52 protein-coding genes, 1 tRNA gene and 2 pseudogenes (1 of these 55 cut by a window edge) are annotated in these 56,512 nt (G+C 68.4%); 34 read left to right on the top strand and 21 right to left on the bottom strand.

Annotated elements, in window-relative coordinates; genetic code table 11:
• On the bottom strand, positions 1-865 hold the 5' portion of the coding sequence (locus ACI3KX_RS13175) for a hypothetical protein (protein WP_404910010.1). 194 nt of this gene lie to the left of the window's left edge; 865 of the gene's 1,059 nt are visible here — the first part of the coding sequence; its start codon is at positions 863-865; its stop codon lies off the left edge, out of view.
• 198 nt (positions 866-1,063) lie between these two features.
• Positions 1,064-1,897 (bottom strand): NAD(P)/FAD-dependent oxidoreductase, encoded by an 834-nt coding sequence (locus tag ACI3KX_RS13170; protein WP_349425635.1) that lies wholly within the window; start codon positions 1,895-1,897, stop codon positions 1,064-1,066.
• 54 nt (positions 1,898-1,951) lie between these two features.
• On the opposite strand from ACI3KX_RS13170, the gene ACI3KX_RS13165 reads away from it, so the two are divergent.
• Together ACI3KX_RS13165 and ACI3KX_RS13160 are read left to right on the top strand one after the other, a co-directional pair.
• Positions 1,952-2,434, top strand: a complete 483-nt coding sequence (locus tag ACI3KX_RS13165) for a MerR family transcriptional regulator (RefSeq protein WP_363355878.1) — start codon at positions 1,952-1,954, stop codon at positions 2,432-2,434.
• Positions 2,435-2,443: 9 nt separating this feature from the next.
• Positions 2,444-3,808: an ATP-dependent RecD-like DNA helicase gene (locus ACI3KX_RS13160; protein ID WP_404910005.1), complete on the top strand. Its 1,365-nt coding sequence runs from the start codon at positions 2,444-2,446 to the stop codon at positions 3,806-3,808.
• Between the two features lie 15 nt (positions 3,809-3,823).
• Here ACI3KX_RS13160 and ACI3KX_RS13155 read toward each other — a convergent pair whose 3' ends face one another.
• Positions 3,824-4,477, bottom strand: a complete 654-nt coding sequence (locus tag ACI3KX_RS13155) for a biliverdin-producing heme oxygenase (RefSeq protein ID WP_363355874.1) — start codon at positions 4,475-4,477, stop codon at positions 3,824-3,826.
• 44 nt (positions 4,478-4,521) lie between these two features.
• The gene (locus ACI3KX_RS13150; protein WP_363355872.1) at positions 4,522-4,848 is read right to left on the bottom strand and encodes a DUF2470 domain-containing protein; all 327 of its coding nucleotides are present in this window, start codon (positions 4,846-4,848) and stop codon (positions 4,522-4,524) included.
• An 80-nt stretch (positions 4,849-4,928) separates the two neighbouring features.
• Between ACI3KX_RS13150 and ACI3KX_RS13145 the strand changes: the two genes are divergently transcribed.
• The 3 genes from ACI3KX_RS13145 to ACI3KX_RS13135 all read left to right on the top strand — a co-directional run bounded on the left by ACI3KX_RS13145 (position 4,929) and on the right by ACI3KX_RS13135 (position 8,254).
• The gene (locus tag ACI3KX_RS13145; protein ID WP_363355870.1) at positions 4,929-6,194 is read left to right on the top strand and encodes a serine hydrolase domain-containing protein; all 1,266 of its coding nucleotides are present in this window, start codon (positions 4,929-4,931) and stop codon (positions 6,192-6,194) included.
• A gap of 62 nt (positions 6,195-6,256) precedes the next feature.
• A complete protein-coding gene (locus ACI3KX_RS13140) occupies positions 6,257-7,117 on the top strand; it encodes an EamA family transporter (RefSeq protein WP_404910004.1) in 861 nt (286 codons plus the stop codon).
• Positions 7,118-7,252: 135 nt separating this feature from the next.
• Positions 7,253-8,254 (top strand): Gfo/Idh/MocA family protein, encoded by a 1,002-nt coding sequence (locus ACI3KX_RS13135; RefSeq protein ID WP_404910003.1) that lies wholly within the window; start codon positions 7,253-7,255, stop codon positions 8,252-8,254.
• 3 nt (positions 8,255-8,257) lie between these two features.
• Here ACI3KX_RS13135 and ACI3KX_RS13130 read toward each other — a convergent pair whose 3' ends face one another.
• Both ACI3KX_RS13130 and ACI3KX_RS13125 read right to left on the bottom strand, forming a co-directional pair.
• Positions 8,258-9,364: a substrate-binding domain-containing protein gene (locus ACI3KX_RS13130; protein WP_404910002.1), complete on the bottom strand. Its 1,107-nt coding sequence runs from the start codon at positions 9,362-9,364 to the stop codon at positions 8,258-8,260.
• Positions 9,361-11,343, bottom strand: a complete 1,983-nt coding sequence (locus tag ACI3KX_RS13125) for a heparinase II/III family protein (RefSeq protein WP_404910001.1) — start codon at positions 11,341-11,343, stop codon at positions 9,361-9,363. Before ACI3KX_RS13125 ends, ACI3KX_RS13130 begins: the two co-directional genes overlap by 4 nt.
• A gap of 198 nt (positions 11,344-11,541) precedes the next feature.
• On the opposite strand from ACI3KX_RS13125, the gene ACI3KX_RS13120 reads away from it, so the two are divergent.
• The 13 genes from ACI3KX_RS13120 to ACI3KX_RS13060 all read left to right on the top strand — a co-directional run bounded on the left by ACI3KX_RS13120 (position 11,542) and on the right by ACI3KX_RS13060 (position 26,355).
• Positions 11,542-13,659, top strand: a complete 2,118-nt coding sequence (locus tag ACI3KX_RS13120; protein ID WP_404910000.1) for a DUF2264 domain-containing protein — start codon at positions 11,542-11,544, stop codon at positions 13,657-13,659.
• Between the two features lie 49 nt (positions 13,660-13,708).
• Positions 13,709-15,010, top strand: a complete 1,302-nt coding sequence (locus ACI3KX_RS13115; protein WP_363355858.1) for an extracellular solute-binding protein — start codon at positions 13,709-13,711, stop codon at positions 15,008-15,010.
• A gap of 187 nt (positions 15,011-15,197) precedes the next feature.
• On the top strand, positions 15,198-16,130 hold the full coding sequence (locus tag ACI3KX_RS13110) for a carbohydrate ABC transporter permease (RefSeq protein WP_404909999.1): 933 nt from the start codon (positions 15,198-15,200) through the stop codon (positions 16,128-16,130).
• Positions 16,130-17,083, top strand: a complete 954-nt coding sequence (locus tag ACI3KX_RS13105; protein WP_404909998.1) for a carbohydrate ABC transporter permease — start codon at positions 16,130-16,132, stop codon at positions 17,081-17,083. The genes ACI3KX_RS13110 and ACI3KX_RS13105 overlap by 1 nt, the downstream gene beginning before the upstream one ends.
• A gap of 4 nt (positions 17,084-17,087) precedes the next feature.
• Positions 17,088-17,807 (top strand): ferredoxin-NADPH reductase, encoded by a 720-nt coding sequence (locus tag ACI3KX_RS13100; protein ID WP_404909997.1) that lies wholly within the window; start codon positions 17,088-17,090, stop codon positions 17,805-17,807.
• Positions 17,808-17,856: 49 nt separating this feature from the next.
• On the top strand, positions 17,857-19,059 hold the full coding sequence (locus ACI3KX_RS13095) for a glycoside hydrolase family 88 protein (protein ID WP_404909996.1): 1,203 nt from the start codon (positions 17,857-17,859) through the stop codon (positions 19,057-19,059).
• On the top strand, positions 19,056-20,048 hold the full coding sequence (locus ACI3KX_RS13090) for a fumarylacetoacetate hydrolase family protein (protein ID WP_404909995.1): 993 nt from the start codon (positions 19,056-19,058) through the stop codon (positions 20,046-20,048). Before ACI3KX_RS13095 ends, ACI3KX_RS13090 begins: the two co-directional genes overlap by 4 nt.
• Complete coding sequence (kduD, locus tag ACI3KX_RS13085) at positions 20,045-20,809, top strand: 2-dehydro-3-deoxy-D-gluconate 5-dehydrogenase KduD (RefSeq protein ID WP_363355845.1); 765 nt, start codon at positions 20,045-20,047, stop codon at positions 20,807-20,809. The genes ACI3KX_RS13090 and kduD overlap by 4 nt, the downstream gene beginning before the upstream one ends.
• 43 nt (positions 20,810-20,852) lie before the next feature.
• A complete protein-coding gene (kduI, locus tag ACI3KX_RS13080; RefSeq protein ID WP_404909994.1) occupies positions 20,853-21,698 on the top strand; it encodes a 5-dehydro-4-deoxy-D-glucuronate isomerase in 846 nt (281 codons plus the stop codon).
• A 36-nt stretch (positions 21,699-21,734) separates the two neighbouring features.
• On the top strand, positions 21,735-22,700 hold the full coding sequence (locus ACI3KX_RS13075; protein ID WP_404910009.1) for a sugar kinase: 966 nt from the start codon (positions 21,735-21,737) through the stop codon (positions 22,698-22,700).
• 112 nt (positions 22,701-22,812) lie between these two features.
• On the top strand, positions 22,813-23,475 hold the full coding sequence (locus ACI3KX_RS13070; protein WP_363355840.1) for a bifunctional 4-hydroxy-2-oxoglutarate aldolase/2-dehydro-3-deoxy-phosphogluconate aldolase: 663 nt from the start codon (positions 22,813-22,815) through the stop codon (positions 23,473-23,475).
• Positions 23,472-25,313 (top strand): beta-galactosidase, encoded by a 1,842-nt coding sequence (locus ACI3KX_RS13065; RefSeq protein ID WP_363355838.1) that lies wholly within the window; start codon positions 23,472-23,474, stop codon positions 25,311-25,313. The genes ACI3KX_RS13070 and ACI3KX_RS13065 overlap by 4 nt, the downstream gene beginning before the upstream one ends.
• A 142-nt stretch (positions 25,314-25,455) precedes the next feature.
• Positions 25,456-26,355 carry a PfkB family carbohydrate kinase gene (locus ACI3KX_RS13060; RefSeq protein WP_363355836.1) on the top strand — a complete coding sequence of 300 codons (900 nt, stop codon included), beginning with the start codon at positions 25,456-25,458 and terminating at the stop codon, positions 26,353-26,355.
• Here the strand turns inward: ACI3KX_RS13060 and ACI3KX_RS13055 are convergent.
• From ACI3KX_RS13055 to ACI3KX_RS13045, 3 genes are all read right to left on the bottom strand, one after another.
• Positions 26,336-26,761, bottom strand: coding sequence for a pyridoxamine 5'-phosphate oxidase family protein (locus ACI3KX_RS13055; RefSeq protein ID WP_363355834.1), 426 nt, complete (start codon positions 26,759-26,761; stop codon positions 26,336-26,338). The two genes, ACI3KX_RS13060 and ACI3KX_RS13055, sit on opposite strands and share 20 nt — an antisense overlap.
• Before the next feature lie 78 nt (positions 26,762-26,839).
• Positions 26,840-27,382, bottom strand: coding sequence for a GrpB family protein (locus tag ACI3KX_RS13050; protein ID WP_404909993.1), 543 nt, complete (start codon positions 27,380-27,382; stop codon positions 26,840-26,842).
• Positions 27,383-27,638: 256 nt separating this feature from the next.
• Complete coding sequence (locus ACI3KX_RS13045; protein ID WP_404909992.1) at positions 27,639-29,153, bottom strand: DUF222 domain-containing protein; 1,515 nt, start codon at positions 29,151-29,153, stop codon at positions 27,639-27,641.
• A 333-nt stretch (positions 29,154-29,486) separates the two neighbouring features.
• Between ACI3KX_RS13045 and ACI3KX_RS13040 the strand changes: the two are divergent.
• Positions 29,487-29,570, top strand: a pseudogene (locus tag ACI3KX_RS13040) (hypothetical protein); the annotation flags it as partial.
• 229 nt (positions 29,571-29,799) lie between these two features.
• Positions 29,800-29,997: a hypothetical protein gene (locus ACI3KX_RS13035; protein ID WP_404910011.1), complete on the top strand. Its 198-nt coding sequence runs from the start codon at positions 29,800-29,802 to the stop codon at positions 29,995-29,997.
• Between the two features lie 152 nt (positions 29,998-30,149).
• Here the strand turns inward: ACI3KX_RS13035 and ACI3KX_RS13030 are convergent, their stop codons facing one another.
• Together ACI3KX_RS13030 and ACI3KX_RS13025 are read right to left on the bottom strand one after the other, a co-directional pair.
• A complete protein-coding gene (locus ACI3KX_RS13030; RefSeq protein WP_404909991.1) occupies positions 30,150-32,168 on the bottom strand; it encodes a DapH/DapD/GlmU-related protein in 2,019 nt (672 codons plus the stop codon).
• A 4-nt stretch (positions 32,169-32,172) separates the two neighbouring features.
• Positions 32,173-32,243 (bottom strand) — tRNA-Gly (locus ACI3KX_RS13025).
• 409 nt (positions 32,244-32,652) lie between these two features.
• On the opposite strand from ACI3KX_RS13025, the gene ACI3KX_RS13020 reads away from it, so the two are divergent.
• Both ACI3KX_RS13020 and ACI3KX_RS13015 read left to right on the top strand, forming a co-directional pair.
• Positions 32,653-33,348, top strand: coding sequence for a hypothetical protein (locus ACI3KX_RS13020; protein WP_404909990.1), 696 nt, complete (start codon positions 32,653-32,655; stop codon positions 33,346-33,348).
• 340 nt (positions 33,349-33,688) lie between these two features.
• Positions 33,689-34,285 (top strand): hypothetical protein, encoded by a 597-nt coding sequence (locus ACI3KX_RS13015; protein ID WP_404909989.1) that lies wholly within the window; start codon positions 33,689-33,691, stop codon positions 34,283-34,285.
• A gap of 57 nt (positions 34,286-34,342) precedes the next feature.
• Here ACI3KX_RS13015 and ACI3KX_RS13010 read toward each other — a convergent pair whose 3' ends face one another.
• Positions 34,343-34,960, bottom strand: coding sequence for a hypothetical protein (locus ACI3KX_RS13010; RefSeq protein ID WP_404909988.1), 618 nt, complete (start codon positions 34,958-34,960; stop codon positions 34,343-34,345).
• 729 nt (positions 34,961-35,689) lie between these two features.
• On the opposite strand from ACI3KX_RS13010, the gene ACI3KX_RS13005 reads away from it, so the two are divergent.
• Positions 35,690-36,199 (top strand): hypothetical protein, encoded by a 510-nt coding sequence (locus tag ACI3KX_RS13005; RefSeq protein ID WP_404909987.1) that lies wholly within the window; start codon positions 35,690-35,692, stop codon positions 36,197-36,199.
• A gap of 18 nt (positions 36,200-36,217) precedes the next feature.
• Positions 36,218-36,826, top strand: a complete 609-nt coding sequence (locus ACI3KX_RS13000; RefSeq protein ID WP_404909986.1) for a recombinase family protein — start codon at positions 36,218-36,220, stop codon at positions 36,824-36,826.
• Between the two features lie 732 nt (positions 36,827-37,558).
• Here the strand turns inward: ACI3KX_RS13000 and ACI3KX_RS12995 are convergent.
• Positions 37,559-38,002 carry a hypothetical protein gene (locus tag ACI3KX_RS12995; protein ID WP_404909985.1) on the bottom strand — a complete coding sequence of 148 codons (444 nt, stop codon included), beginning with the start codon at positions 38,000-38,002 and terminating at the stop codon, positions 37,559-37,561.
• A complete protein-coding gene (locus tag ACI3KX_RS12990) occupies positions 38,002-38,280 on the bottom strand; it encodes a hypothetical protein (RefSeq protein ID WP_404909984.1) in 279 nt (92 codons plus the stop codon). Before ACI3KX_RS12990 ends, ACI3KX_RS12995 begins: the two co-directional genes overlap by 1 nt.
• A 120-nt stretch (positions 38,281-38,400) precedes the next feature.
• Between ACI3KX_RS12990 and ACI3KX_RS12985 the strand changes: the two genes are divergently transcribed.
• The gene (locus ACI3KX_RS12985; RefSeq protein ID WP_404910008.1) at positions 38,401-39,360 is read left to right on the top strand and encodes a DUF418 domain-containing protein; all 960 of its coding nucleotides are present in this window, start codon (positions 38,401-38,403) and stop codon (positions 39,358-39,360) included.
• Complete coding sequence (locus tag ACI3KX_RS12980; RefSeq protein ID WP_404909983.1) at positions 39,357-39,632, top strand: hypothetical protein; 276 nt, start codon at positions 39,357-39,359, stop codon at positions 39,630-39,632. The genes ACI3KX_RS12985 and ACI3KX_RS12980 overlap by 4 nt, the downstream gene beginning before the upstream one ends.
• A gap of 186 nt (positions 39,633-39,818) precedes the next feature.
• Here ACI3KX_RS12980 and ACI3KX_RS12975 read toward each other — a convergent pair whose 3' ends face one another.
• Positions 39,819-40,055, bottom strand: a complete 237-nt coding sequence (locus tag ACI3KX_RS12975) for a hypothetical protein (protein ID WP_404909982.1) — start codon at positions 40,053-40,055, stop codon at positions 39,819-39,821.
• 535 nt (positions 40,056-40,590) lie between these two features.
• Here ACI3KX_RS12975 and ACI3KX_RS12970 point away from each other — a divergent pair.
• From ACI3KX_RS12970 to ACI3KX_RS12960, 3 genes are all read left to right on the top strand, one after another.
• A complete protein-coding gene (locus tag ACI3KX_RS12970) occupies positions 40,591-40,872 on the top strand; it encodes a hypothetical protein (protein ID WP_404909981.1) in 282 nt (93 codons plus the stop codon).
• Positions 40,873-40,887: 15 nt separating this feature from the next.
• Positions 40,888-41,469 (top strand): RNA polymerase sigma factor, encoded by a 582-nt coding sequence (locus tag ACI3KX_RS12965; protein ID WP_404909980.1) that lies wholly within the window; start codon positions 40,888-40,890, stop codon positions 41,467-41,469.
• Positions 41,470-41,562: 93 nt separating this feature from the next.
• Complete coding sequence (locus ACI3KX_RS12960) at positions 41,563-41,934, top strand: hypothetical protein (RefSeq protein WP_404909979.1); 372 nt, start codon at positions 41,563-41,565, stop codon at positions 41,932-41,934.
• A 111-nt stretch (positions 41,935-42,045) separates the two neighbouring features.
• Here ACI3KX_RS12960 and ACI3KX_RS12955 read toward each other — a convergent pair whose 3' ends face one another.
• Positions 42,046-42,564 (bottom strand): hypothetical protein, encoded by a 519-nt coding sequence (locus ACI3KX_RS12955; protein ID WP_404909978.1) that lies wholly within the window; start codon positions 42,562-42,564, stop codon positions 42,046-42,048.
• Between the two features lie 220 nt (positions 42,565-42,784).
• Between ACI3KX_RS12955 and ACI3KX_RS12950 the strand changes: the two genes are divergently transcribed.
• Entirely contained in the window at positions 42,785-43,438 is a 654-nt protein-coding gene (locus ACI3KX_RS12950) for a hypothetical protein (protein WP_404909977.1), read from the top strand.
• Positions 43,439-43,540: 102 nt separating this feature from the next.
• On the opposite strand, the gene ACI3KX_RS12945 is transcribed toward ACI3KX_RS12950, so the two are convergent.
• Positions 43,541-44,254, bottom strand: a complete 714-nt coding sequence (locus ACI3KX_RS12945; protein ID WP_404909976.1) for a hypothetical protein — start codon at positions 44,252-44,254, stop codon at positions 43,541-43,543.
• Positions 44,251-51,033: a PA14 domain-containing protein gene (locus ACI3KX_RS12940; RefSeq protein WP_404909975.1), complete on the bottom strand. Its 6,783-nt coding sequence runs from the start codon at positions 51,031-51,033 to the stop codon at positions 44,251-44,253. The genes ACI3KX_RS12945 and ACI3KX_RS12940 overlap by 4 nt, the downstream gene beginning before the upstream one ends.
• 392 nt (positions 51,034-51,425) lie before the next feature.
• On the opposite strand from ACI3KX_RS12940, the gene ACI3KX_RS12935 reads away from it, so the two are divergent.
• On the top strand, positions 51,426-51,737 hold the full coding sequence (locus tag ACI3KX_RS12935; RefSeq protein WP_404909974.1) for a hypothetical protein: 312 nt from the start codon (positions 51,426-51,428) through the stop codon (positions 51,735-51,737).
• 6 nt (positions 51,738-51,743) lie between these two features.
• Here the strand turns inward: ACI3KX_RS12935 and ACI3KX_RS12930 are convergent, their stop codons facing one another.
• The 3 genes and pseudogenes from ACI3KX_RS12930 to ACI3KX_RS12920 form a co-directional block, all read right to left on the bottom strand.
• On the bottom strand, positions 51,744-52,424 hold the full coding sequence (locus ACI3KX_RS12930) for a DUF4913 domain-containing protein (protein ID WP_404909973.1): 681 nt from the start codon (positions 52,422-52,424) through the stop codon (positions 51,744-51,746).
• Positions 52,421-53,303, bottom strand: a pseudogene (locus tag ACI3KX_RS12925) (type IV secretory system conjugative DNA transfer family protein); the annotation flags it as partial. The gene ACI3KX_RS12930 and the pseudogene ACI3KX_RS12925, both read right to left, overlap by 4 nt.
• Before the next feature lie 218 nt (positions 53,304-53,521).
• The gene (locus ACI3KX_RS12920; RefSeq protein WP_363355820.1) at positions 53,522-54,112 is read right to left on the bottom strand and encodes a hypothetical protein; all 591 of its coding nucleotides are present in this window, start codon (positions 54,110-54,112) and stop codon (positions 53,522-53,524) included.
• Positions 54,113-54,248: 136 nt separating this feature from the next.
• Here ACI3KX_RS12920 and ACI3KX_RS12915 point away from each other — a divergent pair, with 136 nt between their 5' ends.
• From ACI3KX_RS12915 to ACI3KX_RS12905, 3 genes are all read left to right on the top strand, one after another.
• Entirely contained in the window at positions 54,249-54,896 is a 648-nt protein-coding gene (locus ACI3KX_RS12915) for an AAA family ATPase (RefSeq protein WP_404909972.1), read from the top strand.
• Positions 54,897-54,898: 2 nt separating this feature from the next.
• Entirely contained in the window at positions 54,899-55,435 is a 537-nt protein-coding gene (locus ACI3KX_RS12910; RefSeq protein ID WP_404909971.1) for a hypothetical protein, read from the top strand.
• On the top strand, positions 55,432-56,512 hold a 1,081-nt coding region (locus ACI3KX_RS12905), incomplete at its 3' end, for a hypothetical protein (RefSeq protein WP_404909970.1). The genes ACI3KX_RS12910 and ACI3KX_RS12905, both read left to right, overlap by 4 nt.

Below are 56,512 nucleotides of genomic sequence, written 5' to 3'. Positions count from 1 at the left end.
CCGCGACGGTCGGCTGCTGCACGATCGACCACTTCGGCAGCGACACGATCCGGTCCTGTACGAAGAAGCCGAACGGGCAGGCGGTCGGCTGCAGCACCTCCTGGGTCGCGCAGGCGGTCAGGAACTCCTCGACCTTCTGCTGCACGACGCTCATGAACTTCTCGGTCGGCTGCGACTGCACGTTCACGGGGATCGCATGGAACGGACTGTCGGACAGCACGGCCACACCCGGGGTGCTGGAGATCGCCGTGTCGACCGACACCGAGTACAGGCCCGGAGAGAACACCAGGAGCGAGACCGGCGCGGCGGGATCGGCATCCGCCCCATCGGGTGAGACCTGACGCTTGTCGATCTCGAAGCCGTTGACGTCGAACACCATCGAGCCGCTGACGCCGAGGTTCATGACCGCGAGCGGGCTCTCGGCGAACCGCCAGGTCGGGGCGAGGCCGATCGTGCCGTCGCGTTCGACGGAGAACGTCGTGCGCCCGTCGTAGCCGCGGGCCCGGTACTCGATCGTCACCTGCGTGACGTCGCCGTCCTGCTCGGCGGACACGACCTCCACGTCGCTGATCGGGGCGAGGGCGGCACTGCGCAGCAGCGCCTCGGACGCCGTCGAAGGGAGCCCGGCGGCCTCGAGCTCCGCCGAGGTCACGGCCACGCCGGCCACGGCGAGCGCATCGGCCGCGCGGCCCTCGGCCAGGAGGTCGACGTAGCGTTCGACGAACGCCTTCGGACTGTAGAACTGGCGCTCGATCACGCCCCACGCGGCGAAGACGGCCCCGGCCAGCAGCACGCCGACGAGGCCGAGGAGCACGAGGTCGACGATGAGACGACGGCGTTCGCGGACCTTGCGCGGCGGCTGGATGAGCGGTTGCTCGGCGGTTCCGGCCGCGGGCGCGGGGGTCGCCTCGACGGCCGGCGGCGCGCTCGCGCGACCGGATGCCGTGTCCAACGCCCCCTGGTCCACCCGGCCAGTCTAGGAAAGACTCGCCGGGAGGCCGCTGTGGACGGAAACATTGTGGACTCCCCGTCTCTTCGGGGCGGCGGCGATCGTTCGCCCAGGTCAGGCCATGATCGCGTCGCGCACCGCGCTCGCGCCCGCGAGCTGGCCCGAGGCGATCGCCGCCGCCAGCGACACCATCGGTCCCGGCACGGCGGCGAGGTGGGCCATGTCGCCGCCGGCGTAGACGCCGGGCACGGTCGTGCGGCCCAGCGGGTCGATCTCCACACCCCCGCTCGGCAGGATGCCGCAGCCCAGCTGCTCCGCGAACGGTGCGCGCTGCGCCGACGTCGCAGCCGTGAAGACGCCCGCGACGCGTTCGGCTCCGCCCCCGACCAGCGCGAGCTCGAGACCGCCGTCCACCTCGGTCACCGCTCTGACGTCGGCAGGACGGGCGATGAACGCGGACGCGACGACGGGACGCAGCATCCGGTCGATCATGGCGCCGTGCTCGCCCTCGATGAGGATGCCGATGCGCTGCCCGGCGAACTCGTGGCCGTGACAGAACGGGCATTGCGCGACACGGCGGCCCCACTGCTCGGCGAGCCCGGGGACGGCGGGCAGCTCGTCGCGCATGCCCGTCGCGAGCACCAGGCGGTGGGCGCGCTCCAGCCCCTGCGTCGTGGTGACCTCGAAGCCGCCGATCGCGCCGGCCACCGCCGTGACCTCGACCGCCCGCACCTCGACGGTGTCGTAGGCGGCGAGCTCGGTGCGGGCGATGCGGCGCAGCTCCTCGGGGCTGCGGCCGTCGTTGGTGAGCAGATTGTGCGCGTGCTCGACCGTGGCGTTGCGGTACTCCCCGGAATCCAGCAGCAGCACGCTCCGGTGCATGCGGCCGATGGTGAGGGCGGCCTGGAGGCCTGCGGGGCCGCCGCCGATGACGATGACGTCGTACATGGGTGTTCCTCTCGTCGGGTTGCGTCGAGGTCGATCCTGTGACTTCATGTCGACATGAAGTCAAGTCTGTCGATCGGGGATACCGCGGCCCGGTTCTCGCTGCCCACGCACGTGCTGCGCCACTGGGAGGACGTGGGCCTGCTGCATCCGCAGCGCGACAGCGGCGACCGGCGGCGCTACGGCGACGACGACCTGGTGCGGATCGGCGTGATCGTGCGCAGCAAGAGCGCGGGCATGAGCCTGGAGCAGATCGGCGTGCTGCTCGACGAGCAGGCGCCCGAGCGCCATCGGGTGCTCGAGGAGCACCTCGCCGACCTCGCGCGGCGGATGGCCGACATGGAGCGATCGCGCCTGATGACCGAGCACGCCCTGAACTGCCGCTCGCACGACATCACCACGTGCCCGCGGTTCCGGGCGATCATGGACGAGGTCGTGGCGGGCACGGGCACCTGGCGCGAGGCCGAGACGCCTGTGGACAACGACGCGCACTCCACCGATCACGGCGCGCACGGCCGCGATGCGGCGGCGGCTCGTTAGCATGAATCGGTGAACACCCCGCCGCTGTCCCCCGAGCAGGAGGCGCTGTTCCGGCTCATCGAAGACACCCGCGAGCACGTGTTCGTCACGGGCCGGGCCGGCACCGGCAAGTCGACGCTGCTGCAGCACCTGGCGTGGAACACGAGCAAGCAGATCGCGGTGTGTGCGCCGACGGGCGTCGCGGCGCTGAACGTCGAGGGGCAGACGATCCACTCGCTGTTCAAGCTGCCCCTCGGGATCATCGGCGCGCACGACGAGGACCAGTCCGACGCGACGCGCAAGCTGCTCAACGCCATCGACACGCTCGTCATCGACGAGATCTCGATGGTGAACGCCGACCTCATGGACGCTATCGACCGCTCGCTGCGCAAGGCGCGGGGGCGCCGCGGCGAGCCCTTCGGCGGCGCGCAGATCGTGATGTTCGGCGACCCGTACCAGCTGGCCCCCGTGCCGCCCCGGGGCGACGAGCTGCGGTACGTGCGCGACCACTACCGCTCGTTCTGGTTCTTCGACGCCAAGGTGTGGGTGGGCGAGTCGGCGAGCGACGGCATCCTCGACGTCGGCTCGTACGGCGCCGACCTGAACATCCGCGAGCTGGTCGACATCCACCGGCAATCCGACCCGGCGTTCAAGGCGATGCTCAATGCGGTGCGGTACGGCCGGGTGACGGCCGACATCGCCGAGGTCCTCAACGACACGGGCGCGCGCACTCCTCCCGGCCCGGTCGACGGCGAGCACCCGATCATCACGCTCGCCACCCGCAACGACATCGTCAACAACATCAACCGCCGGCACCTGAGCGAGCTCGTCGGGCGGGAGCAGACGGCGATGGCCGAGGTCAGCGGCGACTTCGGACGCGGCGATGCCGCCTACCCCGCCGACGTCGAGCTCAAGCTGAAGGTCGGCGCCCAGGTGATGTTCCTCCGCAACGACACAGGGTCGTTCGGCGAGCCGCCGCGCTGGGTCAACGGCACGATCGGCACGGTCACCCGGATCGCCGGCGAGACGGTGCGCGTCGACGTCGAGGGCGAGGAGTTCGACGTCGAGCCCTCGGTCTGGGAGAAGTACCGCTACTCGTACGACCCCGGCTCCAAGAAGCTGACCCGCGACATCGTCGCCGAGTTCACCCAGTTCCCGCTGCGGCTCGCCTGGGCGGTCACGATTCACAAGTCGCAGGGCAAGACCTACGACCGCGCGATCATCGACCTCGGCTCCGGAGCCTTCGCGCCCGGCCAGACCTACGTCGCACTGTCGCGGCTGACCTCGCTCGACGGGCTCTACCTCTCGCGACCGCTGCGGCCGCGGGACATCCAGGTCGACCCCGACGTGCGCCGCTTCATGGCGTCCGCCGTGCGCGGCGCGGCGGTGTCGTAGGCCGATCCGGCCGGGTCAGGCGACCTGCGCGGCCTTCGCGTGGGCGAGGTCCTCGAAGAGCTCGGTGTTGAAGCGGTAGGCGAGCAGGACCTCGTCGATCACGCGCTCCTGCTCGGCGGCATCCCACGGGGCGGCGTCGAGCTGCTCGCGATAGACGTCCTTGAACGCCTTCGGATCTGCGATGTCCTGGAACAGGTAGAAGCCGATGCCGTTCGTGTCGAACCCGAACCGGCGGGCCATCAGCCGGCCGATGAACTGACCGCCCGACAGGTCGCCGAGGTAGCGCGTGTAGTGGTGGGCGACGAAGCCGCCGGCCCAGGTCGCGCCGACCTCGTTGATGCGATCGACGTAGCGCTGAGTGGTGGGCAGCGCCTGGATCCGCTCGCGCCAGTCGGGGCCGACGAGGAACTCGAGGTCGGCCTCGAGCGCGGGAAGGCGCGTGAGCTTGTCGGAGATGAAGACGGCGGCGACGGGGTCGTTGCGCATCTGGCCCGCCGTGCGCTCGAGCGCCTCGTAGATGAACCAGTGCTGTGCCACGAGCGCGACGTAGTCGTCACGCGTGCCCTCCCCCTTCATGAGGTCGGCCATGAAGCCGGAGTGCTCGCTCGACGAGTGCGAGCTGCTCGAGCGCTCGCGCAGCGCGGTGGAGAACGGGATCGGGTCGCTCATACCTTCATGCTAACTGAAGATAAGGCGAACCTAACCAAAAATTTCTAGGCGTGCGGTCTCGGCTCGACATCGAGCCGCCGGCACGCCTCGTCGTACAGCGCGACGATCTCGCGGCGCACCTCACGGCGCTCCGAGATCGGACCCGACGGCCACGGCACCGCGACCTCGGCCGTCGAGCCGTCCGCGAGCGTCGCCTGCCACACCCCGCGATCGCCGTCGAACCCGGTCATGACGGAAGACGTGATCTCGGCCGTCATGATCCCCGCGTCCGCGGCGAACGCCCGCGTGATCAGAAGGTTGTCATCGCCGTGGTCGCCGTTCATGTGGCCGAGCACGCCCGTGAGGGCATCGTCGTCGAAGAGGTGGGTCATGCTCACACCCTACGGATCGCCGTGCAACGCAAGCCACCGGTGTGTGTTTGAATTCAATGCACGATCGTCGGGGGGTGAGAATGCGGACCCGGTCTACACGTCGCCGCGCCATCGCGGTCATCGCCGGCGCCATAGCGTCGGCACTGCTCCTGGCGGGCTGCTCCTTCGGCGGCGAGGTCGAGCCCGACCTGCCTCCGCAGGCGGCGGCCTCCCTGCCCGATGAGACGGTGCAGCGATTGACGGATGCCGTCACCCACGCGATGGGCACCACCGGGTCGTCGGGCGCCATCGTCGGCGTCTGGGCGCCCTGGAGCGGCACCTGGGTGGCGGGCCTCGGCACGCAGCGCCCCGACGGCGGCGGCGATGTGACCGCCGACCTGGTCTTCCGCGCCGGCAAGGTGACACGGGCCATGACCTGCGACGTGCTCTTCCAGGTCGCCGCCGACGGCAAGGTGAAGCTGAACGACAGCGTCACCCAGTACGTGTCGGGCGTCCCCGACCTCGCCGACATCACCCTGCTCGAGCTCTGCGACGGCACGTCGGGCATCGGCTCGTACGCGGGCCAGCTGTACTCGTCGTGGATCGCGAACCCTGCACGCGAGTGGGATCCGCGCTACCTCGCGAGCTTCGGTCTCGGACAGCCGCGCTCGGGCGAACCGGGTACGGCATACCGCGACTCCGATGCCGGCTACCTGCTGCTGGGCCTCGCGCTCGAGCGGGCGACCGACATGACGGCGGCGCAGCTCATCCAGACCTACGTCGCCGATCCGCTCGGCCTCGACGCGACGGCCCTCGGCGACCTCCCCGCGGAGGGGGTGCTGAAGGGCGGGCAGTCCGTCAACACCCCCGAGGGTGCGCTCGACTGCGCGGCCCCGATCGACCTCACGGCCGCGTCCTCGAGCACCGGGTTCACCGATGCCGGCGCCGTCTCCGACATCGAGGATCTCGGCCGCTACGTGCAGGCGCTCGCCTCGGGCGCACTCGTGGCGGACGACGATCGTTTCGGCACTCCGGTGGCCGTCGCCGCTGACGGGCCGTCGTGGTACACCGCCGACGGCGGTGCGGTGATCGCCGGATCCCTCATCGGGCAGTACGGCAAGGTGCCCGGCTACATCACCGCCGCCTTCGCCGACGCGACGACAGGGCTGACGGTCGCCGTCGTGCTCAACAACTCCGCCGCCGACGCCGCGGTGGGCGAGTACCTCGCGTGGGAGCTCGCGGCGATCGCGTCGAAGGCGCCCGCGGCGGCCGGCGAGACGGTGCCCGAGGCAGGGCTGCCCTGGACGCCCGAGCAGTACCACGACGCCATCGCCGCCGCGGCGGTGTGCACGCCGCCGGCGGCGTAGTGGGGGCCCGAGCGAGCTCGGGAGGTGCGGGCGCCACCGGCGCGAGCGGGCCGGGCCGATCCGTGACGACGCCGGCCATCGTGCTGGTGGTCGCGGGCCTGGCGTGTCAGGAGGTCGGCGCGTCGATCGCGGTGCTGCTGTTCCCGCAGGTGGGGCCTCTCGGCATGGTGATGCTGCGGCTCGTCTTCTCGGCGATCGTGCTGCTGCTCATCGCGCGTCCCCGGGTGCGCGGACACTCCCGCGCCGACTGGACCGGGGTCGTCCTCTTCGGGCTCGTGCTCGCCCTGATGAACGGCCTGTTCTACCTGGCCCTCGAGCGTCTGCCCCTCGGCGTCACCGTGACCATCGAGGTGCTCGGTCCGCTCGTGCTGTCGATCGTGGCTGCGCGCCGGGCATCGGCGTGGCTGTGGGCGGTGCTCGCCCTCGTCGGCGTCGTGGCGCTGGGGGGAGGCGGCTGGGACCGCCTCGACCCGCTGGGCGTGGTGTTCGCGCTCGGCGCCGCGGGCAGCTGGGCGTTCTACATCCTGGCGTCGGCGCGCGTGGGCAGGGCCTTCCCCAGGCTCGACGGGCTCGCCCTGGCGATGACGGTCGGAGCGGTCATCGCGCTCCCGTTCGGTATCGCGGATGCCGGAGCCGCCCTCCTGCGCCCCGAGATCGTCGCGCTCGGCGCGGCGGTCGCCATCCTCTCGTCGACGATCCCGTACGCGTTCGAGCTGATCGCCCTCCGGCGCCTGCCGGCCGCCGTGTTCGCGATCCTGATGAGCCTCGCGCCCGCCACAGCAGCGCTCGCCGGCTTCATATTCCTCGGCCAACATATGACGTGGCTCGAGATCGCCGGCATCAGCCTCGTCATCGCCGCGAGCATCGGCGCGGTGCGCTCCTCGTCGCGCGCGGCCAGCGAAGCCGCAGAGCCGCTCGCCTGACGCGGAGAAGGTGCACGGCCCCGCCGCTACTGCTGCCGTCGCTGCCGGTGCTGTTGCCGGCAAGACGGGTGCGCGGGATGGATGCCGCGGCCGGCGTGCGACGGCGCGACCGGCGGGCTCGCTACGATCAGGGCCATGACTCAGGCGGACGACGCGGTGGAGACGAGATGGGCCGTGCTCGGCCCCGGGGCGATCAGCCGGGACTTCGTGGTGGGGCTGCGCGCCTCGCGGCACGGCGTGCTGCACGCGGTGGGCAGCTCGTCGGCGGAGCGGGCGGCGGCTTTCGCGGCGGAGCACGGGGCTGCGGCATCCGGAACATACGACGAGATCCTGGCCCGCGACGATGTCGACGCGGTCTACGTCGGAACCGTCCACACGACGCACGCCGAACTCGCGATCCGCGCGCTGGAGGCGGGCAAGGCCGTGCTGTGCGAGAAGCCCGCGAGCCCGACCCTCGACGAGGTCGAGCGCATCCTCGACACGGCCGGGCGGATGCAGCGGCCGTTCCTCGAGGCCTTCAAGACGCGGTTCGGGCCGTTCGCCGACGCCCTGCGCGACCTGGTGACACGCGGTGAGCTGGGCGCGCTGCAGGGCGTCGAGGGCGCCTTCGGCTTCGCGGCGGGCGCGCAGGAAGGCCGCCTGTTCGACCCCGCGCTCGCGGGCGGCGCGATCCTCGACGTGGGCTGCTATCCGCTCGCGCTCGCGATCGACCTCGCCGCCGCTGCCGGCGAGCCGATCGACGCGCCGGACTACCGCGCCTTCGAGGCCGAGCTGGTGGCGGGCGTGGACGGCACGGCATCCGCGGTGATCGCGTTCGGCGGCGTCACCGCCGCGATCGCCACGTCGGTGATCGAGGACCTGCCCGACACCGGCGTCCTGCGGTTCGCAGATGCCGAGGTCGTTCTCCCCAACGTCTGGGGCAGCAGGACCGAGAGCCCGTCGAGGCTCATCGTCCGGCGCGGCGGCGAGGAGCGGGTGATCGAGGTGCCGGTCGTGCAGCCGATGGCGGCCGAAGCCGACGCGCTGTCGCTGGCCATCGCCGAGGGCCGGCTCGAGGTGCCGGAGATGCCCTGGTCGCACACGCGTGCGGCCGCGCGGGTGCTGACGGACTGGCGCGCGGCGGCTCTCGCCGGCTGAACGTCAGGCCCCGCGCGGCGGGGCGGTCGAGCCGCGGACGTTCAGGGTGGGGTTCAGGACGACGCGGTGCACCGGGCGCGTCGGATCCTCGATGCGCCGCGCCAGCAGGTCCACCGCGGCACGCCCGACCGAGTTGCGGGGCGGGCTGACGGCGGTGAGCGCCGGGGTGAACAGCTCGGCGACCTCGTCGTCGTAGGCGACGACCGAAAGGTCGCCGGGCACCGAGATGCCGCGGTTGAGGGCGAGGTCGACGAACGCCATCGCCTCCGGGTCGGAGTGCACCAGGATCGCGGTCACCGAGTTCGCCAGCGCCGCATCGAGCGTCGCGTCGACGACCGCCGAGAAGTCGGGACTGGTGCGCGGCGGCAGGCTCGTCTCGAAGTGGTCCGAGGGCGTGAGGCCGAGCTCGAGACAGGCGGCCTGCCATCCGGCGGTGATCTTGCGCGACGTCGGGGAGTCGCGGGCGATGATGAGCCCGACGCGGCGGTGGCCCAGCGCGGCGAGGTGACGCGCGGCGAGCACCGCGCCGAGCGCATGGTCGGTCGTGACGTTCTCGACGGGGCTGCCTTCGGGCAGCACCACCGCATCGCGCTCGACGAGCACGTTGGGCACGCCGCACTCGGCGAGCCACTGCACGACGTCCTGGGCGTGCGGGGTGTCGGTGTTCGGCGCGACCACGAGCCCGCGGACGCCGTCGGCGTGCACGAGCCGCTCGAGCACCGGGCGCTCGTCCTGCAGCTCGTACGACGCGCCGCGCAGCACGACGCGCAGCCCGTGGCGGGTGGCCTCGGTCTCGGCGCCGCGCACGACGCTCGGCCAGTAGAAGCTCAGCGACGGGACGAGCATCGCGATCGACCCGGTGCGGGCCACCGAGAGCGGATGACCCGGCTCGACGTCGTCGAAGGCGCCGGCGGCCGGAACCGCGCCGCCGTGCACGCGCACGAGCAGCCCTTCGCGCTCCATCTGCGCGAGATCCCGGCGGAGGGTGACGGGGGCGACGCCCAGTTCGTCCATCAGCTGCGCGACCCGCACGGCGCCGTCGCGCTCGAGCGTCGCCAGCACGTGCGCCCGCCGCTCTGCGGCCAGCAGTGCCGGTGTCTGGTCGGTCATCGGGCGTCCTCCGCGTTCGTCAGGTCCAGTTCTACCGTGACGGCGACGCTGTCGCGCGTCGTCACGTCCAGATCCAGCCGGGTGAGTCGCGCGCCCCACACGCTCGAGAGCAACGGGTCGTCGAGTTCGCGCACGACGAGTGACGCCGCGATGCCCTCGGGCCACGAGAGGCGCACCGGGGTGGCGCCGTCGAGCGGGGTGACGACGACGGTCGATGCGTCCCGGCGCACGTCGCCGGCCAGCAGCATCCGCACCTGCGTGGGCGTGTCGTGGTGCTCGTCGGTCGCCGGCTCAGCCACCGGTTCGCGCGTCCAGGAGTCCTCGACGACCACGCGGCGGGTCGCGCGTTCGAGGCGCACCGACCGCCGCCACGGCACTGCGCCGGGGTATGCGCCGGAGAGGTCGAGCGCGAACGCCGCCGCGTCGTCGGCGAGCGAGACCTCCACATCGGATGCCGCGAACCCGGCGCCCGGGCTCTGCTCGAGACCGCCGATCACGGGCACGTTGTGCCACCCGCTCTGCATCGTCCAGATGTCGTAACGGCCGGGGCCGAACGTCTGCAGCGTGTAGGTCGGACGACCGGCGTCGACGATCACGGGCACGCCGTCGATGGCGACGACGAACGAGCCGACGTCGTTGTGATTGTGGTGCTCGCCGTTATGTCCGCCCTTGACGGCGACGGTGAGTCCGCGGCTCGTGCCGCCGATCTCGCGGGCGAGCATCACCTCGGTCGAGGGCAGCCACACCTCGCGCGGGAACGGCGACGTCGCCTCGGCCGCGCCGACCCACGCCGGGTCGGTGATGCCGCGCAGCAGCCGGCCGAAGCCCTCGTGCTCGGTGGCCGCCGGGGTGCCGGCAGTGCGGTGCGACGCGGCGTGGGCGGCGGCATCCGCATCCTGCGCATTCCGCGCCGCGCGATGCAGAGCGTGCCACGGCTGCGCCGCCGAGACGCGCGCCTGCCCGTCGGCGAGGTTGAGGTACCAGTCGCCGCCGAGGTGCATGCGGTGGGGGAACGCGACCGTCTCGCGCAGTGCCGGGATGCCCGAGGCGTCGAGCACTCCCCCGGTCGCGTGGCGCACGAGGTCGAGCGCCTCGAGGGCGCGGCACGCGCCGTTCCACCAGTACGCGTAGCCCTCGTCGATCGCGCCGTCGGCCGGGAGCACCGAGACGTACCGGTCGATGCCCTCGATCGCGAGCGCCACGATGGCCGCGCGCTCGTCGGCCTCGGCGGGGGCGTCGAGCAGACGCAGCGCGGCGAGCAGCACGTTGCCGTGGATCCACGGGTTCCAGTTGTGCACGTCGCCGTCGAGCCCGAGCCAGTGCCAGTCGCGGCGCCGGGTGAACGGCTCGAACACGCGCACGCGCGCCTCGTGCCGGATGCGGGAGCGGATGCCGGGGTACCGGGCGTCGAGACGCTCGCCGAGGAGTTGGTCCACCCAGGCGAGCAGCGCGACCGCCTCGCCCGCGCCGAGGTCGAGGTACGGCTCGGTGATCGTAGGCAGCACCGAGCCCCGTTCGCGGAAGGCGTCGTCGTGGGCGGGCCAGCACCAGGAGCTCTGCTCGCAGATGAGCCACACGCCGTCGAGGACGTCGGCGAGCCAGGCGGCGCCGACTTCGCCGTCATCGGCGTGATGCGCGGCGGCGATCGCGGCACGGCCGAGGCGCCGCTGCCTCTCGAACACGATGCTCTCCCAGCCCTCGCGGTCGCCGTCGTCGTGGAGGCGCGCGGCGGCCGTCGCCAGGGGTACGGGCCAGGCGGTGGATCGGTCGGCGGCTGCCCGTGCGAGCACGTCGCGGACGGCGAACGGATCAGCGGTGCCCCGCGGACCCCAGACGCCCCGGTCGTCCGAGGTCGCTACCGGGAGCGCATGATCGGGCGACGCGAGAAGGGCGGCGAGCGCGGCCGGGAAGCCGGCGGCGTCGACGGCTGCCTGCTGCTCGTAGGCGGCGGCCAGCGCACCCCGGAATCTCGCGGTCATCTGGGTCCTCCTCGTTGATTCACCATGGTGAGGGTGCACTGTGCGGTCACGGTCAGTTCGCACTGCTAAACCGATCACAAACGATCATAACGAATCTCAAACAGTCTTGCAATGAACGAATTGGGTTGATACAGTCCCAAACGTTCGCTTTCCGCTGACCCCCACGGCGGCGAGAAGAAGGCATCGAGGGAGATCCCAGTGACGGTCCAGCAGCCCACCACGTCGACGCGCACCGCGACGGGTTCCGCCTGGGCTCTGCGCGAGTGGACGCGGGACGAGTGGCTCGTCTACGCGGATCGCCTGCTCGACACCGCCCGCACGCACGCGTCGCCCGGTGCTGGTCGCATCCACTTCCCGGGGGCCGAGGGCGGCTACGGCCACGCGGTCGACGGGCTCGAAGGCTTCGCCCGCACGTTCCTCCTCGCCGGGTTCCGCATCGCCGGTGCCCGCGGCGAGGGCACCGAGGAGCTCGCCGACTTCTACCGCCGCGGCATCGTCACGGGCGTCGACCCGGACGCCGAGGATCGCTGGGTGCGTCTGGACGAGCACGCACAGGCCAAGGTCGAGGCCGCGTCGCTGGCACTCGTGCTCGACATGACGCGTCCGTGGATCTGGGACCGCCTCGACGCCCTCACGCAGGAGCGCGTCATCGACTACCTCGCACCGGTCGTGGGGGACGCCACCTACCCGAAGACCAACTGGCTGTGGTTCCGCGTCGTCGTGCAGACGTTCCTGCGGTCGGTCGGCGGCCCGTGGTCGGCCGAGGACATCGCCGACGACCTGGCGCTGCACGACGCGCTGGTGCGCGAGGACGGGTGGATCTCGGACGGCTTCGAGCGCTCGTACGACCACTACGTCGGCTGGGCACTGCACACGTACCCCGTGCTGTGGTCGCGGATGCAGGGCGCCGGCGAGCTCGCCGGCGGGCGCACCGCGGGCGACATCGTGCGGCTCGACCGCTTCCTGCAGGATGCCGTGGCCCTCGTCGGCGCCGACGGCTCGCCGCTCGTGCAGGGCCGCAGCCTCATCTACCGCTTCGCGGCCGCCGCGCCGTTCTGGGTCGGCGCGATCGCTGAGGTGCCGTCCGTCCCTCTCGGGCAGCTGCGCCGTGCCGCCAATGCCGTCGTCGCGCACTTCGCCGAGCGCGGGGCGCCCGACGAGGACGGCATCCTCACCATGGGCTGGCACCACGAGTGGCGCGAGCTCGCGCAGTCGTACTCGGGCCCCGGTTCGCCGTACTGGGCGGTCAAGGGCCTGCTCGGCATCTCGCTTCCCGCCGACCACCCGGTCTGGGCCGCCGAGAGCGAGCCGCTGCCGATCGAGGCCGGCGACGAACTGCGCGCCGTGCGTCCGGCCGGCTGGGTGGTGTCGGGCACGCGTGCCGACGGCATCGTCCGGATCGCGAACCACGGCACCGACCACGCCGCCGCGGGCAGCCTCGTCGGCGACTCGCCGCTGTATGCCCGCATCGGCTACTCGACCGCTGCCGGTCCCCTGGCGAACCAGCGCGCGTGGGAGGAGCCGCTCGAGCAGTCGGTCGCCCTCGTCGACGCGGCGGGTCGCGCCACGCACCGCGCTGCGATGGACCTGATCGACGTGCGCGTGCAGGACGACGAGGGCGGCCGCCTCGGCATCGCCGCCTCGGTGTCGCGCGCCCACTGGATCGCCCTTCGCCCTTCGGCACAGCGCCACGGCTCGGGCATCGACGGCGACGTCGAGGTGGCGGGCGTCGTCGAGGTGCACTCGCTCGTCCGCGGTCCGTGGGAGGTGCGCCTCGCGCGCGTCGACTCCCTCGCGCCCGGCATCGACGCCTCGTCGCTGCACCTCCGCGTGGGCGGCTGGGCCCTGGCGGCCGACGAAGCGCCCCGGTCCTCAATTGAGGAGCCGCGTCGGGACGCGGACGGAAACGCCGAGTCCCGCTCCTCATCTCGGCTCTCGTCCTCAACTGAGGACGGCAAAGTGGTCGGGCAGGAGACCGCGGATGCCGCGGCCTCGGTCATCGCGGACGGCCTGAGCTCCAGCATCCGACCCCTTCTCGGCGACGGCGCGACGAGCATCGAGTCGCGCGAGGACGCCAGCCCGCTGGGACCCGTCGCCGCGGTGCCGGTCGCGGCGTACCCGGTGCAGGTCGGTGCGTGGATCGCCACGCTCGTCGAGCTCACCACCGAAGACCTCGCATCGCCCGCCGATGCGGCGACCTCCGTCGCCCTCGGGGCGGACGGCGATCAGACCACCGTCACGGTCACCTGGCCGGACGGGACGGCGACCACGAGTCGCCTCGCACACCCCGGAACAGCGTCCGTCGCGAACCGGTAACCCGATGGGCCCGAGGACGGGTCCGCAATCACAAAGGAGTACCCCCAGTATGAAGCGCTCATACGCTGCCGCGGCCGGCATCGCCGTGGTCGCCACGCTCGCTCTCGCCGGATGCAGCGGCGGTGGCGAGGAAGCCGCGCCCGAGGAGTCGGGTCCGGTCACGCTCTCGCTCTCGGGTTGGAGCCTCGACACGACGCCGGAGTTCCAGGCGCTCGCCGACGCGTTCCACGAGGAGAACCCCGACGTCACGGTCGAGCTCAAGGGCTACGACGCGGCCGAGTACAACACCCTCCTGACCGCCGACCTCGCCGCCGGCACGGGCCCCGACATCATCACGCAGAAGGAGGTCAAGTTCGTCCCGACGTTCGTCGAGGGCGGCCAGCTCCTCGACGTGTCGGACGTCGAGCTGCCCGACGACATCAGCGGCGCGCAGTCGTACGAGGTCGACGGCACCGCCTACGCGGTGCCCTACCGCAACGACTCGTGGGTCCTGTACTACAACAAGGCGCTGTTCGACCAGGCCGGCGTCGAGTACCCCGACGGCTCGTGGACGTGGGACGACTACAGCGACGCCGCGGCCGCGCTGACCGAGGGCCTCGCCGCCGCCGGCGGCACCGCCAAGGGCACGTACCTGCACAACTGGCAGTCGACCGTCCAGGGCTTCGCGAACGCGCAGTCCGACGGCGACATCCTCCAGGGCGAGTACGAGTACATGGAGCCGTTCTACGACAACGTGCTCGCGCTCCAGGACGGCGGCGACCAGGTCGACTTCAACACCGCCAAGGCGAACCAGCTCACCTACCAGGGCGAGTTCGGCAAGCAGAACGCGGCCATGATGCCCATGGGCACGTGGTTCGTCGCGACCCTCATCGCCCAGCAGGCCTCGGGCGACGCGGACGACTTCGAGTGGGGCATCGCGCCCATCCCGCAGGTCGACTCGGACACCGCTGGTCTCGACAACACCCCGGTGACCTTCGGCGACCCGACCGGCTTCGGCATCAACGCCGGCATCGACGAGACCAAGGTCGCGGCCGCGAAGAAGTTCCTCGCGTTCGCGGCGGGTGAAGAGGGCGCCCAGATCCTCGCGCAGATCGGCATCACGCCGGCCCTGCTGACCGACGCGGTCGTCGAGACCTACTTCTCGGTCGAGGGTGCCCCCACCGACGACCTGTCGAAGTTCGCGTACTCGACGCACGAGGTGTACCCCGAGAACCCGACGTCCAACAAGGCGGCCGCGATCCAGGGCATCCTCAGCGACATGCACACGGCGATCATGTCGGGTTCGACCTCCGTGTCGGACGCCATCACGGAGGCGCAGGACCGCGTCGCCAACGAGGTCGGCACCGACTGAGCCGCGGCTCGTCACACCCGTTTCAGCACGCCCCCGGCAGGCTCGCGGACTCGTCCCCGAGCCTGCCGGAAGGCCCCCGATCCGCGGCGCCCGAGGCGCCGGCACCGGATCACGGGTGACCGGCCCGCTCCCCCGCGGGCGGGCCGGCCACCGCACCACGCTTTCTCATCGCACCTGGAGGTCCGCCATGGCGACCATCACCGCCACAGAGGCCGGCATCGCGCCGCCGCCCGTGCGCCGCCGGCGCTCGAGGCTGCGGCTGCGCAACACCCTCATCGGGTGGAGCTTCATCCTTCCCAACTTCATCGGCTTCGGCCTGCTGACGCTGGTCCCCATCGTCGTGCTGTTCTACATGTCGTTCACGAACTGGAACGTCTTCGGCACCGCCAACTGGGTCGGCCTCGACAACTACCAGCGCCTCATCGGCGACGGCAGCTTCCGCATCTCCGTCGTCAACACCCTCTACTACTCGGCGCTGCACATCCCGCTGACGATCCTCGTCTCGCTGGGCCTCGCGCTCCTGCTCAACAACAAGCTCCGCGGCGTCGCGTTCTTCCGCACCGCCGCGTTCTTCCCGTACATCACCTCGATCGTCGCGATCGCCGTGGTGTGGAACCTGCTCTTCAGCCCCGAGTACGGCCCGATCAACGAGTTCCTCCGGTTCATCGGCATCCAGAACCCTCCCGGCTGGCTCACCTCGCCCGAGTGGGCGATGCCCGCCGTCGTCATCGTCGGCACCTGGCGTGACATGGGCTACTACATGATCCTGTTCCTCGCGGGGCTGCAGACCGTGCCGCGCGAGCTGCACGAAGCGGCGCGCGTCGACGGCGCCAACGTGTGGCAGCGGTTCGTCAACGTGACGCTTCCGTGCCTGCGTCCCACCATGTTCTTCGTCACCGTGATGCTGACGATCAACTCGTTCAAGATCTTCGACCTGATCCTCGTCATGACCGACGGCGGACCCGGTCAGTCCACCCTCGTGATGTCGCAGTTCATCTACCGCAAGGGCTTCGAAGAGAGCCAGTTCGGCTACGCGTCGGCCGCCTCGGTGGCGCTGTTCTTCATGTGCATCATCGTCACGATCGTGCAGTTCCTCTGGAACAAGAAGCGGAGCAGCTGATGGCCGAGCAGATCAAGGATGCCGACCTCCTGGTCGCCGACTACACCGCGCCCTCCAGCGCGCGTCGCGGCCTGCGCAAGCTCGCCGAGGAGACCCCGGAACCGCCCGTCGCCACCGAGAAGCTGACCCCGGGTCGCCGGGTGGCGCGGATCGCGATGTACATCGGCCTCATCATCTTCGCGATCGGGCTGCTGACGCCGTTCGTGTGGATGGTGCTGAGCTCGTTCAAGTCGTCCAACGAGGTGTTCTCGGTGCCGGTGCAGTGGCTCCCCGAGACGTGGGTGTGGCAGAACTACGTCGACATCTGGTCCGAGTCGAACATGCTCGTCTGGATCCGCAACACGCTGTTCCTCGCCGTCGTGGTGACGTTCCTGCAGGTGCTCACCGGCTCGTTCGCCGCCTACGGCTTCGCGCGCATGCGCTTCCGCGGTCGCGACGTGCTGTTCCTGCTGTACGTCGGCACGATCGCCGTGCCGTGGCAGTCGTACATGATCCCGCAGTTCATCCTGCTGTCGAACCTCAAGGTGTCGAACACCCTCTGGGCGATCATCCTGCTGCAGGCCTTCGGTGCGTTCGGCGTGTTCCTGATGAAGCAGTTCTACGAGACGATCCCCGAGGAGCTCTCCGAGGCGGCGCGACTGGACGGCCTCAGCGAGTACGCGATCTGGCGCAAGATCATGCTGCCGCTGTCGATCCCGGCGCTCGCCTCGCTGACGCTGCTGACGTTCGTCAACACCTGGAACGACTACCTCGGACCGCTCATCTATCTGCGCGACCCGAACCTCTGGACCATCCAGCTGGGACTTAAGGGCTTCGTCTCGAACCTGTACGACACGAACTACGCGCTGCTGTTCGCGGGCCTCACGATCTCGGTCATCCCGATCGCGATCATCTTCCTGCTCGGCCAGAAGTACTTCGTCGAGGGCATCGCGACGAGCGGGCTGAAGGGCTGACACCGTGAACAAGCCCAGCCTCCTCAGCCGGCTCAACGGCCTCGTCTCGCACGAGACGTGGGCGTCCCTCATCGGGATGATCTACCTCGCCCTGATCGTGAACCTCCTGCTGGTCGTCGCGTGCCTGCCGATGGTGGTGCTGCTCGTCACCACCGACCCGGCCTACTCGTGGCCGCTGCTCGCCGTGGCCGCGCCCCTCGCGGCGCCGGGCATCGCGGCCGCGTTCCGCGCGTTCCGCGAGCACGACAGTGCCCGCACGGGTGCGGGCCCCGGCCCGATCCGCGCATTCTTCGCGGGCCTCCGCGACACGTGGCGCCGTGCGCTGCTGATCGGCGCCGCCGTCACGGCGGTCATCGTCGTGCTCCTCGTGGACGTGCGGATGCTGTCGAACACGGCCGCCGCCGTGATCACGGTGCCGCTCCTCGGCATGCTGGCGCTCGTCGCGATCGCGGCGGGGCTCGTGGCCCTGGTCGCGATCGCCGAGGTGCCGACCGCGCGCCTGCGCGACGTCGTGCGCGCGAGCCTGTACCTGAGCCTGCGGCGCTGGTACCTCACGGCGGTCTCGCTCGCCGCCCTGGCCGCTCAGGTCGCCGTGTTCGCCACCGCGCCGGCGCTGGGACTCGGGCTCACGGCATCCGCGGCCCTCTTCTTCGCGTGGACCAACTCGCGCTACACGCTCCGTCCCGTACTCGATCTCGACGAGAAGGCGACCGCGCAGGCCTGAGGCCCGCGGCATCCGTCCTCCACTCGCACTTCAGAAGGATTCCCTCCCCATGACGTCCACCTCGCCCGCTCCGGGCACCAGAGCCACGCCCGCAGATCAGCGCATCGCGGCCGACGACGCGATCACCGCCGCGCTGTCGACGATCCGCCGCAACATCGCGACCTTCGGGGGCGCGTACCCCGACGACACCACGGTGGACGACCGCTACGAGGTGCGCCCCGCCGAGGGCGGCATCCCGCTCGGCGGCAACCGCGGGTGGACCACCAGCTTCCGCACCGGCATGCTGTGGCTCGCGTGGGAGTTCACCGGCGAGGCGGCCTACCGCGACGCCGCACTCGTCGACACGGCCGACTTCGAGCGGCGCGTGCGCGCCGAGGAGGACCTCGACACCCACGACCTCGGCTTCCTCTACACGCTGTCGACCGTCGCCGCATGGCGCCTGGTCGACGACGAGGACGCCCGGCAGGCGTCCCTCCTGGCCGCCGACCACCTGATGCGCCGCTTCCTCGAGCCCGCGGGCATCATCCAGGCGTGGGGCGACCTCTCCGACCCTGCGCAGCGCGGCCGCACCATCATCGACAGCCTCATGAATATGCCGCTGCTGACATGGGCGCACGAGCAGACCGGCGAGGAGCGGTTCGCCGACGCCGTCGCACGGCACACCGCCCAGCTGCGCGAGCACATCCTGCGCGAGGACGACTCGACGTTCCACACGTTCTACTGGGATGCCTCCACCGGCGAGCCGCTGCGCGGCGCGACCGAGCAGGGCGCGTTCGACGAGTCGTGCTGGGCGCGCGGCCAGGCGTGGGGCATCTACGGCTTCGCGATGAACTACGCGGTGACCGGCGACGAGCGCCTGCTCGACGCGTCCCGTCGCTGCACCGAGTACTTCCTGCGGCACCTTCCCGCCGACGAGGTGCCCTTCTGGGACCTCGTGTACACCGACGGCAGCGACGCCCCGCGCGACAGCTCCGCCGCCGCGATCGCGGTGTGCGGTCTGCTCGAGCTCGCCAAGGTCGAGACGGATGCCGCCCGCGCGGCCGAGTGGACTGCGCGCGCGCATGCGATGCTCGCGTCGCTCATCGCGAACTACACGCCCGCGACGCCCGAGGACTCCGACGCGCTCATCCTGCACTCGGTGTACGACCTGCCGAAGCGCAACGGCGTCGACGAGGGCACCCTCTGGGGCGACTACTTCTACCTCGAGGCGCTGATGCGCGTGGCGCGCCCCACATGGAGGAAGTACTGGTGAGGCTCGTCACGTACATCGGCCCCGACGGCGGGGCGCGACCGGCGGCAGTGGTCGCCGGTGCCGAGGGCGACCGGGTGCTCGACCTCGGCGATCTCGCCGGCTCGGTCGAGGACCTGCTGTCGGATGCCGCAGCCCTGGCCACTGCGGGCGAGAGGGCGGCCGCCGACCCGTCGCACCTGCCGGCGTTCGATCCTGCGGCGCTCGTCGCCCCGGTGACGCCGGGCAAGATCCTGTGCCTCGGCTACAACTACCGGGGCCACGTGCCGGACGGCGTCGATCCGACCGCGAACGACCCCGACTACCCCGACGTGTTCGTGAAGACCCCGAACACGCTGGCCGGCCCCAACGAAGCCGTCGTGATCCCGCCGGGGGCGACGGACGTCGACTACGAGGGCGAGGTGGCGGTCGTCATCGGCCGGCGCGCGCAGCGCGTGTCGCTCGAGGATGCGCTCGACCACGTCGGCGGGTACACGATCCTCAACGACGTGTCGGACCGCGCGTGGCAGCGGCGGCAGAGCCAGTGGGCGCTCGGCAAGTGCTCGGACGGCTTCGCACCGCTCGGCCCGTGGGTCGTGACGCCCGACGAGGTGCCCGACCCGCAGGACCTCCTGGTCGAGGTCGTCCGCGACGGCGTCGTCACCGTGTCGCAGTCCACGTCGACGACGATCTTCAGTGTGGCGTACGTCATCCATCACCTCAGCCAGGTGCTGACGCTGGAACCGGGCGATATCGTCTCGACCGGGACCCCGCAGAAGCTGCCCGCCGCCCAGGACGCGCACCGCCCGCTCGCCGACGGCGACGCGGTTACCGTGCGGATCTCGGGCATCGGCGAGCTCACCACCCGATTCACCGTCGAAACCGCGGTCGTTGAGCGAGCGAAGCGAGACGAAACGCGCTCGACATCCGCGCAGGGCCCGGGCGTTTCGTCTCTGCGTTTCGACTCGCAAGCTCGCTCAACGACCGGTGCCCACACAGGAGACAACTCATGATCCTCGATTCGTTCCGCCTCGACGGCAAGGTCGCTCTGGTCACGGGCTCGAGCCGCGGCCTCGGTCAGGGCGCAGCCGTCGCCCTCGCCGAAGCAGGCGCCGACATCGCCCTGCTCGACCGCGGCGACGCCGCTGCCACCGCGGAGCTCGTCGCCGCGACCGGCCGCCGCGTCCACCGCATCCAGCGGGACCTCGTCTCGGCGACGCCCGACGAGCTCGCCTCGGCGGTGGACGAGGTGATCGCCGAACTGGGCGGACTCGACATCCTGGTCAACAACGCCGGCACCATCCGCCGGGCCCCCGCCGCCGAATACCCGCTCGGCGACTGGGACGACGTGCTCGCGGTCAACCTCGACGCCGTGTTCCACCTGTCGCAGGCGGCGGGGCGCCACATGCTGGCTCAGGGGAGCGGCCGCATCATCAACGTCGCGTCGATGCTGTCGTTCCAGGGCGGCATTCTCGTTCCGGCATACACCGCGTCCAAGCACGCCGTCGCGGGTCTCACGAAGGCGCTTGCGAACGAGTGGGCCGCCGCCGGCGTCACGGTCAACGCCGTGGCCCCCGGCTACATGGCGACCGACAACACCGCGCCGCTGCGTGCCGACGAGGACCGCGCCGCATCGATCCTCTCGCGCATCCCGGCCGGACGCTGGGGCGAGGCATCCGATCTGCAGGGCGTGTTCGTGTTCCTCGCCTCGGACGCCGCCGCGTACCTGACCGGCACCGTCATCCCCGTCGACGGCGGCTGGCTCGTCCGCTGACCACTCCCCCGCCACACGACTTCACGCACACCAGGAGAGAACCGTGACCCAGACGCACATCCCGCAGCGCTACGCGACCAACCCCGCCCAGATCCCGGGCATGACCACGCAGGACCTGCGCGACACGTACCTCATCCCCGACGTCTTCGTGCCGGGCGAGATCCGCCTCACGTACACGCACCACGACCGCATCGTGCTGGGCGGCGCCGTGCCCGCCGGCGGCGTGCTCGAGCTCGGCGGCTACCCCGAGATCCGCAGCGACTACTTCCTCGAGCACCGCGAGGTCGGCATCATCAACGTCGGCGGCACCGGGACGGTCACCGCCGACGGCGAGGTCTACACGCTCGTCAAGGGCGCCTGCCTGTACCTCGGCCGCGGCATCCGCTCCGTGTCGTTCGCTGACGCGGATGGCGAGCAGGGCGCGCAGTTCTACCTCTTCTCGGCCCCCGCGCACACCGCCTACCCGGCCGCGCTCGTCTCGCCCGGCGAGGGCACTGTGCGCGAGCTCGGCGACCAGCTCACCTCGAACCGCCGCACGCTCAACCAGTACATCCACGAGAACGGCGTCAAGAGCTGCCAGATCGTCATGGGCGTGACCGAGCTGCACCCGGGCTCCATGTGGAACACCATGCCCGCCCACACGCACGACCGTCGCACCGAGTGCTACCTGTACTTCGACCTGCCGGAGGACGCCCGCGTCATCCACCTGATGGGCGAGCGCGAAGAGACGCGTCACCTCGTCGTCGCCGACCGTCAGGCCGTCATCTCGCCGTCCTGGTCGCTGCACTCGGGGGTCGGCACGTCGTCGTACACGTTCATCTGGGCGATGGCGGGCGAGAACCAGGCCTTCGACGACATGGACGCCGCGCCCGTCACCGACCTGCGCTGACGGATGCCTCGGCCTGACTACGCTGGGGCGGTGCCCATGACCCTGCTCGCGATCGGCGAGACGATGGCGATGGTCACGCCGGTCGTCGCGACGCCCGTGACGGACGCCGACGCGTTCCTGCTCGACGCGGGCGGCGCGGAGTCCAACGTCGCCGCCCACGTGGCCGCGCTCGGCCACCGCGCCGTGTGGTTCAGCCGCCTGGGCGACGACGCGCTCGGCCACCGCATCGCGCGGCAGCTCACCGCCCGCGGTGTCGACGTCTCGCGGGTGGTTTTCGACGGCGCCCATCCGACCGGGCTGTACGTGAAGGATCCCGGCAACGGCGTCCTCTACTACCGCCGGGGCTCCGCCGCCGCCCACCTGAACGACGCCGACGCCGATGCGGTCGCGTTCGACGGCGTCGACCTGCTGCACGTGTCGGGCATCACGGCCGCGATCTCGGCATCCGCGTCGTCCTTCCTCGCCCGTGTCATCGCACGCGCACGCGAGAACGGCGTGCAAGTGTCGTTCGACGTCAACCACCGCGCGCCGCTGTGGGATGCCGCCACCGCCGCCCCGGTGCTGCTCGAGCTGGCCCGCCGCGCCGACATCGTGCTCGTCGGCCGCGACGAGGCCGAGACGCTGTGGGGCACGGCCACCGCCGCCGACGTGCGCGCGCTGCTGCCGGAGGTCGCCGAGCTCATCGTCAAGGACGGCGACGTCGGCGCCACCGCGTTCGTCGGCGCCGACGAGGTGTTCGAGCCGGCTCTGGTCGTCGAGGTCGTCGAGCCGGTCGGCGCCGGCGACGCGTTCGCCGGCGGCTACCTCGCCGGCTACCTCTCGGGTGACGCGGTGCCCGACCGGCTGCGTGCCGGGCACGCGCGCGCCGCGCGCACCCTGCAGACCACCACCGACTCGATCGACGAGCCCGACGAGCCCGCCGTGCCCGCCGTGCCCGCCGTGCCCGCCGTGCCCGCCGTGCCCGCCGTGCCCGCCCCGCTTCCCGGCAGCACGACGCCATGACGGGTTTGGGGCGCACCACGAGCGTTCGGGGCGCGCGCCGTACGCCCCGAACGCGCGCGAAGCGCCCCAAACCCGCGAAGATGACTGAACGCGACACACGAAGGACCCACGCATGACTTCCCAGCCCTCTTCATCGACGAGCAGCACGGATGCCGCGGCGCACGCCGAATGGTTCGAGACGGCGTTCGCCGGGGCGCCGCTCATGGCGATCCTGCGCGGCATGGGCGTCGAGCGCTCTGTGCGCCTGTCGCAGACGGCATGGGACCTCGGCATCGACGCCGTCGAGGTGCCGCTGCAGACCGACGAGGACGAGCGCGCGCTGCGCGAGGTCGTCACCCTGGCCGCCGCCCGCGGCAAGAGCGTCGGCGCGGGCACCATCATCACCCCCGCCCAGGTGGCGCTGGCAGCTGACGCCGGCGCGGCGTACCTGGTCTCGCCCGGGCTCGACCCGCTCGTGGTGCGGGCGGCGCAGGATGCCGGCATCCCGATCCTTCCCGGAGTCGCGACCCCCAGCGAGGTCCAGCTCGCGGTCTCGCTCGGGCTCACCTGGCTCAAGGCGTTCCCGGCGACGTGGCTCGGCAGCGGCTGGTTCAAGCACATCCGCGGCCCGTTCCCGCACGTGCGGTTCGTCGCGACCGGTGGACTGGACGCGTCGAACGTCGAGGAGTTCCTCGACGCCGGCGTCCGGGTTGCGGCGGTCGGCTCCGCCCTCGAAGACGCATCACAGCTCGAGCGCCTCGCCGAGGTGCTCCGCACCCGCACGGCCGCCCGATGACGGCGGCTGCCGCGCGCTCGTTCGCGATCGGCGAGACCGACTTCCTCCTCGACGGGGAGCCGTTCCGGGTGCTCGCGGGAGCCCTGCACTACTTCCGCGTGCACCCCGGCCAGTGGGCCGACCGCATCCGCAAGGCGCGTCTCATGGGTCTCAATACCATCGAGACATATGTCGCCTGGAACGCCCACGAGCCCGTGCGCGGCGAGTGGGAAGCGACGGGGTGGAACGACCTCGGCGCCTTCCTCGACCTCGTCGCGGCGGAGGGGATGCACGCGATCGTGCGACCCGGGCCTTACATATGCGCCGAATGGCATAATGGTGGTCTGCCGGTGTGGCTGACCGGCCTCGAGGGCGTGGGACTCCGCCGGTCCGAGCCGCTCTACCTCGCCGAGGTGACCGCCTACCTGCAGCGGGTGTACGACATCGTCGCCCCGCGCCAGATCGACCGCGGCGGGCCGGTCGTGCTCGTCCAGATCGAGAACGAGTACGGCGCGTACGGCGACGACACCGCGTACCTCGAGCATCTCGTGCGCGTGACGAAGGATGCCGGCATCACGGTGCCGCTGACGACGATCGACCAGCCGACCGACCAGATGCTGAGCGACGGCAGCGTCGCGGGCGTACACCTCACCGGCTCGTTCGGCTCGCGCGCCGAGGAGCGTCTCGCCACCCTGCGGCGGCACCAGCCCACCGGACCCCTCATGTGCGCGGAGTTCTGGGACGGCTGGTTCGACTGGTGGGGCAATGCCCACCACACGACGCCTGCTACGGCGACGGCCGCCGAGCTGGACACCCTCCTCGCGGCCGGGGCATCCGTGAACTTCTACATGTTCCACGGCGGCACGAACTTCGGCCTCACCAACGGTGCGAACGACAAGGGCAGGTACCTGCCCATCGTGACCTCGTACGACTACGACGCGCCGCTCGACGAGCGGGGCGACCCGACCGACAAGTACTTCGCCTTCCGCGACGTCATCGCCAGGTACGCTCCGGTGCCCGACGAGGTGCCGGAGGTCAGTGGTCCCGCTCCCGTGTTCGACGTGGCGCTCACGGCTGTCGCGGTGCCGGTCGAGGTGGCCGGGCCTGCGGCGCCCGCTGAGACGGCCGGGCCTGCGGCGCCTGCTGAGACGGCCGGGCCTGCGGCGCCTGCTGAGACGGCCGGGTCGCGTCACGAGACTCCGCCGACCTTCGAGGAGCTCGGGCACCTCAGCGCCCTCGTGTCCTATGAGGCGGAGCTGCCTGAGGGTCACGGTGGCGTCCTGCGCTTCGGCGAGGTGCGCGACCACGCCTGGGTGTCTGTCGACGGCGTAGCCGTGGGCACGCTTTCTCGTACGCGCCACGAGGACGCCCTCGTCGTTCCTGGTGGACGCCGAGTACGAGTGCTCGTCGAAGAGCAGGGGCGCGTCAACTACGACGCGCGTCTGGGTGAGTCCAAGGGGCTCATCGGACCAGTGAGCATCGGTGGTGTGCCGGTGACCGGCTGGACCGCGACTCCCATCGACGTCGCAGCGCTGGGCGCGGCGGTGGCGGATGCAGCCAGCTCGCCCGTGGACGCGGCCGGATCGACGGTGGCTCCCTTCCTGCTGCGCGGTTCGTTCTCGCTCGAGGCTCCCGCCGACCTGTTCCTCGATACCGCGGGGTGGGGCAAGGGCTACGCGCTCGTGAACGGCTTCCTCCTCGGCCGGTACTGGAGCAGCGGCCCGCAGCGGACGCTGTACGTGCCGGCTGCCGCGCTGCAGGCGGGGGAGAACTCCGTGGTCGTGATCGAGCTGGATCGCGTCGCCGACGGCGTCGCCCGCTTCGTCGCCGAGCCGGAGCTCGGGCCGCGGGAGGAGTAGCCCAGAGGCCGGCTTTCCCGTCGAGCGCCTGGCCGCCGCGCGGGAGCAGCTGACCCCGCATCGCGTCTAAGGACAGGCGGCGACACCGTCGGCCGGGTGCCCGCACCGTGGGGGAGTGCGCGTGGGCTGGTTGACTGGGCGGATGCCTCTCGCCGCTGACGCCCGGGTCGCCGTGTGCGGTCCCGCCTCCTGGAACCACGTGATCCTCCTCGATCGGCTGCCGGATCCGGTGCCGCACATGCAGTTCGCGCGGGGTGACCTGCAGACGGTGGGCGGCACCTCGGCGGGCAAGGCCCTGCATCTCGCGGACCTCGGCGTCGACGTGACGCTGCACGCATTTCTGGGCGCCGACGAGGAGGGCGGTCGAGTGTCGGAGGCACTGGAGACAGCGGGAGTGCGCGTCGAGGCGTATGGGTCCGAGCACACGGAACGGCACGCGAACCTGATGACACCGGCGGGCGAGCGGGTCAGCCTCTACCTCGCGACGCCGAGTGCGGCATCCGTCGACGCCCTCGAGCGCATCGGAGCCGCTGTGGCCGCCGCCGATGTCGCTGTCGTCGACCTGAGCGCAGCGGGGGTTGCCATCGTCGAGAGGCGGCTCGCCGGCGCCGCAGGCGCCCCCATCTGGACTGACCTGCACGATTACGACGGGTCAGCGGAGTTCCACGAGCCGTTCCTGCGCGCGGCCGACGTCGTGTTCATGAACGACGATGCGACGGACGACCCCTGGGCGCTGATGCGGAGCTGCCTCGACTGGGGGCCGCGACTCGCCGTCTGCACGCGGGGTGCGCGCGGTGCGGTAGCGCTCGCCGCATCGGGGGAGCGCGCCACCGTGGCTGCGCAGCCGGTCACGGTCGTCGATACGAACGGCGCGGGCGACGCGTTCTTCGCCGGCTTCCTGGCGGCGTCACTCGCCGGGGCGGATCTGGACGGATGCCTGGATTCCGGCGCCCGCCAGGCGGTCGTCGCCCTGTCATCCGAGCACCTTCACCCGGCCGTCGTCGGGAGCGAAGACGGGGGCGTCACCATCGCGCTTCGGTGACGACTGCCGGCCGTGCCGAGGCGTCGTAGACCCGGACCCAGTCCGGCCGCACGACGACGACGGCGAAGCCCTGGTCGAGGGCGCGTGAGCCTGGGAACTGCTCGTTGTATGCGGCACCGTGGAATTCGCGCGACGTGTCCGAGGCGATGGTGGCGACACCCTCGACCTGCACGGTCACGTCGCCATCCGTGCCGGTGACGACAGCAACACGGCCGTTCTCGCGCAGGTTGTGCATCTTGCGGGAGTCGTCGGAGGCATCGAAGATCAGCGTTCCGTCGTCGAGTGCCGCCATCCCGACCAGTGCCGCTTCCGGCGCGCCGGAGGGCGCGACGGTGGCCACGACTGCGCGGCCCTGCGCGCGGACGAAGGCGGCGAATGCGGCGGTGTCGCGGGGGTCGAAGGTCACCGGTTCACAGTAACGGCAGTCCCCGGTCGCGCGGAGCGGAGCGGTGGGCCGCGACGTCGGCTCGGTCAGCCGGGTAGCTCAGCTGCCCGTGTTGATTGCGAGGATCGCCCACTTCTCGGCGTCGGTGAGGTCGGACAGGGCCAGCACCTCTTGGAGCACGGGCGACTTGAGGGCGAGGTATCGTCCGATGTCCATCGCCGGGTCGCGGGCGAGTTCTGTCTTGATGGCGCCATAGCGATCGCGGAGATCTGGTCGGGCACGGAGGATCCTGCGTACCGCGAGGTGGTTGCGCAGGTGCAGCGTGCCGTCGATGCAGACGTAGACGTTCCGCCGCGGATCGTCGTCGGGTGCGGTCATCGACTCCCGGTCGGCGACGCCGAGGTCGCCCCGATGCGTGTAGCCCGCGGCGACGAGCGCCGTGATCGCCGCCGGGAGATCCGCACGCCGCACGACGACATCGATGTCGATGACGGGCTTGGCGGCCAGTCCCGGCACCGATGTCGAGCCGACATGCTCGATCGAGAGCATCGGAACATCCGCCAGCGCTCGCCTGAGGTCCGCAGCCACACGCGCGAACTGCTCCGGCCACTCCCTCGAGTAGGGAACGACGGTGACAGCCATGCCACAAGCTTCGCACCCCGATTCGCGGGCAGCGTGCGCCGACATCACCCCGCACCGTTTGCCTCGCCGGATGCTCACGACGCCACCACACCCGGTGCTGCCCGGGGTGGGGTCGGCGCGTGCAGCGCCACCACCTCGCGCCCGCTCTCGTGCCGGGTGTGGCTCCGCCGCACCCAGCGCCTCACGCCCGCTTCCGGCGCAGGCGGGAGCGGCAGCGCCGGCACCTCACGCCTGTGCCCGTGCCCGTCCCACACCCTCATGCGGCGCCGAAGCGTCGCGGCGACTTCCACTGCAGCCGGACCGGATCACCGATCTCGCCAGTCAGCGGGTCGGGAGGCGGATGCAGCCAGTACGTGTCGGCTGAACTGGCGGGATCCCGGTGGCGGGTGATGCGCCATCGCTGGTTGTGCAGGCGCAGGTGGCAGTTGCGGCACAGGGGAACGCCGTCGTCGACATCGGTGCGGCCGTGGTGATCCCACCAATGGTCGATGTGGTGATACTCGCATTGAGAGATCGGTGCGCTGCACGACGGCCAGACGCACCCGCCGTCGCGGGCAGCGATCGCGATCCGCTGCTTGCGGCTGAACAGCCGCAGCTCGCGGCCGACATCGAGCGGCCGACCATCGGGGTCCCAGATCACCGGGATGGCGCCCGCATCGCAGAGACGCGCCTCGACGACCCCGCCGGGCACGGCGTGCCCACCGTCCTCCAGATGACCGACGCCGGTCACCCGCGTGTCTCCCCGCTCGTCGATGGCCGTGATCGCCGCCGACTCGACGAGGATACGCACACCTGGCTGCCGGTCGCCGAGTGCCTGTTGCGGGTCGGCTTCGGCACCGGTGCGGAGCACCGCGATGATCGTGTCGTACTGCAGCTGCTCGTTCGTCCGATCGTCGGCTTCGGCCTCGCGCGTCTTCTCGACGGCATCCGAGCCGACGAAGCGCGGCCCACGCCGTGGTCGCAGTGCGGCTTGGAGGAGCGAATCGACCCATGCACCCGCGTCGTCGTCGAAGAGGATGTGGGCGTGGCGCTGGCCGCTCTCATCGATCCACCGGCGGAAGGATCGGGCGGCGAACCGCTCCTCGAACCGCAGCGTCACTCCGACGGGATCGAGTCGGTCGCGGGCGATGCGTGCCTGGATGCGGAGGTCTTCGACCGGCAGCGTCGTCGCCTCGTCGAGCAGCAGACGCACCGCCCGGGACCACGCCTGGGGCAGGAAGTCGGCGTCCAGCTCGGGATAGCGATCGACGGGCGGCTCGCCGAGACCGGAGCGGATCGCGTGGAACTGCGCCTGCGAGAGCGCGCCCGCCGCCAGGGCATCGCGAACGAGTCTCAGCCACTCGGGCGCCGCCGGCGTCGGCGGCTGTTCAGCGACTTCCCGACGCGAGGCATCCGTCCCGGGTGTGGTGGGTTCGAACGAAGAAGGAATGGTGGGCGCGAGCTCTTGCCCGGCCTGCACCGCGCGGGTGACGTCGCCGCGACCGAGGCCGGTGATCTGCTGAACCAGCGCCGTCCCGGTGCGCAGCCCCTTGCGCTGCGCGAGTCCGCCGTATCCGCGGTCGCGTGTTGATCGGCGGGACACCTCCGCCGAGGCGCTCGCGACGACGAGCTCCAGGGCCTTGCGAGCCTCGGTCGTGTCGGTGAGCAGCTCCAGCAGTTCTTCGTCTTCCAGCCTCTCGACCCCGGTTCCGCCCGCGCCGAGTCGCTGTGCGACGCGGGCGACGGCATCCGTCAGCCGCATCGCCGGAGGCGACGACACCGAAGAACTCATGGAACAAATATACGAACAACCTCCGACATCGAAGAGGGGCGGAGTCTCGACGCGACCGCCGACTGTGCATACGCTCGTGCCTGTGGTGGACCCGATGCACTTCGAGGCGAGCGCCGACGACTACGCCGCGGCTCGGCCGCCGTACCCGGCCGGACTCTGGGAGCGACTGCGAACTCTCGGGCTCCTGCGGCCGGGCGCTACCGCGCTCGATCTCGGCGCCGGAACCGGTCAGGCGACCGGTCCGCTTCTGGAGGCGGGACTGCGGGTCACCGCCGTCGAACCCGGCCCGCGCCTCGCGGCCCTCCTGCGCGCGGCCCATCCCGCGGCGGATATGTGCGGGTCTGCCGCGCGGAAGACGTCGAGCTCGCCGCATCGGCCGTCGACCTCGTCGTGGCGGCGACGTCGATCCATTGGATGGATCTCGACGTCCTGCTACCGAAGATATATACGATATTGACGCCGACGGGCCGCCTCGCTGTGTGGCGCAACGTATTCGGAGACGCCGACGCCCCCACCACGCCTTTTCGGGCGCGTATCGCTGAGATAATCGCCGCCCGTCGCGCGCCGCCGCGACCGGGTCCGCCTGCCGAGGACATCGATGCGACGATCGAGGCTCTGACGGCGTCGGGCCTCTTCGTCGAGATGGATGCCTCCACCCTACCGATGGACTCTCGAATTCGACGCGGCTGCGATCGGGCGTCTCTTCCGTACGTTCAGCGACTGGTCCGCCGGCGAGGTGGAGCACGCGGTCGAGGCCGCGAACGATCTGGGCGGCACCGTCACCGAGCATTACTCGTCGTGGCTGGTGGTGCTCGCGCCGATCGAGCGGTTATCCGCGCCGTGACGGCGGAGTCCGTCATGACGCGGGCGCGCGACCATCCCGGACAGCTCATCGGTGCTCCTGCCAGCAGGTGTATACGGCAGGGGTGCGGCGGCCCTCACGCCGTTTGCCGAGCGAGTCTGCCGGCTCGGAGCGGAATGGGACCCTGACGCGGTCTACCGGAGCGTCGCGGCCGGCTCGGGGCGGTGTACCCCGCGCGGGCGGTAGCCCAGGGCATCCGAGACGCCCGCGAGATCCGCGAGGTACCAGAGGATGGCCAGCCACATCTCGGTGCCCTGCAGGCCGGGCTCGGTCTCGGCGAGGCCACGGGTCGCGGGAGCAGGCTCGCGGAACGAGAACCCGGCGCCCGGCACCCAGGTCGACACGGCGTCCGACAGCAGGCGCGCGGCGAGGTCGCGCACCTCGTCGCCGCGATAGCCCGTCGCGCGCGTGAGCCAAAGCGGGTGCGCGACATCGAGCACGTTGCACGCGTTGCGCGCGCCAACGGCGAACCATCGCGGGTCGCGTGCATGGCGCAACACGGTGTCGATGACGCGCTCGGGGTAGGGGAGCGGCATCCCGAACTGCGCGAAGGTGCCGCGCGACGCCCGGTAGAAGCCGTTCACGACGGGCAGCAGGCCGCCGTCGGCGCTCGGCGAACCCCACATGCCGGTGTGGGGATCGGCGTTCACGACGAGCCAGCCGAAGAGCGCCTCCTCCACACCCGCCGGAATCGGATGCCCCGCACGCCGTGTCCACAGAAGTGCGGTGCCGAAGCCATCGATATGGTGGCCGGCGTTCCACGCGTCGGAGGCCCACGGCAGACTCTCGCAGAACGTGATCACCCGTTCCGGAGTGGCCGCCGTCACCCAGGTGAGAGGAGCCGGAAACGCCGACCCCAGCAGATCGAGCGCGTATCCCACGCTCAGCACGTGGTACGCGACATCGCCGTGCGAGAACCCGAGGCCCGCCTCCTGGCGACCATCGGAAGCGAGGGGTGCGACCGCACCGGTCGCGGCATCCTGCCAGTCTTGCAGCCGTCGGATCTGCGCGGCCGCGGGAGCCTGCGGGGGCGCCGTGCCGAGTAGCAGGTCGGCGATCTCGATCGCATCGCCCTGCGCGCGCACGGTCGGCGCCGCTCCCGGGCGGTCGGCGAAGAGCTCGAGGTCGTCGTCCCAGGAGCGCTGGAGGAGAGCGGATGCCTCCTCCCGCGCGCGTACGGCCAACTCGGCGACCCGCTCGGCAAGGCCTGCGGTGGCGTCCGCGGTCGAGGCCGGTGTGCCGGCCGGGACCGAGGTGGGCGCCCGCGCTCCGGTCGAGGCCAGATCCGGAGCAGACGCTGCCGCTCCGGCCGGGGCGGAGGTTGAGTCGGGGACCGAGGCGGACGTCTGGGTGGAGGGGGTCGGGGGTCCGTCGACGCTCACGGCATCGTCCTCACTGGCCGCGGCCTGGGACACGATCGCTCGCATGGCCGCGGCGGCTGCGAAGGCCGCGCCGGTCTGGCTGACGGGGGAGCGCTCTTCGGCCGCGTTCTCCGCATCCACCTGGACACTCGCACCCGCACCGACACCCTCGTCCGTGCCGCGTGCCGCCGCGTCGGCAGCCGCGTCCGGCGCGACCCCGGTGTCGTCCGGCTCGACGCGCCAGCGGATGAACCGGGCGGGGTTGCCGCCGACGACGGCGCCGGCGGGCACGTCCTTGGTGACGACGGCGCTGGCGGCGAGCACCGCGTGGGACCCGACCCGGACGCCGTCGAGGATGACGACGTGCGAGCCGATCCACACGTCGTCGCCGATCTCGATGCCCTTGGAGGTGAGCGGCTGGCGGAAGACCGGCGTGCCGGATTCCATCGAGTGGTTGAAGCCGAGGATCGACGTGTGCGCGCCGATGCGCACGCCGTCGCCCATCGTCACGCGTCCGCGGATCACCGTGTACGGATTGATGCTGCAGTCGGCACCGGCGAGCAGGTGACCTGTGAGGTACGCGCCGGCTGCGACGTACGTGCGGTCACCCAGACGCAGCGAGTCGTTGTCGATCGATGCGAGCTCCGAGATGAAGCACTGCTCGCCGAGCGAGTGATCGGCGCGGCCGTCCACGAGCGTGTGCTGGATCGCGAGCTGCGCATCGCGTTCATCGACAGACGCTTCGCGCCAGAAGTCCCAGGGCGAGTACTCGTGGGCGGCGATCGCTGGCATAGGGAGGGGCTGACGGGAATCGAACCCGCGCTGTCTGCTTGGGAAGCAGAAGTTCTGCCATTGAACTACAGCCCCGAGGCCTTGAAAACACTGGGATCGAGGATCCCTTTCAAGTCCCGGTGTACACATCAGTGTACACATAGCGGTGGCGCGGCAACTTCCCGCACCACATGCCAGCATACCTAGTGGCTTGAAGGGATGCGCGGCGACCAGACCGTGATGTCTAAAGGGATGAATGATGTCTAAACGATCCTTTAGACATCGTTCCTTCTTTTGGACATCGTAAGCGCGGGTGCGGACGCGTGTCCTCGGCACTTCCGAGACAGCGGGGTGCTGATCCGAACGAGTGGTTGGACCGGAGCGCCGACGGCATCGACGATGCTTTTGAAGGTCAGTTGCGCATTGGGATCACCGCTGCCGGCCCGTGTAGGCGAGATGATCGCACGCGCCCGCGAGGAGTCCGCGCGTCGCGCCCAGGCGGCGAGTGAGCAGCATGCCCGCGAGCTGGCATCCCGGTTCGAGGCTGAGAAGCAACTGGCGCGTTGAGTTTTCGCTCGTGCATCAGTCGCAGTGGTGGGACAGTGCGACGCCCGAGCAGATCGGTGGGGCTTACACGAGCGCGCGTGCATGGGCAGGGGAGGACGTCGAGGCGGTGCGCGCCGAGCAGCGCATCCGTGACGAGCTGCGCGCACGGTACGGGATCGACGCGCTTGAAAGCGCTGTTCGCCAGCTACGCGAAACTCATCACCGCCGACGAGCTCGCCATGCCTGCAACGGCGCCGCGGCGGCGCAAGTCCGCCCCCGCCGCGATCTCATGAGTGTGCATCGACAGAGGTGGCCGCACCCAACCCTCCCCGTCGACGGCTTCGCTGTCGTTGACCCGGATGGCGAGAATCAAACCTGCGCGTGCGGGAACGACTCGGCGACGCAGGACTGGCGGCACGCTGACCAGCTCGGGCGTCTGACGTTCGAGGCTTCCGGATCAGATGATCCGGCAGAGCACCCGGTCTGCCCTGTCTGCGGCCGCGTCTACCTCAACGCCGGCCTGTTCGAGGCAGGCGAGACCGTCGCTGCCATCGCACGGTATGACGTGACAGATCCGGGCTTTCTAGGTGAGCTCGCCGAGTACGACCGCAACGCTTATGAAGGACCAACCTTTTCGGCAGATCAGTCCGACTAGCGCAGAGCTAGTCGTCGGTGTCCCACCAGTCCGCCAAGCGGCGACCCTTTGGGCATCCGCACCGGCACATCGGTGATCTCCCACCCATCGGGCAGCTGCGCCTCGAGAATCCCGCCTCTGATAGTGGATGTTGTGGTTCCACGGTTCGCGATGGCGAGCGCCGCGCGGGGCCTGGTGCATGCGGCGATCGTTGCGGGGGTCAGTCTCCCCAGGTGTCGGCAATCGAGTTGCGGCGTGCGTTCTGGTCGAACTTCTCGAGCACAATGCTCGCCGGAAACAACCTTTGCCAGTCCATATTTGCATGACACCCGTGAAGTCCGGTAGCGCGTATGGTGTGGGCATGGAGTTTGACCGGAGGTTCAATCCCAGCGAGTTTGATCCGCATGCGGCGGCGGATGAAAGGCTCCGCAATCTGCCCTATGGCCCGATGGCACTGGTTGCAGACTCAATGTGGACCCGTGCCCCGATTCCGGGCTTTGTGGAGGAACTGCTCGGCGGCAGACTTGTGTATTCCTCCGTGGCCTTCAGTTACGTTCCAGCTTCGTCCCTCGAGCGGACAGACGCAGACGGCCGAAGGGACCTGTTCGCGTACAAACCTGACGAGTCGATGCTCTGGGAAGCCGTACGCACGAGTTGGAAGCCGGTAACGCACGAACTGGACGTGCGTGAGGAACTCGTCGATCACGTAGCCCATATCCTCCGCAACCGGTTCATGGAGGCGCCAGGCGCCGCGACCACGAGGCAGGTGCAGGCCGCGTCCATCGAAGTCGATGCGAGGGAGTTTCCGGCGCTCGAGCTCCACGGCGACGGCCGGGTGTACGGGATCGGCGCAAAGATCGGCGATGTGGTGCTAACAGCTGTCATCCCTCGCGACGCTGTGGCACACGGAGATTTGCGGTTCGCCGGCCTCGCTGGTCCCCGGACATTGAGCCCCTGATCAAACGCACCCGTGGCGCGGGATGAGATAACTACCCCGCGCCACGAATCCGGATCTTCAGGAGAAGCGGACGTTCTCCTGCGGGTTGCCGCTCCAGCACATTCCGCCTGCGGTCGTCATCACGTAGGAACCGTTGTTCACTCGCGCGAAGCCGTTGCCGTAGTGACTTGCCGACACAGCCCGAGTGGGATACCAATATCCGTTTGTCGCTCCATGGTCAAGGTTGAAGTCTTGATCGATGCCACCCTCCGAATGGACATAGACACCCCACTTCCCGTACAGCACGTCGTACTTGATGTTGTAGCCAGTGGTCATCTCGGTGTTGTTCACCATCACATACGAGGAGCCGCAGTCACCCCAGACGGTCGCGAAGGTGGTCACCTGCCCGGGCTCTGCGGATCCGGGCGCAGTGTCGGTGGGGTCGGGCACGAAGCTCGACGGCGTGCCGATCGGCACGCTGTACTCTCGTCCGTTCGGGAGCGTCCGGATCTCATAGCCGTTGGCGGCGGCAATCTCCGGATCGAAACCGACCAGATTCATCGGCGCAGTCTGGATATCGGTCATATCTTGCGGGGTCGGGGCCTTCGGTTGTGCGTTGGCGGCGGCGGGCATCAATACCGCCGAGCACAGTGCGATTGCTGCCAGCCCAATGGCTGCCCGTGAACGTAGCTTCATGCGAGAGTCCTTTCGGAAGAGGCTTTCCCTGCCGCAGCGGCAGCGACGCCAGGTGTAGGGATGGTTCGACGCATCCCTAGTTGTGAGCCGATTGTGTCCCCTCGCTCTCGGAACCAGGAAGCAGTGATTCCTTACAGGTGAAAGCGAAGTTTGTCATTCACGCCAATTTGGTTGTGCGATCCGAACAGCGCCTCTGGGCCCGGTCCACGAGCCCAGCGCGCCCGGCGCCGGACGCACGGCATAGTCTTCCTGGCGAATCTGCCGCCCCGGCCGGTGCCGCTCCTAGACCATCTTCGCGATGAGAGCACCGCCAAGGCGATCTACGGTCTCTACAACCTCTAGCCGTCACTGCATACCTTCTGCGATCGATCGACACTCGGTCGAGTTGGCCCGAACGGCTGAGGCAGCTCGTTGAGAAATTTCCGACTACGCCCACATTCTCGATCGAAACCATGGGCATGCAACCCGGTTGGGATCTGCTCGATCTCTGGGACGCGTAGGCCAAAGTCGGGCCAGTCACGCCTCAGGCCTGACGGCGGCTGTCGACTAGTGAGAGATGCGGTGGTTCAGTTCGGTGTCCCAGATGGGGATCGTTTTGTGAGACACCAGGCGACCACTGATGCGAACCGTCACATCGCAGTGTCGGTCGTCTCGCATAGGCTGTTTGTTAGAAGTCTCATTTGAGGTACTCTATATGAGACGACATCGGAACGATCATAGGAGAGAGTGATGACTGAGGACCAGACAGAGGCTCCCTCAGCCACAACCGGGCTCAGCCCGCGGGCTGAACGAGCGATCGTCCGTACCTTCAACAGCCTCACCAACAGCTACGCGACCGTCCCGGAGTACATCGCGCATTACTTCCCCGGCTCAGACGTCTGGCGAGGCGATGCGTGCGGCTGCACTGATGACCGGTGCACCGGCTACCACCATGAGGGGCCCGCCTGTGGGTGCCTTGACGTGCAGCTGGACGAGTTCCACGACGACCTCGCTGTTGCGCACCGCATGCGCGACTGGCTCGCGCAGCAGCAGGATCAGGCGGTCGCGCTCAGCGCCCTTGGAGAGCTCCACGAGTGGAGCCGCGATATCGCCGGCGCACGCGGCCTCGATTTTCGACTGGACGCTACCCAGCGGGCCGCGCTCGACGGGCTGTTTGCGAGCGCGTCGTACCTGGAAGTGGACGACTACGCGCGCGCCGTGAACCGGCTCGGCGTCGACGTGCTGCAGCAGCGCAGCTGACGTGCGGGAGGCGCTCTGATGGACTTCGGCTATTCGCGAGTCTCGACGGTCGGGCAAGACCTCGAGCTGCAACGGGAGTTCCTGCTTAGTGAGGGCGTCCCCGACGACCGGATCTTCTTCGATCATGGGTTCACCGGGAAGAACCTGGAGCGGGCAGGCTTGCAGACCGTCCTCGCCGTGGTGCGCGAGGGCGACAAGCTGATCGTGCCGAAGATGGACCGGTTCGCTCGCAACGCGGAAGAGACGTTGCGTGTGCTGCGCGAGTTGACCGACCGTGGTGTCACCTTTCAGTTCAACCGGACCGTGTACGACCCGGGCGACCCGTTCAGCAAGCTCTTCCTGACCTTCCTGGCCGCCCTCGCGGAAGCCGAGGGTGGATGGATCAGCCTGCGCACCCAGGAAGCAATGGCTAAGCCGAGTGTGCGCGCGAAGCTGAAGGGCCGGCAGCCCAGCTTCACCCCGAAGCAAGACGCCGCGATCGCGCGCCACCTGGACGAAGGCGTGTTCTCGGCAGCCGAGATTGCCGTGATGTTCAAGACATCACGAGCTACGGTCTACCGTGCGGCAGCACGCCACCAGCAACGCATTGGACCCGCGGCGCCGACGCCCGGGCGACCAGTCCTCTAGGTAGGGGCGGCGCAACCGCTGACGTCTAATCCACTGATTTAGAGTCTGAAACCCCGCGGCCACGTGTACGCGGGTTTTGGAGATGCAAGCTCGCTCGATGATCTGGGGCGCGAGGCGTTCGAGAGACGTCACCACCTGGTGGTCGCCCGGACGCAGCCCCTCGTTGTTCGAAGTGAAGACTGCGGCCGTCGCACCAGGGCTCCCATCAGGGCGTCGTCACTCCGCGGCACGCTCGGCTCCTACGGCTTCGGTCTCTGAGCCAGCGCCAATGCGGCCGCCCTGCAGTTTCCGCCGAAAGCTTTGAGCCAAGGAATGAGACCCCAGATGGAGTTCGCATCCGTGGGGTGGCTTGTCGCCCGTGGAAATCCGAAGCTCCCGGGCGACAAGCCAGCCACTACGACCACGGTGGAATGTAGAAACCCCAGCGTCCAGAGGGTAGTTGTTGACAAGGAAGCACGCTCGTGTATCCCCACTGGAAATACTGATTGCGGACCGACTGGCAACTCGCCTGGGTCGTTCCACCATCGATTAGTCGGAATGACGTAGCAGCAGATGCCGGCGTCGATGCCAAGAAAGCTGACGCGAATATTGTCGCTCCGATCGCCACCGACATGATCCGTCTCTTCATAACAACCTCTCTGAATGCCGGTGAGTGGGGGCACGCGATCCTCGCGTGTCGCTCCCGGGCTTCAGACCAGTATTAGTCGATACGGAAGGCGCGGTTTCGGATTGTTACAACGGGTCTGGTGAAGAAAGAACGCCTCCGTCGCAGGCTTCGTCCAGTTGACCAATAGTCCAAATGAGTGAATTGATGCTCTCGTCGATGTGGGAGGGTGCGCCCTCGATGGAATCCTTCCCCTCCTCGACCAGGGACTCCACTGCGACTCGGACTTTCGCTAGCGCTTCCTGCTCGGGCGAATTGGCCTGGTCGAGGTCAATGTGAGACACCGCTTCGCTGAGTTCGGCGAGGTTCGTCGAGATCTGTTCGGGATCTGAGGCATCAAGTCCGTTCCGCAGGGCCGCGCTGATGGCCTTGACAGTATCCGCACCCGCCGTGCATACGGAGTCGGGCGCCGGCGCGGCTGAACATGCTGCGAGGAGAGCGCCGAAAGTCAGGATGGCTCCGGTTCCGAAGAGCCGTGAGGCATGCCCCGGATGGCGCGTAGCGTCGCGCATCATTTCTTGGGCAGCGCCGTGGTGCGCTGCCCTGCTCGCGTTCGTAGTGCCCACACAAGAACCCAGACGGCCACGACCAGGATCGCCACGCAGACCGCTGCAACCGTCGCGGGGCCTTCGGTGCCCAGGTACGGCAACGTCCAGTTTTCAAGCTCTGGTCGGTTCGCGAACTCTTCCATGTTCTTACGTGCGATGATCTCGACGGTGATCACGTACGACGCCCACGCTGCAACAGCCACGGTCGCTGCCGCGACCACCCAGATCCACCAGCGCTTCATAACATCATCCTCTCGACCAGCCATTCGCTCTGCCCTAGTATCCGTCAGGAGTTGCGGGGCCGCCGCGAAATGACGCGCATACTCGGCATCGACGCTGCGCGGAGCCTGGCAGTGATCGGCATGATCACGCTCCACACACTCCCGCAGTCCACTATCGCGACCTTGCCCATCCTCGATGCGACGATCAGCGATCAGCGTCCGCAGCTTCTATTTGCGCTACTCGATGGCATATCGCTGGGGATCCTCTCCATGAGTAGCGAATCTGCCGCAAGTCGATCGGCCGCCCGCCGTTCCATAAGCATCCGCGCCGTACTACTCATCGCCCTCGGTCTGATCCTGACACTGTGGGGGACCGGGGTGATCGTCATCCTCGACTACTACGGCTTCTTCTTCTTGCTGACCCTCCCGATGCTGTTCGTTTCGAGAGGCGTCCTGCTTGGCACCAGCGTGGGCCTTGCAATCCTCGGGCCGTTCCTTGTGACTGCGTTCATCGGCTTGATAGACGGAGTCACCATACCCACGGTCCTCCAGCTGATCGCCACCTGGTCGTTCGTCGGCCAATACCCGGCGGCGATCTGGATGGCCTACATCCTCTTCGGACTTTGGATGCAACGCAGCGGGCTGCTGACGCCACGAAAAACCCTCCCCCTTGCCCTCGCGGCCTTCGTCATCGCCATCGGAACAGCGGTGGCTGCCCCGATGGTCGTCACATACACACCAGAGTTGTCAATCGCTATCACCGGGATCAGCGCGGGCGCCATGGGAGCAGCCCTAATATGGGTGCTCATTGCCGCTCTGAAACAAGTCACCGGGGCGAGCCGAAGGGTTGCAGTGCTTGCGATAAGTATTGGTAGCATGCCGCTTTCGGTGTACGTGCTGCACGTGCTGCTTATATCACTGATCGTGGAAGCTTCAGGAATCGCTGGCCTTCAAGGTTGGACATCTTTCGTCTTCGTCCTTCTTGCATGTGTACTATTCGCCGTCGTGTGGAGGTGGTTTTTCGTGCGAGGACCGATTGAACAGTTTGCTCGGTGGATGACGTCACAAACCGAGAAGCTTCCTGTTACCTTCTCCAGATGAGATCATCACTCCTCCGAAAAACGCCCGCTGTCCTCGCTTCGGCAACGCTTGGCCTGGCACTATTGCTCGGGCCGGTCGCCCCGGCAACCGCAGCAGTGACAATTGCTCCGGCGACGTTTAACCCCGACGCGTGCGTCGTCAAGCTTGGTTGGAACAACACCTTCAAGTACATCAACGGCGTGAAATACCAGCGGTATGGCGCGTTCAATGGGGTCAATCAGTGTCCGCGCGAAGAGTGGCGGATCCCTGGTAGCGGTGGCGGAGGAATGTAGCAGACCGCGACTGCTGCGATAGCGAAGGCACCCTGGTGATCCGTGGGTCACCAGGGTGCCTTCGTTGTTGAGCGCGTCGATGAGATCGACAAGCAGCTTGCTGAGCTACCGGCGGTCGAGCAATGAGCGGTCACGGGCCACGGGAACCTCCCGCCGCACTCCGCCCGATCAGCGGCGATGGTGCGATCAGCGGTTGCGGCCACGGAAACGCCGGTTGAGCGCCGTGGGCGATTGCAGCTCTAGCTGGATCATCAGTTCCGTACCCCCGTCGAGGGTGGACGCGAAGTCACGCTGGATCACCGTCCCGGAGCCGAGTTGCCCAGGCAGGGTGACGGTGTCTCCCGTGGCGGGAACGTGCTCTGTCTCGGTTCGGTGAAGTTCACCCACGAGGAGCGCCCAGAAAACGACTGTGACCCCAGGCATGGCGCCACTGTACGCGCGTCCTGACGCGACACGACGGGCGTCTTCATCTGGTTTATAAGCGCGAGCCGTTGCCGTTGCCGGTGCCCTTGCCCCAGTCTCCGGCCGAGCCGCCGGCATGCCTGTGCGCGCTCACAAACGCGTTATGGACGGCTGGGCATGCATCGCGGAGCATCGTCGACCAGCCGAGCACATCGCCACGCCGCTTTTGGTACCGCAACTCGGCGCCGTTCACTACTCGCCGCAGCTCGATGCGGCCGTTACTCCAGGCCCATCGGATCGACCATCCGCCAGACGCCGGTCGTGCCCTCCATGGCGGCCATGATCGGCTGCCAGTCGACCATGCCGGTTCCTTCCTCCGGGCGGTATGGGAGTGTCAGTCAACCGAAATCGGACATAATCGCGACTATCGGGCCCGACGCCTGTGGTGCTTAGTCGGCCGGGGGAGTGGCAGCCGCTCGGAGTGGCAGCCGCTCGGAGTGGCGGCGCGAGGTGTGCTGCACCAGCCGTGCGATGCACGCTTGGGTAGGGTGCCGGGATGGGCCTAGAAGAGGACATCCGCCGGGATTTGAAGCGCCAAGGGCACTCGGAGCTGCGGACGACGGATGAGGCTTTCGCGGGTGAATGGCGTGCCGCAGCGAGGGCTGCGGCTCGAGCTCTTGGGCGTCCGGTCGAGACTATGCGAGCGGGCGTGGTCGTTATCGCGCAGCTAAAGGACTGGCCGGCGAACGAGCTTGAGAAGCAGCTTGAGTCCGAACAAATGAACAACGCAATGCGAGCAACAGCAAAGCGGTTCGGCTGGCTCGACGTCGGACTGTAGGGGGCAGCTGCGGTGATGAGCCGACGTCCCACGCCACCAGAACTGCGCGACTGGATCGAGATCGTCGTCGACGACAACGGCGAAGACCTGCTGCACTACTTGCAGCGCCGCACCCTCAACCCCGAAGACGCCGCCGATCTTCTAGGCAAGATCTTGCTCACGCTGTGGGAGCACGCCGCCAAGGTACCTGCGGTCGGGGAGGATGCGCGGATGTGGTGCTTCGGCGTCGCCCGCAATGTGCTGCGCAACTACCGTCGACGTGGCGTCGCTCAGCTCGCTCTCGCAGACACGCTGAGAGCTGAGCTGCTCGAGCGCACTCCGGTCGACACGCCAGACGTCATCATCGAGACGAAGCTGAGGGCCCAGGAGGTACGCGACGCTCTATATGCGCTCGACGGGCGTTCTCGTGAACTGCTGATTCTGGTCCAGTGGGATGGGTTCAGCATCGCGCAGGCAGCCCGCGTCATGGGTCTCAACCCATCGAGCGCTCGCACCCGCTATTCCCGCGCGAAACAGCGGCTCACGGCTAAGCTCGCGCACCTTGGACCACCGGAAACGGGAGCTACCCATGTCCCACAGCCCACCAGGGGAGTGTGAGCTGTTCTCGCTAGCTGCGAGATCCGCACCTAGCGGAAGTTCGAGTGCTGTCCCGGCGGATTCTCGACCGGCGAGTTTGGGTACGCTGTGGCCATGACAAGCGGATCGGTGAGGATCAGCGTTGGGCTCACCGGCAGTCTTCTTGCGCCGGCGTCCCTGCTAGTGGCAGCTGCAGCGACGGTCGCATTCGCGTTTACCCCCATCGCGATCGCGGGGCCGAGCTATCTCTTCGGGTATGCGTTCGCTATCGGAGCGGCCGTGGCACTCATGGGACTCGCGATGTCCGTTTCCTCGATTGTCGACGGGAGGAACGCTTCGAAGGGCGCACGGCGACGTGGCGCCGCCATTGGGCTTGGGGTCGTCGGGGCCGTGCTCTGCAGCGGTTCGATCGTCACGCTCGTTGCGCTGTGGCTCTGGCTGCCCAGCGTTGGCGCGTACACCCCCTTTGGGTCGACTACGGGCTAGTCAAAACGCGGGGAGTGCTTCGTCGGCAGAGACTGACCGGCGATGGAGCGCAACCGCTTGATCCTCACTCGATGGGTCCCGATCCCGAAGTCGCGAGGTCACCACCTCGAGCTATCCGCCAGTGAAGCCCCAGGTCTCGATCGTGAAACCAGCCTCCTCGCAGGAATCGAAGACCGCAGAATATGCGGTGTCCCACTTGTCGGTTCCGATCGGCGTCGCGCCCATGCCCCCTGGTGCAATTGGTGGGAACTCGGTCTGCAGATTGGTGACGGCCTCACTCACCGAACCGGCGCCTGAAGTTGGCACTCGGTCGAGCACGCGCGTCGCCATTCGATACCAGTTCTGCTGCTCTTCAGTCGTCATCCTGCCCTGGAACACCGCCATGTCGGTGTTGAACGTGATCGCCGCGATGTCGCCGATTCCCGCGCAAGTTTCCTTGTCGGTGACAGCGACGCGCTCGGGTTCCGTCGGGGTCGGCGCGCTCCCGATGGCGGGGTCGTCGGCCGCGCCGCAACCAGTGAGCGTCAGCGCACTTGCAAGGACAATGGCTCCGACCACAGCGCGCGAGTCCCGAAGCGCCGACGCGCGCGACAAATCAGCCAGGAAGCGCTTCCGTCGGGAGTGTGTCACTGTCATCTCGCTGTGTCCGTTCGACGAGTTTGCGGAATCGACGCGCTGGGCGTCGGAACTCTCTGTGAGACTACCGACCTCGAGCCCGGCGAGACCAACGCAGCGCGGTGGTGGCGGGCAGGATTCGCCACTAACGGAACCTCCGAGCGACCCAGCTTTTGTTTCAGAACTCTCGCCCGCTTCTCAGGCGTGACCACTGGAGAGTCGACACACTGTAAGCGTGACCGATTTCGAGGAACTTCTCGTCGCCGAGGCGACGCCAGCGCCTCGAATCACCAGGCAGAAAGTGCTGCTCTGCTCCGCCTGTATCGCTCTTCTCGTTTGCGTCCCCCTGGCGATGTTCAGTGCGGTCGCGGCCGAGTCGTCGACGACTCTGCTGTTGATCGGAAATGTCACCGGTTTCCAGATCGCGCTCGTTTCTGGCATGGTCGCGGTCGTTGCCTTCGGGGTCCTGCTGTGGAACGCATCGTCCAGCAACTGGTGGTTGATCGTCGCGATCCCCAGCACCGTGGGAGCGGGCCTGCTGCTGATCCTCGCCCTTCTCGTGCTCCCCGCCACTGCAACCAAGGTGATTCCTATCCAGGTCGCCGGTTGCTCGACGGGGTACGTTGCGATCGAGCGGTTTGCGGGCGTCGGCAACTTCGTGGGCGTCCGTGACGGCATCCATACGATCAAGGTGCACGAGTATTGGGCTGACGACTATGGCATGCCGTTCTCCAGCGGCACAGCCTCGGTCCGCGCCGCCGGCGATGAACTCGACATCGCATACCCTGGCGGTCCCGGGTTCACCGTGCCGATCCTGGCAGCATCAACCTGCAATCCCGGTGCGGCCGCGAACGAAGGAGTGATACTGCGCCCCGTCAACATGAGTTGACATAAGGTTCATTATCAGCGGGTCAGAATAAGTCGTCTGACCAGGCATATCAGTGGGTCGACGGGTCTCGAAGGCATCGATGCACCGTCTGGCCCATTGAGGTCAGTCCGCAAGCCTCTGTTGCCGCATGAAATCTGCGATCGCGAGCGCAGAGCGGTGCTCGAGGATAAGAAGAGTGTTGTTGTCGTAGGCGCGGTCAAAATGCGTATCCTCAACCTCAATACTCATCTGTGCTCCGCAGTCAGTCCGCTCGATGGCTTGTCGAAGAACAATCGCGGCGGCCTCCTCCCGACTCGTCGCCATCACGGAGTAGACCTCTTCCACCACAGCAGCTGGCCGTGCACACAGCAGTCGTGCCCCGAACAGAGTGACACCGAGGCTGGGTTGTAAGCCGGCCGCAACATCCTGGGTAGCCACCGAAAACGGTCCTGGATATGCAGGCGGCGCCTCCAGGTTGTCGAGCGACACGACAAGGCGTGAGTCAACCGCTAGGGCCAGATACTCCAGCGCCTCGCTCTCGTCCGTCATGCGGATATGACGGGCGCTGACTCTTGCGGGACCCACCTGAGGAGGCGCGTCAAACGGGCAGTCATCCACCAGGAGGGCGGAAGGGAGCCCCGCTACGAGGTACGCGTCTGTAGCGCTGCGGCCGACGAGATTTGCGATGAACAACTGTTTGTAGCCCGTGCGGCCGCGGTTCGACACAGGCAGGACCAGACGCAGCGTCCGCCCGCCGGCGAACGTTCGGGCATCGAATCCCTGGGCTGCAACGACGCGTTCTGTCTTCCTTAGGGCCGAACCAGTAAGGCCTGTCATCGACAGCTCAGTCGTTGGCCGGGAGGGCAGGAACCGTACTTGACTCTGTAGGCACGGATGTGAAGATATTCGATTCGTCGCGCATTGTTGAAGCCCTTAACATTTTGAGCGACCCAGCTATATGTACAACTCTGGCTAAAGTACGCCGCACATGCGCGAAGCTGCGAGGTGGGCCTACTAGCTAGAGGCTTGGCGCTGGTGATGCCATACTTCCAGACTTCGCCTCCGACCACAGTGGAAATTCGGTACACGCTATAGCTCTGAGATTCTCGGTAACGGCTGCCGCTTGGTCGCGGAACGGCGACAGGTTCAACCCGAACTGCGCTGCGCACAATGTTCTGCACTGCGTAAACGGCCGCCGCTACGACGATCACAGCACCGGCCGCGGCCGCGACGCCCAGCCAGAATGTCGGGCTCAACAGCACTGCAGCGATGCCCGCCAAGACAACTTGAGCTGCCTGTCCGTCGAGGTCAGCGGCGCCGATGGGGTCGGTGGGCCAGACGTAGTCGTTGTCGACGCCTCCTTCGACCGGGTCGACTTGGAGGAATCGGCCGAGTGCAGGAACGTAAAGGCGCGCACCCATCTCGACCACCGCGGTGGGACCAACGGATTCGGCTGCCTTGAGTGCGCTTTGGTGCCAGCCGGTGTTGGTGTTTAGCTGGCCGCTGTCGTCGGCGGTGGTGGTGCCGATGGCGAGTGTGGCGGGGTCGAGTGGTTGACCGAACGGGTCCCACAGTTGTGTCGCACTGTTGGTGGTGCCCGTGCGAGTGAGGACGGTGTGTCCGAGCAGGTTGGGGATTGACAAGGTGAGGGTGGTGGTGCCCACCTTGGTCCATGACACGCCGCCCGGCAGGACCATGGTGCGGGTCATGGATGTGCCGACGACCTGCGCCCATGGCGTGTCCCCGGCACCGGCGTACATGTACTTGGTGGTGACAGCGGGGGCGGTTCCGGCGGGGTCGACGGTGCGGGAGCTAATCCGGCCCGTGACGTCACGGACGATGGCCACCGTGGAGCCGTCAGCGTAAGTGGTGCTGATGTGCCGGTTCGCGGCGTCGTAGCCGAAGGTCATGTCGGCCAGGCGCGTGACGTTCCCGCGCGCATCGTACGCAATATCTGCGGGGGCGACTCCGTCACTGACCGTGTTTGCACCGGCTGTGGGGTTGCTGACGTTGGTGCTCGTGAGCCGGTCGGCCCAGTCGTAGCAGTACTGCGTTGTCGTCGTCGCGTTCGGCATCGGCGCACCGGCCGGAGTGTAGACGTCGGTCATTCCGGTGCGGTTTCCGGAAGCTCCCGCGGCGGTGTTGACTCCACATCCCCCGCTGCTGGCGAAGGCATACGTGAGGTCATGTCCCGGTATTTTGGCGTTGACCAGCCGTCCTGCGGTGTCGTAACCGTAGGTTGCGGTGTGGGTGGTGGCGCCTCGTGTGAGGCTGTGTTGCACGATGCGGCCGGACTGTGATCTGGCCGCGTTGTCCATCACGGTTTCGGTGCCGACGGTCCATTGCTGTCCGATGGTGCGCAGCGCTTGGTCGCGGGTGATGGAGGCGAGGGTGGCTCCGCCGTTGTAGGTGACCGATTGCAGCAGTTGTTGCGCGTTGTAGGTGACCGCTGCCAGCACCACGGTGTTGAGCTTGTAGCTGAGCAGCTTGCCGTCCAGGTCGTACGTGAAGTATGCGGTGGACGGACTCTGCCCGGCGACCGCGGTCGCCGTGCTCGCGACGCGGCCAGTGGTCGGCTCGTATGTGGTGGTGCTGACTGTCCCCCATGCGTCCGTGCTGGATACGACTCTGCCGAGCAGGTCGGTGACAGTGGTAACGGTGCTGCCGTCACCCGCAGCGGGCTCTGTCCCGGAGAAGGTCTCCACCTTCAAGCCAGCGGCGATGGGTGTGTACCTGGTCGTTGCGGTCTGGAGGGCCGTCCCGGTGGGGCCCGCGATGGATTGGCTTGTGGTACGGCCCCGAATGTCGTAACCGGTGCATGACCACCCGGCATCGCCGGAGACCTTTGTGCCGGCGAGGCGCCCCCACAAGTCGTAGACGTATTCGGTGACGACCGCTCCGCCGGATGCGGGTGTGGGGCCGGTACTGGATTTCAGCGCCCCGAACTGCTTGGTGCTGGCGGGCACACAGTTCTGCCCGACAGGCGGGGTCTCTAGGTCGGTGTAGTAGGCGCTGGTCGTGACGGCCGTGGTGCCAGCGGGCATGGTGCGGGACTTGCGGCGCAGCCATGAGCCACTGTCGCCGGGCTGCTCGTAACTAATTCTGGTCTTCAGAGCGAGCCCGGTCGGGTCAACGGTGGATTCGGTGGCCTGGCCAAGCCACGGGTGCTGGTAAGTGAACGCGGCGGCCACGGACGGCGCGACTGCCCCCGCGGTGGTGGTGCTGTCGTCCGTGGTGGTAGTGCTGGTAAGCCCATAGTCGGGACGCAGCGCGGTGCCAGGGATCACGGTGTACGCGGCGTCAGTGGACTTCTTCCACTCCAGTTTCAGGGTGGCGCCGCCTGCCTGTTCGAAGTACTCGACGCGGACCCGGCGGGTTAGGTCGCCCGGGTCATTGACAACGATCGCGGGGCTTTGCGTGGCGGTGGGTGACTGTGGGACCCACCTGTCTATCTGGTTCACGTCATCCAGCCAGACGCGCACGCCATCGTCGCTGGTGGCCTGCAGAGTGTAAGTGCCGGTGCTGGGGAAGGTGAGCAGACCGGTCAACCGAAGCGACCAATTGTCTGCGGGGATCGGAGCACCCGGGCTTTCAGCCCAGAAGTCGTCGACGCGGCCATCAGGGTTGGCGGTTCCCAGCGCAAACTTCGCGGGCTTCCCGGACAGCGTCTGGTTACCGTAGTAGCTGGCTTGCAGGCCGACCAGGTTCGCGTCGTAGGTGGTGGCGGTGTGGGAGGGCATGATTCCGCACCCAGGTGCTTCGACCGGGTTCGCGACGGGGGTCCCCGCGGCGGTGAAGCAGGCCGCAGGGGCTGGCCCGTAGGAGTGGGTTGGGCGGTCGGTCTCCGCGTCGTAGACGCTGGTGGTGACGATGCCTGCCGAGGTGGTGGTGCGTAGCGGCAGGTCCTTCGTGGGATGCCAGGTCTGCTCGCTCCACACTCCCAGGGCGCTCGTAGTCCGCAATTGCCGCCACGTGCCGTCATAGGAGACTGTGGAAGTTGCCCCGGTCACAGCCGGGTTGGTGACCGTCGTGGACCCAGGCTGACCACCCTGTGCCGGGGTGTACGCGTACTCCTTCGTCAGACGGGCGCCGTTCTCCGATCCATCGGCGGCAGGAAGGGTGACCTCCTTGACCCTCCCGTTCTCGTATGTGAGGTCGATGGTGGGCGGAGCATATCCGGTGGGTTCGGGGAGGCTCAGCAGATAGTCGATTGTGGTGGAGTCGCGCAAGCTGGTGAGCTCGGTGCCTGTCCACCCGAACCAGGTCCGCTCCCCGCCCGGGTCCTCGATGATCCAGAGCTGCCCACCCGAGTAGTACAGCGTGGTCATCTTGTTGATGTCGGTGCCGGAGTCGGGGTACCTGATCTGGCACAGCATGCCCACGGGCGCCGGCTCGTAGACTGTGGGCAGAGCGGGGCAGGCGTTCAACTCCGCGTTCTGGTACACCAGCGTGACTTTGCGATCGTAGGTGGAGCCGTTCTTGGAGACCGGGTCGACGATCTCGGTGACCACACCATTGTTGTAGATCAGCTGCGGTGCGGCCGGTTTAAGCCCGTCCGCGACCGGCGTGGCGGACTCGAGCCTGCCGTTGCGGTCGAACTGGTAGACGGTCCCATCCTCTTCGGTGAGCACCACGCGACCGTCCCCATCCAAGGAGACGATGCCGTACTCCCCCGCCGGCGCGGTGTACCCGCCGGTGGACGTGCGGGTGTAAGTGTGCGTGCGGCCGGTGATGTCAGTGAGCACCACGGCGGACTGCTCCCGGGTTGCCAACGCCCAGTTCGACGCGGCGCCGGCGATCGGCACGGACGCTGCCCAGCCATCGGGAAGCACCGTGGGGGTGGTATACAACCACTCTTTGGGGACGATCTTGGCCGGCTCGGCATCGTTGACGTCGTCGACCAGCAACTCCACCATCGCGTCGCCCGCGTTCTCGTAGTACTCGAGCTGAATCGGAACCGTCGCGCCGGTCAGGGTCGTGTTCCCACTCCAGGATTCGGTGTGGACGTTCTGCCACTTGTCGATCAGCTTGCTGCCATTCACCGACAGCACCACGCCGTCATCGTGCCGGAGCCCGAACCGCCACCCGGTGGACTGGTGAGGCACCTTAATGAAGCCAACCCATTTGGCCATGAAGTAGTCGCTGGGGACGCCTGTCCCAGGCGACCCGCTCCCCCAGTTGAATCCGACGGTCTCGTCGGTACGCACCTGAAGAGGCTGCTTGCCGGCGAAGGCGTACCCGGCTGGCGCGGTCGGCGGGTTACCGAGGCTGTCCAGCCCGTTGTAGTACCAGCCCACCAGGCCCCGGTTGGTGTTTGCCGGCTGCTGGGAGTTGTAGCTGAAAGACATCCCCATCGGGCCACCCAACGTGCTCACCGTCGGTGACGAGAACGACAGGTTCGCGTTGCCGTTAGCAAGGTTCACCGTCACCGGTCCGGCGGTATCGAACGGGGAAGGGCCCGTCGCACCGAGCCGCAGGTCGACCTTGATCTTCTTCGACCAAGCCGGGTTGGCGTTCTTGTTCACCCCGTCGCTGGGTTGCACCACCCACGCGTACACTCCCCCGTCACGCAACACATTGGACGGGACCGCCCAGCGCACCTTCCCATCAGCACCGGCCGTGAGAGGGGCGGATGTGTAGACAGCACCGGACTTCCCGTCCATGCCGGTCGCGATCTTGAACTCGTACGTGATAGTCGCGCCCGCCGGGTTGTTGTCCGGATCGGTGACCGCGTCAACCTGCAACGTCGGCGTCAGCGTGGTGACAACCTCAGGCTGGTCGATGTTTCCTGGTGTCGCCGTCGCCACCGGCGGGGTTGGCGGGGCGAGGGTGGTGGTGAATGACCACACTCCGCTGAGCCGTTCGGTGGACTGTCCGAGCCAGCCGTGGTGGGCGTCTTGGATCCGGACCCGCCAGTAGTACTTCGTTCCCTGCTGCAGGATGCCTTCTGGCACGGTCGCGTTGGTCGCGGTGGTCCAACCGCCGGTCCACACCGGTGCGGACATGTTCGCGTTCGCGGATACCTCGATCAGGTAGTTCTTGATGTCGTAGTCGGGTGCGGACTCTGTGCCGTTCCATCGCAGCGTGGGGGTCGTTGAGGCGTTAGTGGTGCCGTTTACAGGTGTGCCGGTGCCGTTCTCGAGCCACACAGACGGCCAGCCCCAGTAGTCCACGTACAATTCGCTGTTGATCCGCTTGTGCGTGTAGGCGCTTCCCTCGGAGCCGCGGGTGATGAGCATCACACCGGTGTCGCCGGCGGCGAACTGTGTTGCGAGCAGCTGCGCCAGTGCGGTGTTGTTATTGCCCGCAGTCCACGCGTCGCCCGCGCCCAGATTGAAGCTGCCGATGTCTTGGCCCACACAGTTGTATTGGGTGTTGCAGGCTGCCCAGTTCACCCAGAGCGGGAGCGTGTCCGGGTTGCCTTCGCCGGCGTAGATGTATCGCAGCGACGCATTGCCAATGAACTGGCCGGGCGCTGCATCGTACGGGTAGCCGGTGATTGCGCGCCAGTACACGTTCGTGCCTGACTGACGGGTGTTGCCGGTGTGCCCTTGCCCGTTGTACACAACCCCGTCGGACTTGTAGGACTTAAGCCAATTCGCCCCGGTCGCCAAGGTTGGGTCGACGTAGACGGGAAAGACGCGCTCAGACGCTTCCAACCACTGCGAATCGATCGTCAGCGTGTACCGCCAATTCCCATCAGCGCCCTGCGTCAGCGCCGCGTTCGGGTTGATGGTGACGTCGGACGATTCCCCTTCAACGCCGGACGAATCCCACGCGATTGGCGTGGGGATCGCGACGATCGTCGCACCGGTGGCGTCGTTCAGCAGCACCGCGCCAGTCTCATCCAGCACCGGCGTCAATGTTCCCGGGTTGAGTTCCCAGGTCCACTCGGCAGCGCCTTCGGGAAGATCGCGGAGGATCAGCGTTTCCTTCACCTGGGTGGCTTCGATCTCATATTCGAGGTCGGTGTTCGGCTGCACGTTCGCGTACCGGACGCCATCCCGGTCGCCGGTGAGCTCTTTGCCGGCAGACCCGGCCAGACCGATCGGGGTAAGAGTGACCTCATGACCGGCGTCGGTGACCGCCACGGCCTCGTCGGCGTTCGCCTTCTCCGCGAACTGCGGTTCCAAAGGGTGATCCTGCACCTCGAAACCATCCGCCGTCGCGGTCACCTCCGTGGAGATGGGCACCCACCGGTTCTCGTCATTGAGGTAGTTCTCCGGCTCCGGCGAGACCCTACGCACTACCGACCCGTCATCGCGGCGGAAAATCGTCCACTGCTCGCCGCGGCGAACCGCCGTGAGATCATCCGTGTCCAGTTCGCTCTCGGTCGCTGCCTTGACCGGCATCCCCGTCGGATCCGCCGGCGGAAGCTCCACTGAAGCAGCATCCGGCACCACCACCAGCTTCGCGGCATCCCCCCCATCGGGCGGCGTTGCGTCTTCGCTCGCTTCAACCGGGAGCCCCAGCGCCTCCACCTGGGCGCCAGTCAACTCTCCGTTATCAGGCACCGGCAACGCCACCGGAGGGCGCAACGCCTCCACGCTCCCCCGTTCCGAGAGAACATCCGCGAGCGCAGGCGACACCGGTGTGACCACCAGCACCACCGCCACCAGAACCGCCAGGACAGCAGACCGGCTAAGTCGAGACATCGACGCCCTTCCCCAAACCAAGACGACGGTCGCCCCCACGGGTCCGTTGTCACTAGCCACGACCCTAAAGGGATAGCGGTCTCCCCAGAATCACAACTGTGTAACGCGTCGCCATACGCGCGCGCTTGACAGGTTCATTGTCGGAATAGGGCTATTCCTGACACCTCTACACACAGTTGGCAGAACAACTATCAACGTAGCCATCCTGTCCGCGCAGCGACGACCCGGAGTGTGGCGGCGGCCGGGGCACAGTTGTGGCGATGCGCCGCGAGCCATTACCATGGTGTACATAATCACGATCTTGGGCGAAACTTTGACCGACCAGATTCGTACAAAAAGTCTACACTTTCGGTATGGGAGAGGTGCGGCGCTACGACCTCATCGGCCCGAATCTTGAGCACGCGGCGAACATCGACGCGCGGCGACCGAAGCCGGTCGGGCTGACCGTCGACCAGGTGGAGAGCACCGGCCGGCGGCAGGAAGCACGCGAGCCCGTTCCGGTGACCGCATGGGTGCCGCACCGCGTCGTGTACGACGAGGCGCAGCTGATTGACGCTGAGGCGATCGCGTGGACGGAGGGCGCGGTCCTGATCCGATGGACGCCGCCGCACACCACGAGCCCGAGCCACCTCTGGGTCTACGCGGCCGCGGTTCGTCGCCGTTGATTTGAGTTAGCGGACGTCGGGGAACATGCCGGCGGGCGGTGCCGTGTACGGCAGCGGCTGGCCCTTCTCGTTGGTGTTGGGTCGGTCGGGGCCGCCTTCGCCGGCGGCGGCGAATGGGCCGTCGGCAGAGAGCAGGATGCTCATGTGGTGATCGGCGTGGTCGCGCCACCACACGCTCATGCCGGTCGCCGGATTTAGGCGCAGCTCTTCCCATGACCGCCAGAGCGCTTCGAGGCGGATCACCGCCTCGTCGTACTTCCACCAGTCCGCTGCCCACATGGTGCGCTGCCCGTCGACACGGCGACGGTAGGCGTTCACCAGGTACTCCCGCACGAACTCGTCGACGGAACCGTAGTACAGCGTGGGCTCATCGACGGGCTCCGGGTCGGCGTCGAGGGCCGCGAGCTCGTCGCTCACGGCGCGTGCGGCCGCGGTCGCGGCCTGCGCATGCAGCTCCTCGAGCACGGTCGGGTCTAGCGCCTCGTCGACGGCGCCCTGCATGGCGTCCCTCACCGCGGCGGTAACGGCCTTCTGCACCACCTGATGCAGCGCCGGACCGGCGACGGATCGCGCGAACTCCTGGATATCCACGCCGAGCAGCCGGCCGGGCTCCCCAGTCGCGGTGGACTCGTCGACGTCGAACGGCTCAGCCTCGATCCCGTTGCCCTCGTCGCCCCAGTCGCTCATGACGCGGCCTCCCGTTCGCTCTCGACGCGCTCCACAGCGCGCACCGACTCCTCAGCCTCCGTGATGGTCCGGCCCGCCTGCGGATCGTGCGCTGCGATCGAGGCCTTCACCTGGTCAGCGTGCTCCCCGGTCATCCACGGCAGCGTCCGGACCAGCGTCGGCCGGTTCCCGGACGACAACACCACGGCTCGTCCCTTGGGGAGGGCCGCGAGGTCTGCGACGTCGAGGATGCGTTCACGGTGGGGCTGCTGGCTGACGGTGCGGTGACCGCGCCCGGTCGAGACGGAGGACGCTTGCCGGTCGTAGTCGCCGATGAGCTTTGACAGACTGTCGAGGAACCCATCCTCTGAGACGCCGCCGCCGTAGACCTTCACATTGGACGCCGACCACAGCTTGCGCATGCCGGACTCGCCCCACACGTCGACGCCCTGCGACCAGGACTGCAGGATCGTCATGAGGATGATCCCGCGCGAGCCGTAGTGGCTGTACAGGTTCGGCAGCTCTCGCCAGCGGCACACGTTCGCGGCCTCGTCGAGCACGCCGACGAGCGGCACCGTCAGGCGGCCACCCGCCGAGCCGGCGGCTAGCTCCTCGGCGGCTTCCACAACCGCCACTGTGAGGGCGGTGACCAGAGGGCCGGCGGTCCCGCGCCCCTCCTTTGAGAGTGAGTACAGCGTGCCGCCCTCGCGTACGAACGCGGCAGGGTCGAAGTGCGGGCGCCGGTCCGCTCCCCTGCGGATTCACCCACGCCGCGACCTGCCGGTTGGTGAGGCACGACGCCATCTGCTGGGCGGTGCCATAGATGCCGCCGCGCTGCTTCTCAGGCGCGGTGACGACGCCGCGCACCTGGTCGGCGGTGAGGTTGAAGCCGTGCCGGCGTCGCGGGGCGAGATCACGTCGTCGGGAGGTGCTCCGGATGGGTCGGCAACCGCTCAACGAATCGCTCAAGCTCGGAGATGAGGTAGAGCGGCTTCGTCCCCGTGAAGTGTGGAGTCACATCCCCCAGCCGCACATGGTGACGGAGGCGCGACGGACTCAGGCCGACGATCGCGGCCGCTGTCACATGATCGACAGACACGAGAGTGCTGGGTAGTGGTTCAGCCATTGGCGGGACGGCCGACGTTAGACGTCATGCCGACCAGCCAACCGGCGGCGCGCGCCTTCTGGATCCAGTCCGAGGCGGTGCGTTCCGGCACCTCGAGTTCGAGTGCGATGAGCTTCACGGGCGGGAGGTCCGCGAGCGCTGCGGTGCCGTAGAGGATCTCGATCACTTCCCACCGCTCGTCCTTCATGCCGCGCTTGACGACGGCCTGCGCCATCCATGGTGGGATGATCCGGCCCTCGGTGGTGGTCAGGTCTGCGACCGTTGTCCACTTGGCGTCGGGGTTGTCATCCAGTTGCAGTGAGATGCAGTGGGGGATCGCGACTTGCAGGATCGCTTGCGGCGCCGCGTGCTTGAGGCGGTCCTCGTTGAAGTCCTCGGCGATTGCCCGGTTGAGGATCGTCGTGATGACGTATCTACCGCGGTCGGGGCTGTAGTGCGCCTCGATGGTGGTCTCGACGCCTGTCGTCTCGTCTGCCGCGGTGGCGACGAAACCGGGCGCGATGCGCAGGGCGGTCCCGACTGACTGCGTGGCGTCCTGGGACGTCATCGTCTTGCCGTCGAGTGTCTTCACGTCGACCTTCACCCCCTTAGTTTGCCTTACCGCTCCTGCGTTCCGCAGATTGCTCTTGACTGACTATACGACTTAGGCGTGTACTAATGTCAATGAAATTCTCAGATCCGCAACTTCGGCAGTTCGGAGGACTGACATGAGGGTCATCGTGATCGCGAATCAGAAGGGCGGTGTCGGCAAGACCACCGTCACGATGCAGCTGGGTGCGGCGTTGTCGCGCCGGCACCGGGTGCTGGTGGTGGATGTGGATCGGCAGCAGTCGACGGTGTGGTGGGCGGAGAACGTGCGGGATCGGCTGCCGTTCGACTTCGCCGGCAACCAGCACCCGAGCGTGCTCACCCGGCTCCGTGAGTTGCGGGTGGAGTACGACTTCGTGCTCGTGGATACCCCCGGCAACCTGGAAGACGCCCCGGTGCTGGAGACGGCGCTGAACGCGGCGGACTTCGTCGTGGTCCCGCTCACGCCGGAGCCGCTTGCGGTGGAGCCGACGCTGCGGACGATTCACCGGCTGGTCGAGCCCCGACAGTTGCGGCACGCGGTGCTGCTGAACCGGATCGACGCGCGTATCCCGTCGCAACTGGACACCTGGCGGGACCTGCTCGACACGACGTGGGGTGTGCCACGGTTCGCGGCGTACTTTCGGCAGTACAAGACGCAGGCCGACGCGCCGGTGCTGGGCGACCTGGTGACCACGCTCCGCGACAACCGCCGCACCACCGGCACCATCTCCGACGTCACCCGTGTCGGGTTGGAGATGACGCAGCAGTTCGCGCCAGCTCTGAGTGGGCGGTGGTGAGCATGGGCAGGGTCGACCTCGCCGGCAAGCTGGACGATGCCCGCGCCCGCGTCGAGGCGGAAACCCCTGTCGAGGACCGTGGGTTGGCGAAGTTCGCACGGCTCATCCGCAAGGACGCCCGGGTGCGGGCGGAGCAGGATGCCGCACTCACCGCGTTGGCGAAGACGCTGATGCGCCGCCGCCCGGCGAAGGCAGAGCGGATCACCGAGAACACCCTCATCCGCGTCGCCATCGACCTGCTGCTCGCGCACGCCGACGAGCTGCGGGGCTCCACCGAGGACGAGCTGCGCGACTCCGTCACTTCCGAACTGAGCGACTTCGGGACTTCCGCACTCCGCAACTCCGGCACACCGGAAGTGACAGACGACGGGAGTCTCGGGCTTCCGCGCTTCGAGAGGGCGGAACTGCCACAGTCCCGGACTACCGGTATCCCCGACTCCGGCGGCCCGGTTGCCGCGCACTCCGGTGATGTCGCCGTTCGGGAGCCGGGGAGGTCGGCTGCCGATGTGCGCGTCCTCGTCCTGGGAAGCGACCGATGAGCCGCGGCGACGATCAGCCCGACGCCCCCGAGGATGCGGAGTGGGACAGTGACGACGATCTCTGGGGTACGTACCGGGAGCTCGTCGCGGAACGGCGGCGGGAGAGGCGGCGCGCGTCTCGTGCGCGGCGTCGTGAGCGTGACCGTGAGAAGGAGCGGGAGCAGCGGCGGGCGTATCGGGAACGGCATCCGGAGCGTGTCGGGGAGGTGCAGCGGGCGTGGCGGGAACGCAATCCCGAGCATGTGCGCGCGTACCGTGCCGCGTACAACGCGGAGCACCGCGAGGAGGTGCGGGCGAAGAACCGCGAGTACATGCGCGGATACCAGGCCCGTCAGACGCAGGAGCGGCGGCGGCGGCAGGCGAAGCGGGCGGCGTCGAAGAAGTACTACGAGGCGCACAAGGCGGAGCACCACGAGTACACGCGGCAGTGGCGTGCCCGCAAGCTTGCCGAGGACCCGGTCGCGTATCGCGCGGCGCGGGGAGCGAGCCGGCGGCGTTGGTGGGACGCGCACAAGGACGAGTACAACGCGAAGCTCCGCGCCCGCCGGCAGGAGGACCCGGAGGTGCATCGTGCCGCGAACCGTGCCTACTACGCCACCCACGCGGAGCAACTGAAGGCGCAGAAACGCGCGTACTACGCGTCGCACAAGGAGGAGATCTTGGCACGCAACCGCGCCTGGAAGGAACGGGAGAAGCGACGTCTCGAGGCGGGTCTGCCGCCGCGCCGCCTCCACACCACCCCGGCGGCGGAGCGCCGCGCGAACGACGCCGCCGCGGACGACTTCTTCCGGCGGCCACGATCGCGGGAGGAGATCGCCGCGATCCGGCTCGCCCTCGCTGCGACCGTCGAGGGTCTGCTGCCGACTCCGGTGGAGTTGGTGGCCGCGTTCGAACGCGACAACAAGCGGGCACGCATCGAGCACGCCCTCGCCACCGACTTCAGCTACGCCGACCGGCGCCGCGTCTCCGAGGCACGCCGCCACCTCGCCGAGCAGCAGCGCGCCTCGCGGCTCGCAGAGCGCACCGCCCTCGAAGAAGCCCGCCTTGACGCGATCGGCAGACAGGTCAACGAACGTC

Origin of the sequence: Microbacterium sp. ZW CA_36, from assembly GCF_044987475.1 — a bacterium.
Classification (GTDB): domain Bacteria; phylum Actinomycetota; class Actinomycetes; order Actinomycetales; family Microbacteriaceae; genus Microbacterium.
Note: the sequence above shows the minus strand (reverse complement) of the source record. Positions and strands in the feature narration are given on the sequence as shown.

Excerpts from the sequence above, each read along its gene's own strand:
- ACI3KX_RS13035 (WP_404910011.1), top strand. The coding sequence starts at position 29,800 with ATGCCTCCACCCTACCGATGGACTCTCGAATTCGACGCGGCTGCGATC.
- ACI3KX_RS12945 (WP_404909976.1), bottom strand. The coding sequence starts at position 44,254 with ATGACAGGCCTTACTGGTTCGGCCCTAAGGAAGACAGAACGCGTCGTT.
- ACI3KX_RS13010 (WP_404909988.1), bottom strand. The coding sequence starts at position 34,960 with ATGAAGCTACGTTCACGGGCAGCCATTGGGCTGGCAGCAATCGCACTG.
- ACI3KX_RS12990 (WP_404909984.1), bottom strand. The coding sequence starts at position 38,280 with ATGAAGCGCTGGTGGATCTGGGTGGTCGCGGCAGCGACCGTGGCTGTT.
- ACI3KX_RS13060 (WP_363355836.1), top strand. The coding sequence starts at position 25,456 with ATGCCTCTCGCCGCTGACGCCCGGGTCGCCGTGTGCGGTCCCGCCTCC.
- ACI3KX_RS13155 (WP_363355874.1), bottom strand. The coding sequence starts at position 4,477 with ATGAGCGACCCGATCCCGTTCTCCACCGCGCTGCGCGAGCGCTCGAGC.
- ACI3KX_RS12970 (WP_404909981.1), top strand. The coding sequence starts at position 40,591 with ATGGGCCTAGAAGAGGACATCCGCCGGGATTTGAAGCGCCAAGGGCAC.
- ACI3KX_RS13070 (WP_363355840.1), top strand. The coding sequence starts at position 22,813 with ATGACTTCCCAGCCCTCTTCATCGACGAGCAGCACGGATGCCGCGGCG.
- ACI3KX_RS13115 (WP_363355858.1), top strand. The coding sequence starts at position 13,709 with ATGAAGCGCTCATACGCTGCCGCGGCCGGCATCGCCGTGGTCGCCACG.
- ACI3KX_RS13110 (WP_404909999.1), top strand. The coding sequence starts at position 15,198 with ATGGCGACCATCACCGCCACAGAGGCCGGCATCGCGCCGCCGCCCGTG.
- ACI3KX_RS13130 (WP_404910002.1), bottom strand. The coding sequence starts at position 9,364 with ATGACCGACCAGACACCGGCACTGCTGGCCGCAGAGCGGCGGGCGCAC.
- ACI3KX_RS12980 (WP_404909983.1), top strand. The coding sequence starts at position 39,357 with ATGAGATCATCACTCCTCCGAAAAACGCCCGCTGTCCTCGCTTCGGCA.
- ACI3KX_RS13075 (WP_404910009.1), top strand. The coding sequence starts at position 21,735 with ATGACCCTGCTCGCGATCGGCGAGACGATGGCGATGGTCACGCCGGTC.
- ACI3KX_RS13150 (WP_363355872.1), bottom strand. The coding sequence starts at position 4,848 with ATGACCCACCTCTTCGACGACGATGCCCTCACGGGCGTGCTCGGCCAC.
- ACI3KX_RS13065 (WP_363355838.1), top strand. The coding sequence starts at position 23,472 with ATGACGGCGGCTGCCGCGCGCTCGTTCGCGATCGGCGAGACCGACTTC.
- ACI3KX_RS13045 (WP_404909992.1), bottom strand. The coding sequence starts at position 29,153 with ATGAGTTCTTCGGTGTCGTCGCCTCCGGCGATGCGGCTGACGGATGCC.
- ACI3KX_RS13105 (WP_404909998.1), top strand. The coding sequence starts at position 16,130 with ATGGCCGAGCAGATCAAGGATGCCGACCTCCTGGTCGCCGACTACACC.
- ACI3KX_RS13170 (WP_349425635.1), bottom strand. The coding sequence starts at position 1,897 with ATGTACGACGTCATCGTCATCGGCGGCGGCCCCGCAGGCCTCCAGGCC.
- ACI3KX_RS12965 (WP_404909980.1), top strand. The coding sequence starts at position 40,888 with ATGAGCCGACGTCCCACGCCACCAGAACTGCGCGACTGGATCGAGATC.
- ACI3KX_RS12960 (WP_404909979.1), top strand. The coding sequence starts at position 41,563 with ATGACAAGCGGATCGGTGAGGATCAGCGTTGGGCTCACCGGCAGTCTT.
- ACI3KX_RS12910 (WP_404909971.1), top strand. The coding sequence starts at position 54,899 with ATGGGCAGGGTCGACCTCGCCGGCAAGCTGGACGATGCCCGCGCCCGC.
- kduD (WP_363355845.1), top strand. The coding sequence starts at position 20,045 with ATGATCCTCGATTCGTTCCGCCTCGACGGCAAGGTCGCTCTGGTCACG.
- ACI3KX_RS13005 (WP_404909987.1), top strand. The coding sequence starts at position 35,690 with ATGACTGAGGACCAGACAGAGGCTCCCTCAGCCACAACCGGGCTCAGC.
- ACI3KX_RS12975 (WP_404909982.1), bottom strand. The coding sequence starts at position 40,055 with ATGCCTGGGGTCACAGTCGTTTTCTGGGCGCTCCTCGTGGGTGAACTT.
- ACI3KX_RS13165 (WP_363355878.1), top strand. The coding sequence starts at position 1,952 with ATGAAGTCAAGTCTGTCGATCGGGGATACCGCGGCCCGGTTCTCGCTG.
- ACI3KX_RS13050 (WP_404909993.1), bottom strand. The coding sequence starts at position 27,382 with ATGGCTGTCACCGTCGTTCCCTACTCGAGGGAGTGGCCGGAGCAGTTC.
- ACI3KX_RS13095 (WP_404909996.1), top strand. The coding sequence starts at position 17,857 with ATGACGTCCACCTCGCCCGCTCCGGGCACCAGAGCCACGCCCGCAGAT.
- ACI3KX_RS13000 (WP_404909986.1), top strand. The coding sequence starts at position 36,218 with ATGGACTTCGGCTATTCGCGAGTCTCGACGGTCGGGCAAGACCTCGAG.
- ACI3KX_RS13030 (WP_404909991.1), bottom strand. The coding sequence starts at position 32,168 with ATGCCAGCGATCGCCGCCCACGAGTACTCGCCCTGGGACTTCTGGCGC.
- ACI3KX_RS13125 (WP_404910001.1), bottom strand. The coding sequence starts at position 11,343 with ATGACCGCGAGATTCCGGGGTGCGCTGGCCGCCGCCTACGAGCAGCAG.
- ACI3KX_RS12930 (WP_404909973.1), bottom strand. The coding sequence starts at position 52,424 with ATGAGCGACTGGGGCGACGAGGGCAACGGGATCGAGGCTGAGCCGTTC.
- ACI3KX_RS12995 (WP_404909985.1), bottom strand. The coding sequence starts at position 38,002 with ATGCGCGACGCTACGCGCCATCCGGGGCATGCCTCACGGCTCTTCGGA.
- ACI3KX_RS13145 (WP_363355870.1), top strand. The coding sequence starts at position 4,929 with ATGCGGACCCGGTCTACACGTCGCCGCGCCATCGCGGTCATCGCCGGC.
- ACI3KX_RS12935 (WP_404909974.1), top strand. The coding sequence starts at position 51,426 with ATGGGAGAGGTGCGGCGCTACGACCTCATCGGCCCGAATCTTGAGCAC.
- ACI3KX_RS13015 (WP_404909989.1), top strand. The coding sequence starts at position 33,689 with ATGGAGTTTGACCGGAGGTTCAATCCCAGCGAGTTTGATCCGCATGCG.
- ACI3KX_RS12985 (WP_404910008.1), top strand. The coding sequence starts at position 38,401 with ATGATCACGCTCCACACACTCCCGCAGTCCACTATCGCGACCTTGCCC.
- ACI3KX_RS13135 (WP_404910003.1), top strand. The coding sequence starts at position 7,253 with ATGACTCAGGCGGACGACGCGGTGGAGACGAGATGGGCCGTGCTCGGC.